Origin of the sequence: Larkinella knui (assembly GCF_003858645.1) — a bacterium.
GTDB lineage: Bacteria > Bacteroidota > Bacteroidia > Cytophagales > Spirosomataceae > Larkinella > Larkinella knui.
The window spans coordinates 1,211,099-1,268,769 of the sequence record NZ_RQJP01000001.1 but is presented as its reverse complement, the minus strand read 5'-3'; the positions used below and the strand labels follow the sequence as shown (position 1 = coordinate 1,268,769).

Annotated in this window: 45 protein-coding genes and 1 tRNA gene (2 of these 46 running past the window's edge); 25 read left to right on the top strand and 21 right to left on the bottom strand. The window is 51.2% G+C overall.

Going from position 1 to position 57,671, the window contains the following annotated elements:
• The 3 genes from EHT87_RS05180 to ruvC all read right to left on the bottom strand — a co-directional run.
• On the bottom strand, nucleotides 1–83 hold the beginning of the coding sequence (locus EHT87_RS05180) for a PAAR domain-containing contractile injection system baseplate protein (protein ID WP_124904521.1). It extends 211 nt beyond the left edge of the window; the window shows 83 of its 294 coding nt (coding positions 1–83); the start codon lies at nucleotides 81–83; the stop codon falls past the left edge of the window.
• Nucleotides 84–90: 7 nt separating this feature from the next.
• Nucleotides 91–291 carry a hypothetical protein gene (locus EHT87_RS05175; protein WP_124904519.1) on the bottom strand — a complete coding sequence of 67 codons (201 nt, stop codon included), beginning with the start codon at nucleotides 289–291 and terminating at the stop codon, nucleotides 91–93.
• A gap of 174 nt (nucleotides 292–465) precedes the next feature.
• The gene (gene ruvC, locus EHT87_RS05170) at nucleotides 466–1,065 is read right to left on the bottom strand and encodes a crossover junction endodeoxyribonuclease RuvC (RefSeq protein ID WP_124904517.1); all 600 of its coding nucleotides are present in this window, start codon (nucleotides 1,063–1,065) and stop codon (nucleotides 466–468) included.
• Between the two features lie 33 nt (nucleotides 1,066–1,098).
• On the opposite strand from ruvC, the gene EHT87_RS05165 reads away from it, so the two are divergent.
• From EHT87_RS05165 to EHT87_RS05135, 7 genes are all read left to right on the top strand, one after another.
• Nucleotides 1,099–2,085 (top strand): lysylphosphatidylglycerol synthase transmembrane domain-containing protein, encoded by a 987-nt coding sequence (locus EHT87_RS05165; RefSeq protein WP_124904515.1) that lies wholly within the window; start codon nucleotides 1,099–1,101, stop codon nucleotides 2,083–2,085.
• A gap of 6 nt (nucleotides 2,086–2,091) precedes the next feature.
• Nucleotides 2,092–3,225 (top strand): glycosyltransferase, encoded by a 1,134-nt coding sequence (locus EHT87_RS05160; protein WP_124904513.1) that lies wholly within the window; start codon nucleotides 2,092–2,094, stop codon nucleotides 3,223–3,225.
• Between the two features lie 33 nt (nucleotides 3,226–3,258).
• Nucleotides 3,259–3,906, top strand: coding sequence for a polysaccharide deacetylase family protein (locus tag EHT87_RS05155; RefSeq protein WP_124904511.1), 648 nt, complete (start codon nucleotides 3,259–3,261; stop codon nucleotides 3,904–3,906).
• Entirely contained in the window at nucleotides 3,903–4,895 is a 993-nt protein-coding gene (locus tag EHT87_RS05150; RefSeq protein ID WP_124904509.1) for a glycosyltransferase, read from the top strand. Before EHT87_RS05155 ends, EHT87_RS05150 begins: the two co-directional genes overlap by 4 nt.
• Nucleotides 4,892–5,671 carry a TatD family hydrolase gene (locus EHT87_RS05145; protein ID WP_124904507.1) on the top strand — a complete coding sequence of 260 codons (780 nt, stop codon included), beginning with the start codon at nucleotides 4,892–4,894 and terminating at the stop codon, nucleotides 5,669–5,671. The genes EHT87_RS05150 and EHT87_RS05145 overlap by 4 nt, the downstream gene beginning before the upstream one ends.
• A 2-nt stretch (nucleotides 5,672–5,673) precedes the next feature.
• A complete protein-coding gene (locus EHT87_RS05140; protein WP_124904505.1) occupies nucleotides 5,674–6,741 on the top strand; it encodes an asparaginase in 1,068 nt (355 codons plus the stop codon).
• 62 nt (nucleotides 6,742–6,803) lie between these two features.
• Nucleotides 6,804–6,891: transfer RNA gene (locus EHT87_RS05135), tRNA-Ser, on the top strand.
• Between the two features lie 124 nt (nucleotides 6,892–7,015).
• Here EHT87_RS05135 and EHT87_RS05130 read toward each other — a convergent pair.
• Nucleotides 7,016–7,729: an MBL fold metallo-hydrolase gene (locus tag EHT87_RS05130; protein WP_124904503.1), complete on the bottom strand. Its 714-nt coding sequence runs from the start codon at nucleotides 7,727–7,729 to the stop codon at nucleotides 7,016–7,018.
• A 132-nt stretch (nucleotides 7,730–7,861) separates the two neighbouring features.
• On the opposite strand from EHT87_RS05130, the gene EHT87_RS05125 reads away from it, so the two are divergent.
• The 3 genes from EHT87_RS05125 (at nucleotide 7,862) to EHT87_RS05115 (ending at nucleotide 10,531) form a co-directional block, all read left to right on the top strand.
• A complete protein-coding gene (locus EHT87_RS05125; RefSeq protein WP_124904501.1) occupies nucleotides 7,862–8,284 on the top strand; it encodes an OsmC family peroxiredoxin in 423 nt (140 codons plus the stop codon).
• Between the two features lie 190 nt (nucleotides 8,285–8,474).
• On the top strand, nucleotides 8,475–8,933 hold the full coding sequence (locus EHT87_RS05120; RefSeq protein WP_124904499.1) for a hypothetical protein: 459 nt from the start codon (nucleotides 8,475–8,477) through the stop codon (nucleotides 8,931–8,933).
• Between the two features lie 116 nt (nucleotides 8,934–9,049).
• A complete protein-coding gene (locus EHT87_RS05115) occupies nucleotides 9,050–10,531 on the top strand; it encodes a helix-turn-helix domain-containing protein (protein WP_124904497.1) in 1,482 nt (493 codons plus the stop codon).
• A 113-nt stretch (nucleotides 10,532–10,644) separates the two neighbouring features.
• Here EHT87_RS05115 and EHT87_RS05110 read toward each other — a convergent pair whose 3' ends face one another.
• Both EHT87_RS05110 and EHT87_RS05105 read right to left on the bottom strand, forming a co-directional pair.
• Nucleotides 10,645–11,835, bottom strand: coding sequence for an acyl-CoA dehydrogenase family protein (locus EHT87_RS05110; protein ID WP_124904495.1), 1,191 nt, complete (start codon nucleotides 11,833–11,835; stop codon nucleotides 10,645–10,647).
• Nucleotides 11,836–11,847: 12 nt separating this feature from the next.
• On the bottom strand, nucleotides 11,848–13,926 hold the full coding sequence (locus EHT87_RS05105; protein ID WP_124904493.1) for an alpha-L-fucosidase: 2,079 nt from the start codon (nucleotides 13,924–13,926) through the stop codon (nucleotides 11,848–11,850).
• Between the two features lie 319 nt (nucleotides 13,927–14,245).
• Here EHT87_RS05105 and EHT87_RS05100 point away from each other — a divergent pair, with 319 nt between their 5' ends.
• The 6 genes from EHT87_RS05100 to EHT87_RS05075 all read left to right on the top strand — a co-directional run bounded on the left by EHT87_RS05100 (nucleotide 14,246) and on the right by EHT87_RS05075 (nucleotide 22,005).
• Nucleotides 14,246–15,835, top strand: coding sequence for an NAD(P)/FAD-dependent oxidoreductase (locus EHT87_RS05100; RefSeq protein WP_124904491.1), 1,590 nt, complete (start codon nucleotides 14,246–14,248; stop codon nucleotides 15,833–15,835).
• Complete coding sequence (locus tag EHT87_RS05095) at nucleotides 15,828–16,466, top strand: NUDIX hydrolase (RefSeq protein ID WP_124904489.1); 639 nt, start codon at nucleotides 15,828–15,830, stop codon at nucleotides 16,464–16,466. The genes EHT87_RS05100 and EHT87_RS05095 overlap by 8 nt, the downstream gene beginning before the upstream one ends.
• A 342-nt stretch (nucleotides 16,467–16,808) precedes the next feature.
• Entirely contained in the window at nucleotides 16,809–19,469 is a 2,661-nt protein-coding gene (locus EHT87_RS05090; protein ID WP_124904487.1) for a DNA gyrase/topoisomerase IV subunit A, read from the top strand.
• Nucleotides 19,470–19,548: 79 nt separating this feature from the next.
• Nucleotides 19,549–20,178: a SanA/YdcF family protein gene (locus tag EHT87_RS05085; protein WP_229320929.1), complete on the top strand. Its 630-nt coding sequence runs from the start codon at nucleotides 19,549–19,551 to the stop codon at nucleotides 20,176–20,178.
• Between the two features lie 140 nt (nucleotides 20,179–20,318).
• Nucleotides 20,319–21,431, top strand: a complete 1,113-nt coding sequence (locus EHT87_RS05080; RefSeq protein ID WP_124904483.1) for a DKNYY domain-containing protein — start codon at nucleotides 20,319–20,321, stop codon at nucleotides 21,429–21,431.
• 73 nt (nucleotides 21,432–21,504) lie between these two features.
• Nucleotides 21,505–22,005, top strand: coding sequence for a hypothetical protein (locus EHT87_RS05075; RefSeq protein ID WP_124904481.1), 501 nt, complete (start codon nucleotides 21,505–21,507; stop codon nucleotides 22,003–22,005).
• 120 nt (nucleotides 22,006–22,125) lie between these two features.
• Here EHT87_RS05075 and EHT87_RS05070 read toward each other — a convergent pair whose 3' ends face one another.
• Nucleotides 22,126–23,058, bottom strand: a complete 933-nt coding sequence (locus EHT87_RS05070; RefSeq protein WP_124904479.1) for an EamA family transporter — start codon at nucleotides 23,056–23,058, stop codon at nucleotides 22,126–22,128.
• A gap of 103 nt (nucleotides 23,059–23,161) precedes the next feature.
• Here EHT87_RS05070 and EHT87_RS05065 point away from each other — a divergent pair, with 103 nt between their 5' ends.
• Nucleotides 23,162–23,776 (top strand): CGNR zinc finger domain-containing protein, encoded by a 615-nt coding sequence (locus EHT87_RS05065; RefSeq protein WP_124904477.1) that lies wholly within the window; start codon nucleotides 23,162–23,164, stop codon nucleotides 23,774–23,776.
• 108 nt (nucleotides 23,777–23,884) lie between these two features.
• On the opposite strand, the gene EHT87_RS05060 is transcribed toward EHT87_RS05065, so the two are convergent.
• Both EHT87_RS05060 and EHT87_RS05055 read right to left on the bottom strand, forming a co-directional pair.
• Nucleotides 23,885–24,556, bottom strand: coding sequence for a 3-keto-disaccharide hydrolase (locus EHT87_RS05060; protein ID WP_185716144.1), 672 nt, complete (start codon nucleotides 24,554–24,556; stop codon nucleotides 23,885–23,887).
• Between the two features lie 237 nt (nucleotides 24,557–24,793).
• Nucleotides 24,794–26,122 (bottom strand): rhamnogalacturonidase, encoded by a 1,329-nt coding sequence (locus EHT87_RS05055; protein WP_124904473.1) that lies wholly within the window; start codon nucleotides 26,120–26,122, stop codon nucleotides 24,794–24,796.
• 206 nt (nucleotides 26,123–26,328) lie between these two features.
• On the opposite strand from EHT87_RS05055, the gene EHT87_RS05050 reads away from it, so the two are divergent.
• Both EHT87_RS05050 and EHT87_RS05045 read left to right on the top strand, forming a co-directional pair.
• Nucleotides 26,329–27,219 carry a PIG-L deacetylase family protein gene (locus tag EHT87_RS05050; protein WP_124906031.1) on the top strand — a complete coding sequence of 297 codons (891 nt, stop codon included), beginning with the start codon at nucleotides 26,329–26,331 and terminating at the stop codon, nucleotides 27,217–27,219.
• Between the two features lie 184 nt (nucleotides 27,220–27,403).
• Nucleotides 27,404–29,056 (top strand): hypothetical protein, encoded by a 1,653-nt coding sequence (locus EHT87_RS05045; RefSeq protein ID WP_124904471.1) that lies wholly within the window; start codon nucleotides 27,404–27,406, stop codon nucleotides 29,054–29,056.
• A gap of 63 nt (nucleotides 29,057–29,119) precedes the next feature.
• Here EHT87_RS05045 and EHT87_RS05040 read toward each other — a convergent pair whose 3' ends face one another.
• The 3 genes from EHT87_RS05040 to EHT87_RS05030 are packed head-to-tail and all read right to left on the bottom strand — an operon-like array spanning nucleotide 29,120 to nucleotide 34,041.
• A complete protein-coding gene (locus tag EHT87_RS05040; RefSeq protein WP_229320857.1) occupies nucleotides 29,120–31,471 on the bottom strand; it encodes a TonB-dependent receptor in 2,352 nt (783 codons plus the stop codon).
• A gap of 39 nt (nucleotides 31,472–31,510) precedes the next feature.
• Nucleotides 31,511–32,605 carry a DUF4249 domain-containing protein gene (locus EHT87_RS05035; protein WP_124904468.1) on the bottom strand — a complete coding sequence of 365 codons (1,095 nt, stop codon included), beginning with the start codon at nucleotides 32,603–32,605 and terminating at the stop codon, nucleotides 31,511–31,513.
• A 44-nt stretch (nucleotides 32,606–32,649) separates the two neighbouring features.
• Nucleotides 32,650–34,041 (bottom strand): Kelch repeat-containing protein, encoded by a 1,392-nt coding sequence (locus EHT87_RS05030; protein WP_124904466.1) that lies wholly within the window; start codon nucleotides 34,039–34,041, stop codon nucleotides 32,650–32,652.
• Nucleotides 34,042–34,588: 547 nt separating this feature from the next.
• Between EHT87_RS05030 and EHT87_RS05025 the strand changes: the two genes are divergently transcribed.
• Nucleotides 34,589–35,917, top strand: a complete 1,329-nt coding sequence (locus EHT87_RS05025; RefSeq protein ID WP_124904464.1) for an adenylate/guanylate cyclase domain-containing protein — start codon at nucleotides 34,589–34,591, stop codon at nucleotides 35,915–35,917.
• 2 nt (nucleotides 35,918–35,919) lie between these two features.
• Here EHT87_RS05025 and EHT87_RS05020 read toward each other — a convergent pair whose 3' ends face one another.
• The 3 genes from EHT87_RS05020 to EHT87_RS05010 form a co-directional block, all read right to left on the bottom strand.
• Nucleotides 35,920–39,564: a BamA/TamA family outer membrane protein gene (locus EHT87_RS05020; protein WP_124904462.1), complete on the bottom strand. Its 3,645-nt coding sequence runs from the start codon at nucleotides 39,562–39,564 to the stop codon at nucleotides 35,920–35,922.
• A gap of 20 nt (nucleotides 39,565–39,584) precedes the next feature.
• Entirely contained in the window at nucleotides 39,585–40,439 is an 855-nt protein-coding gene (locus EHT87_RS05015) for an SdiA-regulated domain-containing protein (protein WP_124904460.1), read from the bottom strand.
• Nucleotides 40,440–40,503: 64 nt separating this feature from the next.
• Nucleotides 40,504–41,748: a Pycsar system effector family protein gene (locus EHT87_RS05010; RefSeq protein ID WP_124904458.1), complete on the bottom strand. Its 1,245-nt coding sequence runs from the start codon at nucleotides 41,746–41,748 to the stop codon at nucleotides 40,504–40,506.
• 234 nt (nucleotides 41,749–41,982) lie between these two features.
• Between EHT87_RS05010 and EHT87_RS05005 the strand changes: the two genes are divergently transcribed.
• Both EHT87_RS05005 and EHT87_RS05000 read left to right on the top strand, forming a co-directional pair.
• Nucleotides 41,983–44,511 carry a DUF5686 and carboxypeptidase-like regulatory domain-containing protein gene (locus EHT87_RS05005; RefSeq protein ID WP_124904456.1) on the top strand — a complete coding sequence of 843 codons (2,529 nt, stop codon included), beginning with the start codon at nucleotides 41,983–41,985 and terminating at the stop codon, nucleotides 44,509–44,511.
• 121 nt (nucleotides 44,512–44,632) lie between these two features.
• Nucleotides 44,633–45,016, top strand: a complete 384-nt coding sequence (locus EHT87_RS05000; protein ID WP_124904454.1) for an FKBP-type peptidyl-prolyl cis-trans isomerase — start codon at nucleotides 44,633–44,635, stop codon at nucleotides 45,014–45,016.
• Between the two features lie 129 nt (nucleotides 45,017–45,145).
• On the opposite strand, the gene EHT87_RS04995 is transcribed toward EHT87_RS05000, so the two are convergent.
• Both EHT87_RS04995 and proS read right to left on the bottom strand, forming a co-directional pair.
• The gene (locus EHT87_RS04995) at nucleotides 45,146–45,595 is read right to left on the bottom strand and encodes an FKBP-type peptidyl-prolyl cis-trans isomerase (protein ID WP_124904452.1); all 450 of its coding nucleotides are present in this window, start codon (nucleotides 45,593–45,595) and stop codon (nucleotides 45,146–45,148) included.
• Between the two features lie 156 nt (nucleotides 45,596–45,751).
• The gene (gene proS, locus EHT87_RS04990; RefSeq protein ID WP_124904450.1) at nucleotides 45,752–47,224 is read right to left on the bottom strand and encodes a proline--tRNA ligase; all 1,473 of its coding nucleotides are present in this window, start codon (nucleotides 47,222–47,224) and stop codon (nucleotides 45,752–45,754) included.
• 190 nt (nucleotides 47,225–47,414) lie between these two features.
• Here proS and EHT87_RS04985 point away from each other — a divergent pair, with 190 nt between their 5' ends.
• From EHT87_RS04985 to EHT87_RS04975, 3 genes are all read left to right on the top strand, one after another.
• Nucleotides 47,415–48,710, top strand: coding sequence for a pilus assembly protein (locus EHT87_RS04985; RefSeq protein ID WP_124904448.1), 1,296 nt, complete (start codon nucleotides 47,415–47,417; stop codon nucleotides 48,708–48,710).
• A 232-nt stretch (nucleotides 48,711–48,942) separates the two neighbouring features.
• Nucleotides 48,943–50,487, top strand: a complete 1,545-nt coding sequence (locus tag EHT87_RS04980; RefSeq protein WP_124904446.1) for an OmpP1/FadL family transporter — start codon at nucleotides 48,943–48,945, stop codon at nucleotides 50,485–50,487.
• A gap of 263 nt (nucleotides 50,488–50,750) precedes the next feature.
• Nucleotides 50,751–51,311, top strand: a complete 561-nt coding sequence (locus tag EHT87_RS04975) for an RNA polymerase sigma factor (RefSeq protein ID WP_124904444.1) — start codon at nucleotides 50,751–50,753, stop codon at nucleotides 51,309–51,311.
• Nucleotides 51,312–51,314: 3 nt separating this feature from the next.
• Here the strand turns inward: EHT87_RS04975 and EHT87_RS04970 are convergent, their stop codons facing one another.
• The 4 genes from EHT87_RS04970 to EHT87_RS04955 all read right to left on the bottom strand — a co-directional run.
• The gene (locus EHT87_RS04970; RefSeq protein ID WP_124904442.1) at nucleotides 51,315–54,509 is read right to left on the bottom strand and encodes an efflux RND transporter permease subunit; all 3,195 of its coding nucleotides are present in this window, start codon (nucleotides 54,507–54,509) and stop codon (nucleotides 51,315–51,317) included.
• A 12-nt stretch (nucleotides 54,510–54,521) separates the two neighbouring features.
• Entirely contained in the window at nucleotides 54,522–55,688 is a 1,167-nt protein-coding gene (locus EHT87_RS04965; protein ID WP_124904440.1) for an efflux RND transporter periplasmic adaptor subunit, read from the bottom strand.
• Nucleotides 55,689–55,727: 39 nt separating this feature from the next.
• Nucleotides 55,728–56,978, bottom strand: coding sequence for a TolC family protein (locus EHT87_RS04960; protein ID WP_310587510.1), 1,251 nt, complete (start codon nucleotides 56,976–56,978; stop codon nucleotides 55,728–55,730).
• Between the two features lie 234 nt (nucleotides 56,979–57,212).
• Nucleotides 57,213–57,671, bottom strand: the 3' portion of a protein-coding gene (locus EHT87_RS04955) for a shikimate kinase (RefSeq protein WP_124904436.1). Its footprint extends 51 nt past the window's final position; only the last 459 of its 510 coding nucleotides appear in the window; the start codon falls outside the window, past its right edge — the gene reads right to left on this strand; it ends in the stop codon at nucleotides 57,213–57,215.

Sequence of the window (57,671 nt, the reverse complement as noted above, 5' to 3'; positions counted from 1 at the left end):
ACCGGGCCTCCCCCATGCGGCACGGCCCCCGTTACGAGCGGGCAAACGTGCATATCACCAACGCGGGCGGCTGGCATTCCCATGCCGTTGTTAAATTATTTTTATCATTTTCAGCACCATATAAACGCCACTGGGATAAGAGGCCCCTTTTTTATGGCTGAATATGGTCTTGCCATTAACGATGCTCAAATTTTTAGTCCGAACCTGCGAACGACCTAGTGTCGTAAGTCCTAAGCCGACCAGCAGGTAGAGGGCGACTAACATCAATCGGTGTGTGATTACTTTTTTCATACCAGTAAGCCAATTTTTACGTCTGGTTTCCGCATTGCAACCGGCCTAGACCCTTGAGGAAACGCTGATCCGTTTGGATGATCAAAAGTAGAAGCTATCGGCGACAATTCACTGCGTAGTTTCCCCTGTTTTGCAGCGTAAAAAATACCTTTTTCACGCATTTACCAACTTTTGCTACGAAATCCGACCCGGATTTTCGTTGGCGAAAGCCGACCAGGCGCCTTTTTTTGACTTTTTACCCGTTGATTTCGTACCGGGCAAGGCGTTTTTGTGAAAATGATGACAGATGGCAATCGCCAGTGCATCGGTTGCATCGAAAAACTCGGGATTGAGCTCGGCGTTTAACAAATGCCCGACCATGTGTGATACCTGTTCCTTGGACGCATTTCCGTTCCCGGTCACGGATTGTTTCACCCGGCGCGGAGAATATTCGACAATCGGAATACCGCGTGACAAGGCTGCGGCCATCGCCACTCCCTGGGCGCGACCCAATTTCAGCATGGCCTGAACGTTTTTTCCAAAAAACGGATCTTCGATCGCCATTTCATCGGGCAGGTGTTCTTCGATGAGCTGTATCATCCGGTCAAAGAGTTTCTTCAATTTCAGTTCGTGGGTGCTATATTTGCTCAGGTGAATGACACCGTATTGCAGCATACTCATCTGATCTTTTTGAATTCGGATGACGCCATAGCCTGCGATCTGCGTTCCGGGGTCGACTCCCAGAATAATTTTGTCGTACGATTCAAGTTCGGAAGCAGCAAGTGGGATTGGCATGGAATGGTCGTACGGCGTTTTAGCAACTCTATTATGCAAAGTAACGGGTTCGTCCCTCAAAGAACGTATTCAACTACCAAAAAAATCGTCTTTTGGTCAAAAATCGGTATTCTAGTCCTCATTGTCAGCTACATTATTTTTACCCTGCATCGCCAGCAACATGACCTCCAGTCGGTCCGCGCCTACTGGAAAGCCGCCAACTGGTTCAGCTGGCCCGCCATTCTCCTGCTTCTGCTTACGCCCGTCAACTGGTTGCTGGAAGCTCTGAAATGGCAAATTCTGGTTCGGAGAGTCGAACCGCTTTCGCTGAAGGAAGCCACCCAGGGCGTGCTGGCTGGCCTGGCGATGGGATTTGCCTTACCGGCGCAATTGGGCGACACGGCCGGGCGTCTGCTTTCGCTCCGCTCCGACCAACGCTGGCAGGGCATTGGTGCCGCGCTCGTCTCGGGCGGCATGCAGTTTTTAGCCGCCGTATTTTTCGGAACCATCGCCTTGTATAGCCAGCTTTATTACGGCTCGGGAGATCTGCCGGTTGCCCAATGGCTCCTGTTCTTTGCCCTGGTCCTGACGCTGCTTCTTGCGGTTCTGGCTACGTGGCAGCGCCATCGGGTACTCCATTCCAAGGTTCGGTGGGTGCGTCGCTGGGAAAAATACTGGTCGGTGGCATCGCATTACACCACCGCCGAACTCCTGCAGGCCTTCGGTGCAGCTTCACTCCGCTACCTGACGTTCTCGCTCCAGTTCTATTTTGCCCTCACCATCTTCGGCATTCATTTACCAATTCGGGAAACCGTGACGGGTATCGGGCTGGTTTACCTGGGAAAAACGATTATTCCCGCGTTTAATTTGCTGAGTGATCTGGGTGTTCGGGAGGCAACCTCCATGCTCGTATTCGGACAATGGCAGGTGCCGGCTCCACAAATTTTATCGGCAACCCTCACCCTTTGGCTTTTCAATATTCTAGCTCCGGTTTTGGCCGGCTTATTCTGGGTCTGGAAATTAAAGCTTTCAAACCATTGATTGATAATGTATTATACCCTATTAAGTATATCTCTAGTCTATGCACTATTTACGCTGATCCTGACTAGTAAGTGGTGGCGAATGACGATTTTTAAAGCTCCCGATTCGTTGGTGTTCACCAATTTACCTAAGATAAGTGTTATTATCCCCGTCCGAAACGAAGCCTATACATTACCCCTTTTACTCCAGGATTTACAGAATCAAACGTATTCGGCTGCTCATTTTGAAGTAATCGTAGCAGACGATTCCTCAACGGATAACACGCTGAAAATCACGCAGTCGCTAGTCGATCAGATGTCGTATTTCCTGTGCCCCCTGCCCCTTGCCAACGAGCCCACCACGTCTCCCAAAAAACGCGCAATCCGGCAGAGTATTACCGTGGCAACCGGCGATTTGATTGTAACGACCGACGGCGATTGCCGTGTGGGGCCGCGCTGGCTGGCAACCATTGCGGCTTTCTACCAGCATACCGGTGCCCGGCTTATCAGTGGGCCGATCAGTTTCAACCCCGATCATACCGTTTTTGGTAATTTACAAACTGTCGAGAGCAGCAGTCTCATTGGTGCGGGGGCCTGCACCATGGAAATGGGTTCGCCAACCATGTGCAATGGAGCGAATCTGACCTACGAAAAGCGCGTTTTTGAAGCTGTAGGCGGTTTTGATGGCATCGACCATGTGGCTTCCGGTGACGATGAATTGCTCATGCACAAGATCGCCAGCCACTATCCTAACGGTGTTAGATTCTTGAAAAGTCCGGATGCCATCGTTCATACGGCTCCCCAGCCTACCTTGCAGGCTTTCTACCAGCAGCGGAAACGATGGGCCAGCAAATGGCGAGCTTATCAAAGTTGGTTGCCGTCGGTGTTAGCGGTTTTTATTTTCGCGAGTAATCTGGCCGTACCCATCGCTCTGGTCGGCTATTTTCTATCGAATCTGACGGGCGATCAACTTTTCAGCATCGTAGCCTTGAAAGCTGTACCGGAGTGGCTATTTTTGGGCTCCGTACTGGCGTTTCTGAAAAAGAAAGCAAGCATTCTCTGGATTCCGGTAACGCAGTTGGTTTACCCGCTCTACGTCGTTTTTTTTGGCCTGGCAGCCCAGCAAAAAGGATTTAACTGGAAAGGCCGGACCCTGCGTTAACCGTATCAAAAACCGCCCTGACGAACTGATTCTATGTTTTTACATAAAACGAATTTTCTCCTTCGGGCCCTTTACCCCCGTTTTAAATGGCGCGTTCGCACCCAGGAGAAGATTATTTATTTGACGTTCGACGACGGACCGATCCCGGAAGTCACCGAGTTTGTCTTGCAAACCCTGCAAAAATTTCAGGCGAAAGCGACCTTTTTTTGCATTGGCGATAATGTCAGGAAGCATCCCGGTATTTTTAACTTGGTTCAGCAAGCCGGGCACTCCGTTGGCAATCATACCTTTAACCACATGAATGGCTGGAAAACCGAGGACGAACCGTATCTGGAAAACTTCCGCCAATGTCAGCAACAGCTGGGAACGGCTACCCGGCTTTTTCGACCGCCCTACGGCCGTCTGAAACGCAGTCAGGGCACTGAAGTTCTGAAAACCCATGATGTCATTATGTGGGATGTGCTGACGGGCGATTTTTCGTTGTCGCTCCAACCCGAGGTGGTGTTGCAGAAAACCCTGAAGCACACCGAACCAGGTTCCATCATTCTGTTCCACGACAGCATTAAAGCCTGGCCCCGAATGAGTTATGCATTGCCCCGCGTTCTTGCTCATTTTTCAGATCTCGGTTATCGTTTTGACGGTTTGCCCCAAACGGCCGGCTTAAAGACTTCGGCTTCGTGAAGATTGACGCCAGCATTCTGATTGCCGCCCGCAACGAGGAAGATACCATTTTAAGCTGTCTTCAGTCCATCGAACGACTTCAGTATCCGCCGGATCGCTACGAAGTTTTGATCGGCAACGATCAGTCGGAGGATAAAACCGGCTCGCTGGTCGGCGATTTTATCAAAGACAAACCACACTTCCGGCTTTTTACGATCATCGGGCGCGTGGGTCAACAGGCCGGAAAAGCCAACGTGCTGGCGCAGCTCGCCCAGCACGCCCGGGGCCGGATTCTGCTGTTCACCGATGCCGACTGTGAAGTAGCTCCCGGCTGGATTGACGGCATGATCAAACCGTTCGAACAGCCCGGAATCGGCATCCTGACGGGTTGTACGCAGATTATGGGCCAAAACTGGTTTCAGCGTCTACAGGCGGTCGATTGGTTTTATGGTCAATTTCTGATCAAACAATTTGCCGATCTGACTATTCCGGTCACGGCGATGGGCAATAATATGGCCGTGCGACGAACGGCCTATGATGCCGTGGGCGGTTACGAAAATCTGCCCTTTTCCGTCGTCGAAGATTACCAGCTTTTCAGGGAGGTGGTTCAACGCGGTTTTTTGTTTGGACATCTTTTCAATCGCGACGTCCTGGCGACAACCCGCCCGTTACCAAATTGGAAAAGTTGGTTGCAACAACGAAAACGCTGGATGGTCGGTGCGTTGCAATTGCCGGTTTACTTTATCCTGCTTTTCCTCCTCCAACTGGTCTATTACCCGTTCCTGATTGCCCTGGCCTTCGGGTCTCCGGCGCTGGCTGCAACCATCTGGATCATCAAATTTGTTACCCAGACGGTCCAGTTGCTCTGGATTCTAAACCGGTTTCGCCGGTGGGACTTGCTGACCTCTTTAGCTGGCTACGAGTTTTACCTGCACATCGGATATTTGATTACGCTTATTTACTATTTGTTACCAACAAAGGTGGTCTGGAAAGGCCGAACGTATCCATGATTGACACCCACGCCCATATTTACGACCTTCAATTCGATGATAAAAACGCCATGTTGATGGCGGCAGAACAACAGGGCGTTTCCCAAATCTGGATGCCCAACTGCGCAACCGAAACCATCGACGGCATGATGGCGCTCGCCCGTCAGTTTCCCGACCGCTGTTTGCCGATGATGGGGCTTCATCCCTGCTACGTCGGTGAAACCGTTGAGGACGAACTGGCCACCGCCGAAAGTTGGCTCAACCGGTATTCATTCATTGCCATTGGCGAAATCGGTCTGGATTTTTACTGGGATTTGACCCACATCGACCGCCAGTTCGAAGCGTTTACGATCCAGTTACAGTGGGCTTCCCAGCGCAATTTACCGGTTTCGATCCACAGCCGATCCGGCGCCAATGGTGGCCGCAACGCGTTTGCTGAAGCGGCCGACCTGATCGAAAAACTGGCTCTACCAAACCTGAACGGTATTTTTCACTGCTTTGTCGGCACCGTCGATGAAGCCCGGCGCGCCATCGATCTGGGTTTCAAGCTGGGCATCGGTGGCGTATCGACCTTCAAAAATGGCGGTTTGGATAAAGTGCTTCCGCACATCGATCTGGAACACCTGGTGCTCGAGACCGACGCGCCCTATCTGGCTCCCGTTCCCTACCGCGGCAAGCGAAATGAACCGGCCTATCTGAAGCTGATTGCGCAACGGCTTGCTGATTTGAAAGAGATTCCGCTCAATGTGGTCGATGAGCAGACTACCCGAAATGCCCACCAACTCCTGCAACGATAAGCATGTACCGCACCATTCACATCAATCCGGTTTTACCCGGTCAATCGCGCTCATCCGTTCTGGTTATTTATACCGGCGGAACGCTGGGCATGGTCTATGACCGGCAAAATGATCAGTTAGTACCTTTTGATTTTGAACAGATTCTGGACCGTGTGCCCGAAATCCGTCGGCTGGATTTCGAACTGACCGTCGTCGTGCTGAACGAATTGATCGATTCGTCGAACATGCGGCCATTGAACTGGATTGCGCTGGCCCGGATTATTCGGGAAAATTATGATGCCTACGACAGTTTCGTGATTCTGCACGGCACGGACACAATGGCTTACACAGCGTCTGCGCTGAGTTTTTTGCTCGAAGGGCTGTACAAACCGGTCATTCTAACCGGCGCGCAATTGCCCATCGGGGTGGCGCGGTCCGATGCCCGGGAAAATTTTATTACGGCGATGGAAATTGCAGCTGCGCAGGAAAACGGTCGTCCGATGGTGCCGGAAGTATGCATTTATTTCAATTCGCTGCTGCTTCGCGGAAACCGGGCGAAGAAAAAAGAAAGCGTTCATTTTAATGCTTTTCAGTCTGAGAATTACCCGCATCTGGCCATGGCCGGCGTCAATATCGAATACAACACGCCTTTTATTAAGCCGTACCGGCCACAGTCGAAATTGACGGTTTACGAGGAAATGGACACGCACGTCGTCGTATTACCGCTATTTCCGGGAATCAACCATCAGATTATCAGTTCTATTCTCGGAATACCGGGTTTGAAAGGCATGGTGCTGGAAAGTTACGGCTCCGGAAATGCGCCGACGGAAACCTGGTTTCTAAACGCCCTGGAAAGTGCCATCGACCGCGGGCTGGTCATTTTCAACGTCTCCCAGTGCGACGGCGGCCGGGTGACGCAGGGCCGCTACCAAACGAGTAAAGTGCTGGCTGAAATCGGCGTTTTGAGCGGCAGTGATTGTACGGTCGAAGCCGCCATCACGAAATTAATGTTTCTGCTGGCCAATGAACCCGATCCTGAAACGCTGAAAAAACGTCTGGTTACGCCGATTTGTGGAGAAATGAGTCTGTGAGCTTTCAAAAACCGGTTGTAAATTTCAGGAATAACCGTCATCTTTGCATCCCGATTCAGCACAGAGAGGTGTCCGAGTGGTTGAAGGAGCACGCCTGGAAAGTGTGTATACGTCTAAAGCGTATCGCGGGTTCGAATCCCGCTCTCTCTGCAAACAAAATAACCCGCTCATAATGAGCGGGTTATTTTGTTATTATACCAACTGCTCCGCTTAAACCGGTTCGGCTGCACCGCAGCCTGGGGGCAGTTCCTGCGGGTTTCCCGGTACAGTTGACCTATCGCCACTGCATCAGAGCCGAGTTTAAAGCTTCTTCGACCCGACGGCGGGGTTTGTGAAAATAAATCATTCCGTGACCGGGCAGCATCAGGTCAGTATCGACTTTGGCAAACCGACGCAGTGATTCCGTATACATCGTTTTGTCGAAATCGATGGAACCACTCCAGCCGAAATCGCCACTCAACAGCGTCCCAATCACATCGCCACTGATAACGACCCGTTTCTGCTCCCAATTGAAAAGGAAAGCCGTGCATCCCCTGCTGTGCCCGGGCAGGTGCATCACCTCAATCTCAACTCCCAAAACGGTAAGCCGTTGGCTGTCAACGACTAGCTGGTCCACGGTTACGGGTTGGAAAATTTTGTGATAGAGATACCCGCAACAGCGTTCATCACCGGAAGCCACGGCATCCGCCGTTTCGCCAATGGCTATGAATTTAACCCCGCGCTCTTTCAGGAGGTGCGCTCCGCCAGCGTGATCGTAATGCGCATGGGTCAGGAAACAAACCCGAATGTCATCGGGCGAAAGATCCCAATACCGCATGTTGGCAAAGATTTGCTCCATCGTATCCCCACAGCCACAATCGAACAGAATCAGCCCCTGGGCGGTCTTCAGAACGTACGAATTCGCATCATTCCATAAGGCTCCGGGCTGGTCGAAGGTAATCCCGTTTAAATCTCCGCCGACTTGAAATAGATTTTTGAGTACTTGCATTAGGTTCAGTTTTACGAAGGATCGACAATTTGGCCCCAATTCTACTATTTTTAAGCCAAAGCCTAAGAATAGTTACCGGGCTATCCGCAACATTTCTTACTTTTCCGGCTCAAACCCAAATTCATCCACTATATGGAAATCAAACGCAATGCTACGGCCCATTGGGAAGGTTCGGGCAAAGACGGAAAAGGTACCCTTACCACCGCCAGCACGGTGCTCAACGGGACCCAATATTCATTCAATACCCGCTTTGCCGACGGCGTTGGCACAAATCCGGAAGAACTGGCAGCAGCCGCACACTCGGGTTGTTTTGCGATGCAATTAGCGTTTAACATTCAGGGAGCCGGTTTTACCGCTACCTTCATCGATGCCAAAGCAGTCGTTACGCTCGATCCCGCCAGCAGCAGCATCACCAGTTCGAAATTGACCGTAACAGCCAGCGTACCCGGTATTACGAAAGAAAAATTCGACGAGCTTGTCGGACACGCCGAAAAAAATTGCCCGATTTCAAAATTATTCAATACCGCCATCAGCGTCGACGCAACGCTGGAATAACGTACAAAAATCCGGAAAGACCACTGATAATGAATGCTTTGACTTCATTCTTTAGTGGTCTTTCTTCATTGAATACTTCCCTTTTTGGCCCGTCCTTTCCCGCTATTATACCATATAGCCCCCCAATTTCGTTTTATAGCGAAACAGCCTTTTATCTACATTTTCAACTTTGAAAAACAGCATTGGCCAAATGAGACAAATCGTCATTCTTTTCATCCTGGTATTGAGCATAGCGTCCTGTAAAAAAGGCGATTCTGAAGCAGAGAATGTTGATCCTCGGGAACAGTACATCGGTATCTACGACATTGATTATACGTCAAAAACGCTAATTGGCACCATCGATTTCAACGAAGACAGCGGTAAAGGATTGATTACATTCAGTAAAGGCGACGCTGCGAATGAACTCAAAATGACCACCGAATTTCCGGGTTTAAGCAGTGTCACGGATGTCGTTAAATTAGACGGTACGAAGTTCTCGATCAATCGGACCCGCGACCAAATGAGGTTAGGCAACAAGCAATACGATGCCGAATTTTTAGGCTCGGGCCTGTTCGAAGGCAAAGTGGTAACCGTTACATCGGTCACTACGGTAAACCAAAGCGGCACGGTGGCCAAATGGACCAGATCCTATAAAGGTTCTAAACGATAAAGTGTCTTTTGTCTGTAAAGTCCACCCGGAAGTCATCAATCCGGGTGGACTTTTTTGTTTACCGTTGTTTTTAGCGGTATTTTTACTACCATCAATCTCTTAACCATCCCGACCTAGTGGCTGTATACACCGATCATATCCGATTGCTTTTTGGCCTGAAATTAAAACAAATTCGGTTGGATAAAGGGTTGTCGATCAGTGAACTGGGCCAGATCTCGGGGCTTTCGGTTTCGTATTTGACCGAAATTGAAAAAGGCCGGAAATACCCCAAAACCGATAAGATTGCCGCCCTGGCCCGGGCGATGGATGTGGATTATGACACCTTGGTTTCGCTCAAACTCAGCAAGAAACTGGAGCCGATTTCTGAACTGCTTCGCTCCCGGTTTTTAACCGAAATACCGCTCGAATTATTGGGTATCGACCCTTCCGATTTGCTCGAATTGCTGGCAGAAGCGCCCGCCAAAGTTAGCGCCATGATTTCAACGATCATGAACATCGGCCGGAGTTATCACGTCAGCGTCGAACGGTTATACATGGCGGTACTGCGGTCGTATCAGGAAATGCACGACAACTATTTCGAAGACATCGAGCAGGACGGCGACCGGTTTTTAACGGAGTTTGCGTCCAGTCATTCGCTGGTCGATGAGAGCTTACTCAGCAGCCTGTTACGAACCCGGTATAATTACAAAATTCTGACTTTCAGCCGGGAGACGAACCCGGAGCTGGCCGGTTTACGCTCCGTTTTCCGTCCGGAATCCGGCACGCTCTACCTCAACAATCACCTGTCGATTGAACAGAAAACGTTCATTCTGGCCCGCGAAGTGGGATTTCAGTACATGAATCTGAAAATCCGGCCTTATACCTATTCGTACGTGGAAGCGGAGTCGTTCGAACAGATTCTGAACAATTATAAAGCCTCGTATTTTGCCGGAACAATCCTGATTCGCCGGGACGATCTCATTGCGCGTTTGCAGGAAATTTTCGACCAGCCCAACTGGAGTAATGACGCTTTTCTAGGCTTGATTCAGTCTTTCAACGCCACTCCTGAACGTTTTTTTTACCGGCTCAGCAACCTGCTCCCCAAGCATTTCGGCATCGATCAATTGTTCTTCTACCGGTTTAACAATACCGCCGGGCAAACCAATTTCCATCTGACCAAGGAAATGCACCTGACCCGCCAGCAAGGTCCGAAAAGCATGGTCGATGAGCATTATTGCCGCCGTTGGGTGGCCCTGACGATTCTCCAGGAGCTGGCGTTTTTGCAGAAAAAGAATTATGTCGGTGCTTTGTGTCAGGCCCAGCTATCGACCTACGCCGATACGGGGAACACCTTTTTTATTGTGTCCGTAGCCCAGCCGTATCAGCCTCACCAGCAGCAAAATATGAGCGTATCGATGTGTTTTAAAATGACCGATACCCTCAAAAGTAAAATGCGGTTTTTGAATCCGTTATCGCCCGATATTTCCCAGCGGATTGTCAACGAAGCCTGCGAGCGATGCGGTATTTTCGACTGCCGCGAACGGGTGGCCGCCCCAACGGGATTACAGAAAAAGCGCCAGATCGACGCCATGAAAAAGGCATTGGAAGAGTTGAACTAAGGAAAAGTTAAGAATTAAAAGTTAAGAGGTTAAGAATTGGCTGACGCATGTTTTCTGTTCGGTTTAATGAGTGAGCCAAACGTACGGGCGGCTTTTAACTCTTCATTCTTAACTCATTTAAAAGCGGGGATTCCGGTAATTTCGTTGCCTAAAATCAGCAGGTGAATGTCGTGCGTTCCTTCGTAGGTGACCACTGATTCGAGGTTCATCAGGTGCCGCATGATCGGGTATTCGCCCGAAATCCCCATGGCTCCGTGGATTTGCCGGGCTTCCCGAACCACATTCAGCGCCATTTCGACATTGTTCCGTTTTGCCAGTGAAATTTGGGCCGTGGTTGCCTTTCCGGCATTTTTCAACGTGCCCAACCGCCAGCAAATCAATTGCGCCCGGGTGATTTCAGTGAGCATTTCCGCCAGTTTCTTCTGTACGAGTTGAAAGGCCGCTATGGGCTTTCCAAACTGCTGCCGCTCCAGCGCGTACCGACGGGCCGAATCATAACAATCCATTGCCGCCCCCACTACACCCCAGGCAATACCGTACCGCGCCTGATCGAGACAACGCAGCGGGCTTTTGATTCCGTCGGTTTCGGGCAATAGATTTTCTTTGGGCACTTTCACATCCTGAAACACCAGCTCGCCCGTGGCGCTGGCCCGCAACGACCACTTGGAATGAATTTCGGGCGTCGAGAAGCCTTCCAGGCCACGATCGACCAGTAAACCCCGGACGCGCCCCTGCTCATTTTTGGCCCAAACCACGGCGACATCAGCCACCGGCGAATTGGTGATCCACAGTTTGGAGCCGTTGAGCAGGTAATGATCGCTGTGTTCCACAAACGACGTCTGCATACCGGCGGGATTGGAACCGTGGTCGGGTTCGGTCAGACCAAAACAGCCCAGCAGTTCGCCCGTTGCCAGCCTGGGCAAATACTTGCGCTTCTGGTCTTCGGAACCGTACGTATAAATAGGCCACATCACCAGCGAACTTTGCACCGAAACACACGAACGAAGGCCCGAATCGCCCCGCTCAATTTCCTGCATCATCAAACCGTATGAAATGGAATCCAGTCCGCCACCACCGTATTCCGCCGGAATGGTGGGACCAAATGCTCCAATTTCGCCCAATTTGGGTACGAGAAAAGCCGGAAATTCGGCACGCTGGGCGCAATCCTCGATGATGGGGCTGATTTCCCGGTTTACAAAATCCCGCATCGACGACCGAACCAGCTTCTGGTCGTCGCTCAGCAGATCATCGATTTCGTAAAAATCCGGCGCTTCAAAAGCCGGGGCGCGGTGAAGAGTCGACATGGCTGAATTTAATTACCTGAGGAGCACGCCAACCTCCGCTGCCGACGCCCAGTTCTCATTTTCGTTGACTGAAGACAACGCTACCAGTTTGATAAACCGGGCTTTCTGGGGGGCCGAAAAAGGCACCTCCTGCTTGACCGGATTATTTTTTATGTTCGCGAAGGCGCTGTTTTCAAACACCGGTTTCCAGTCGGACCCGTTTTCGCTCACATAAAAGCTGTACTGGTAAATCGTGCCGCCGGTTTGCCCGTCCTGCCGGGGCGTATACGTAAATCCTTTCAGCGTCAGGGATTCGCCCAGATTGATCACCAGTTCGTGCGGATGTTTTTTACTTCCCTCCTGCCGGGCGGTTTGCCAGATGGTGCCCGGGTTTGAGTCAATTGCCCGGTTTGCCGAATTCCGGCCGCTTTCCTCGCCAACTACCGACCATTTCTCCGGTGCCATATCGAACGTGGCCGGTATGGTTTCCGACGACTCTGCCCCGTTTTTGATAAAAGCTTTGGCCTTGATCGTCCCCCCTTTGGCATAGGTGAAGGGCGTCGTATACCGGGCCGACGCCAGCGTGGGTTCGGTTCCGTCGGTTGTATACCGGATTACCGGATCGGCAACTTCCGAAGTAATCGTCACCAAGCCCTGTTTGTTACGGGCAATTTCCGGATTCGACAACAGTTCGGGCGCTTTGTAAATACCAACCGCTGACAAAACCGGGCAGGCGTTGGCCTCCAGGATCGTCACCCGCACTTTAGCGGTTTTCAGGGTCGGGAAAGCCAGAATTCGCTTGTAGCCAATGGTCGTTTGCTGATCGATGGTTTCGAACTGTTTGCCATTCCAGGCTTCGATCTTGAACGACTTAACCCGCTGCCCCAACGGAATGTATTCCTGCAGGACAACCCGGTTTATTTCCGTGGATTTGCCGAGATCGACCACAAAAGAAGCCTGGCGAACGGCATCGTCGGTGGTCCAGTACGAGTCGTATTTTCCATCCACCAGATTACTGGCCGCAAATTGGTTGTCATTTCCCCGAAACGCCGAGGTCGTCACCGTTTTGCCGATGGCCAGGTTCGTTTTGAACGATTCATCGACGGTTTTTCGAAACTCCATCAAACGGGTGGAGTCGTTGGGATGAATCAGCCCTTCGCGCGAAACCGGCACATTGAGCAGTAAATTTCCATTGCGGCCTACCGACGAATGATAAATCTTCATTAAATGCGTCAGGGTTTTTACCCGGTCGTCCGTATCGGGACTGTAAAACCAACCCGGCCGAATCGAAACATCCACCTCCGCCGGAATCCAGTATTTCCCGTTTTCATTGCCGGTATTCAACACCTGTGTCGAAGGAGCGGCACTGCCCATGCCAAAACCATCGGTGTTCAGGGTAGACCAGTTGGTTTCGCCGGCAATACCGGATTCATTTCCCATCCAGCGACATCCCGGACCAATATCACTGAAAATTATGGCTTTCGGCTGGTGCTTATAAACGACTCCGCGAAACAGATTCCAGTCGTATTCCTGCCGCTTTCCGTTGGGCCCTTCGCCATTGGCGCCGTCGAACCATTGTTCAAAAACGTCACCATAACTGCTCAGTACCTCGTCGAGCGTGTTGGCAAAAATCTGGTTGTACTCGGGCGTTCCATACGCCGGGTGGTTGCGGTCCCAGGGCGACAGGTAAACACCGAACTTCAAACCGTATTCCTTGCAGGCATTGGATAGTTCACGCAGAACATCGCCCTGGCCGTTTTTCCACGCGCTCTCCCGAACGGTATGTTTACTAAATTTACTCGGCCACAGGCAAAACCCGTCGTGGTGTTTTGCCGTGATGATGATGGCTTTCATACCAGCCGCTTTGGCCGTTCGCGCCCACTGGCGGGCGTCCAAATGCGTCGGATTGAATACCTTTGGATCTTCATCCCCGTGTCCCCATTCTTTGTTCGTGAATGTATTCGGACCAAAGTGTATAAACATGTAATATTCCAGCTGCTGCCATTGCACCTGCTGGGGGCTGGGCAAAGCTCCGTAGGGAGCCGGAGGAGCGGTTTTCTGGGCAAGTACGGATAATGAACTGAGTAACAGTAAACAGAAGATTTTTTTCATTGAGAAAACGATTGTTGTCCCGTCTTGCCAGGGTCTTCGACGGGGTGAGAACCAAAGTTCGTACGGTTTCAGATACGCTTGAAACGTTGGTAAAAGTAGTGCGGTTTTTTCCAATTGATCAACATGTGCCGAGGTTTTTCGAAGATTCGCGCTGAGCCCTGACTGCCATTGTGGTGGGTGCCTTGAGCTGCCGACCGGGTTCGATCCCTCATATATTTCCTGAATTGACTAATTTTACCATAAATTACTTAAATAATATAAGAATTAGCCGCGAACCTGGAACACCATCGTGGTGTTGACATACTAGGAAATTTAGTCTATGATTCATTCGCTTTCGTTAACCCTCGATCCGGAAATTGCCTTTGACGACCCGGCTTTCGAGCGGGAAGTCTATAACCGATTGCACCTTCCGCCCGATCTGCTGATTGGGGTGGAACCGGAGCGTCCCATTGTTCGCAAACTTCGCCAGTCCATCGATGCCCGTTCCCGTCAGGTAAAAGTACACATCGATGCGGAAGTGTATGTTGGCGAAAAACCGCGTCCACTGATCGCCTACCAGCGCAGGTATCCGGATGTCAGTCAGGCCCGGGATGTGATTGTCGTCGGGGCGGGTCCGGCCGGGTTGTTCGCGGCATTGCGGCTGATTGAACTGGGAATCCGGCCGGTAGTGCTGGAACGGGGCAGCGATGTCCGGGCGCGTCGGCGGGATCTGGCGGCTATTAATAAAGATCACATTGTCAATCCGGAATCCAACTATTGCTTCGGTGAAGGCGGTGCCGGAACGTATTCCGACGGCAAACTCTACACCCGTTCCAAAAAACGGGGCGATGTTCGCCGGATTCTCGAAATTTTGGTCGCTCATGGCGCAACGGACCAGATTCTGGTGGACGCCCACCCGCACATCGGCACCAACAAGTTGCCGGATGTGGTGGTGGCTCTGCGACAGAGCATTATCGATGCGGGCGGAGAAATCCGGTTTGATACCCGCATGGTCGATTTACTCGTTGAACAAAATGAAATCAAAGGCGTTGTAACGGATCGGGGCGATGAGTTAACGGGGCTGGGCGTCATTCTGGCAACCGGTCATTCGGCACGCGACGTGTTCAGTTTATTGCACCGGAAAGGTATAACCATCGAAAGCAAGCCTTTTGCAATGGGCGTCCGGATCGAACACCAGCAATCGTTTATCGATCGGATTCAGTACCACCGGCCTGATCGGGGCGATTATTTACCCGCGGCTTCGTATAGTCTGGTGACCCAAACTCGTCACAAAGGCGTTGAGCGGGGAGTGTTTTCGTTTTGCATGTGTCCGGGTGGTTTTATTGTTCCGGCGGCCACCGCACCGGGCGAGCTGGTGGTCAATGGCATGTCGCCCTCACGCCGGGATTCGAAATTTGCGAACTCAGGTCTGGTGGTGGCTATTCATGAAAACGATTTGAAGCCGTATCGGGCGTATGGTCCGCTGGCCGGTTTGCAATACCAGAAAGAGCTCGAACAGCGGGCCTGCCAACTGGCAGGTGGCAACCAGACCGCGCCCGCGCAACGGGTTTCGGATTACGTAAACGGCCGGATTTCCAGCCAGTTGCTACCAACCTCCTATCAACCCGGTTTGAAACCGGTCGAAATGAGCACGGTATTGCCGGAAGCCATTGCCGCTCCCCTGAAAGCCGGGCTGAAGCAATTCGGCCTTTCCATGCGCGGATACGTTACGAATGATGCGCAGCTAATTGGGGTCGAAAGCCGCACGTCGTCGCCCGTCCGGATTCCCCGCCATCCGGATACGCTCGAACACGTGCAGATTCGGCGGCTTTTTCCGTGTAGTGAAGGTGCGGGTTACGCCGGTGGTATCGTCTCGGCAGCCATGGACGGCGAAAAATGTGCGGAACAACTTATTAAACGCTATGCTTGAACCTTCGTTTCATAGCTTTGCCAACGCCCTGCGGGAACGGTTGGCCGAACCGCTGCCCGGTCCGGAAGCCCATCTGAAAATGGCCTCCCGATCGCGGTTACGCATGGCTATGCAACCGAATGAACGAACTCGGCGGAGTGCGGTTCTGATCGTTTTTTATCCGTATCAGGATTCGATTTACCTTCCCCTGATCTTACGCCCGCAATACGACGGCGTTCATGCGGGCCAGATGGCTTTTCCGGGCGGACGCATGGAACGGAGCGACGAAAATCTGATTCGGACCGCCTTGCGGGAAGCGCAGGAAGAAGTCGGGATTCGGGTAACCGACGTGAAAGTCCTGGGCAAGCTGACGGAAATTTACATTCCACCCAGTAACTTTTACGTTCAGCCCGTAGTGGGCATTCTTCCCTACCGCCCGGATTTCTACCCGGACCCACGTGAGGTCGAGCACGTTGTCGAGGTATCGTTAGACGAATTGATGGACGAAACGATTATTGGGGAAAACGCCATTGAAATTAAAGGCACCCTGATCGACGCGCCTTTTTACCAGATTCAGGGTTTTAAAGTCTGGGGCGCAACTGCCATGATGATCAGCGAATTACTGACGGTTATTAATTCAGTACCGAAGTAAAAATGCCTGAAAAAAGGCTGTCATTCTATTTGAAAATTATTATATTTGTGATACAAGTATCATATAAAATGGATCACAAATATGAATACGACCAAAGCATTTGAGAAGCTGGAAGCCGGACCTTTTCGATATAGCTAAAAAACCGGCACTCCGTTTGCACGTTTCAAATCCAGCGGCATAAAGATGCTTCAGTAAACGGCCTAAATCCTGCATTTTAACCAATTCAGGCCTGTTTTCTCAAAAACTATTGTATCTTTATGAAGCTATCGACGGATCATTTTTACCCGCCGACCCATTCAATACGATAGCATTTACCATCGAGTTTTATCCGTACCCATTCGAATGAGCGAAATTCTGGACCCAACTGATTTACCGGAAGATCAAAATGAAAACACCTTACACCAGCAAACCGTGGTGTCGGGCCTTTACGAAAACTGGTTTTTAGAGTACGCATCCTACGTCATTCTGGAACGAGCGGTTCCGGCCGTTGAAGATGGGCTGAAACCGGTGCAACGCCGGATTCTGCACGCCCTGAAAGAAATGGACGACGGGCGTTTTAATAAAGTCGCGAACGTCATCGGGCAAACCATGCAATATCACCCGCATGGCGACGCTTCCATCGGCGACGCCCTGACGACCATCGGACAGAAAAACCTGGTGTTCGATACGCAGGGCAACTGGGGTGACATCCGAACTGGCGACGGCGCTGCGGCTCCGCGTTACATCGAAGTCCGGCTGTCGAAGTTTGGTAACGATGTCATTTTTAACCCCCAAACCACCGAGTGGCAACTGTCGTATGACGGCCGGAAAAAAGAGCCGGTTACATTGCCCGTCAAATTCCCGCTGCTGCTGGCCATGGGCGTGGAAGGCATCGCCGTTGGTTTATCAACCAAAATACTGCCGCACAACTTCATAGAACTGATTGAAGCGTCGATCAGTATTCTGAAAGACAAACCGGTAACCTTGTATCCCGACTTTTTGACTGGCGGTTACATCGACGTCAGCAACTACAACGATGGCTGTCGCGGTGGCAAAGCGCGGATCCGGGCCAAAATTGAAGAATTTGATAAGAAAACGCTGATTATTCGCGAAATACCGTTCGGCACAACGACGACGTCCATCAAGGATTCGATCATTAAGGCCAACGATGACGGTAAAATAAAAATAAAGAAAGTGGAAGATTTAACGTCGAAAGATGTTGAAATCCACGTTCACCTGGCGCCCGGCGTTTCGCCCGATATCACCATCGATGCCTTGTACGCCTTTACCGAGTGCGAAGTGTCGGTATCGCCCAATGCCTGCGTTATTATTAAGGACAAACCGCATTTTGTTACGGTTACGGACATTCTTCGGGTAAACACGCAGCAAACGGTTGAACTACTCGAACGGGAATTGCAAATCCGACGGGCCGAGTTGCTGGAAAAACTGCTGTATAGTTCGCTCGAAAAGATTTTCATTGAAAACCGCATTTACCGCAAAATTGAAGAGTGCGAAACGTTCGAGGCCGTTCTTGAAACCATCGACAAAGGGTTAAAACCGTTTAAAAAGCAGTTTTATCGCGAAATCACGCAGGACGATCTGCTGCGTTTAACCGAAATCCGGATCAAGCGGATTTCCAAATACGATGGCTTCAAAGCCGAAGAGTTGATGCGGAGACTGGAACAGGAATTGGCCGAAGTAGACGACAATCTGGCCAATCTGACGCGGTATGCCATCAATTATTACAAGGATTTACTCCGGAAATACGGCAAAGGACGCGAACGAAAAACCGAAATTCGGGCGTTCAACACCATCTCGGCCAATGTCGTAGCGGCTGCCAATGCCAAACTTTACGTCGATCGGGAAGGCGGTTTTGTGGGCTCCGGTTTGAAGAAAGACGAGTTTGTGTCCGACTGCTCCGATATTGACGACATCATCGTGTTCCGACGCGATGGCAAGTGTCTGGTGACCAAAATTCAGGATAAAACCTTCGTTGGCAAGGACATTATTTACTGCTCGGTTTTCAAGAAAAACGACGAACGGAAAGTCTATAATCTCCTGTATCTGGACGGAAAATCGGGCATCACCATGGCGAAACGGTTCAGTGTGACCGCCGTTACGCGCGACCGGGAATATGATCTGACCATGGGAAATCCCAAGTCGAAGGTACTGTGGTTTTCCGCCAATGATAACGGTGAAGCGGAAGTTGTTACGATTAATCTGACGGCCCAGAGTTCGGCCAAGATCAAGCAGTTCGATTACAATTTTGCGGAAGTTGGCATCAAAAACCGCTCCGCTCAGGGTAACATTGTCACTAAATATCCCGTGCGAAAAGTCAGCCTGAAGTCGGGTGGTGTTTCAACGCTCGGCGGTGTCGATATCTGGTATGATGAACACCTGGGCCGCCTGAACCGCGACGAACGCGGAAAATATTTAGGCAATTTCGACAACGGTGCGAGCATTTTAGTCGTCTATAAAGATGGGCAGTACGAGTTGACCAACTACAACCTGACCAACCGGTATGAGCCTTCCGAAATTGCCGTGCTCGAGAAGTTCGATGGCGAACGGATTCTGTCGGCGGTTTATTACGAAGTGAACCAGAAGTCGCATTATGTGAAGCGGTTTAAGGTTGAAACCACGACGCAGGACAAGAAATTCAGTTTCATTGGCGACACCAAAGGATCGAAGCTGCTGGCGGTGACGGCGGACCGGTTTCCCCGATTCGAGATTGCCCATCAGATGAAAGACAAAGGGCCTCTCGAAAAGATGGTGCTGGAGCCAGAAGGCTTTATCGACGTCCGTGGCTGGAAAGCCCTGGGAGCAAAACTACCGTTTGCCAAGGTTAAAGAAGTGAAATTACTGCCCCCACGACGGAATAATGAGCGGGATATAGCGGAAAATAGGACGATAACTCCTAACTTAATCGTCGTCGAACCGGAAACGGAAGAGCCAACCGACGAAACGACCGAAATCGAAGACGCCGGAGCCGAGAATTCGACTAAACAACTAGGACTGTTTTCATGACATGAATCCGATGTCGTACACGACTGGCCGGCAATCCGGCAATTACAAAGGAGTTCGGACTCCCGTTCGGGTGTCGAGGATGAAACGTCTCGTCAAGACTAGCATTACCCTTGGTTTTGTGGGCGTTACAACCGTGCTCCTTTGTAATTTCTGGGTCGTGTACAGCACCCGGAGTCAGGTCTATTTTGATATGGACTCCCTCCCTGCCAACGAAGTCGGTCTGGTGTTGGGAACCAGCAAGTCGGTCAAAAGCGGCAACGAAAACCTGTTTTTCCGTTACCGGATGGAAGCCACGGCCCGGCTCTGGAAAGTGGGAAAAATCAAACACATTATTCTGAGCGGCAACAATGACTCGGAATATTACAACGAACCTTCCGACATGAAAAAAGCCCTGCTTCGGCTGGGCATTCCGGAGGCCGATATGACCCTCGATTACGCCGGGTATCGAACCTTCGATTCGGTCGTTCGGTGCAAACAGGTCTTCAATCAGGATAAGATTACGATTATTTCCCAGAACTTCCATAATGCCCGCGCCCTCTACATCGGTAATCATCAGGGCATTGACGCCATCGCTTTTGCGGCTCAGGATATTCCCGGCGGGTATTCGTTCCGCACGTTGATCCGCGAATACCTGGCCCGCCCGCTGGCCGTTCTGGATGTCTATGTTGTGCATCCACAGCCCGAAATGGAGAACAAGGAGATTCGATAAGCTCCCGCTGCCCTTTCCGAAATACCGCCTGAAACCGTGAGTTATCGGGTCAAACCGGCCGGTTATTCATTCGGGTTTACCCGTCTCAAAAATCATGGCTACTTTCAGATCGTCAATTGATTTTCTGAACAGCAAATGCTATGATTAAATTTATTTATGTCGTCCTGTCGATCCTGGGATTCGGCTTTCTGCTGTCCTGTAAAAAATCGGGTTATGAAACCCGCAATGGCGTTGTGTATTTCAAAGATTCTCCCCTTCGGACAGCGGACGTCGATTCATTTAAATCCCTGAACAACGTTTTTGGCAAGGATGCCCACGCCGTCTATTATCGCGGCACTTCCATTGAAGCCGATCCGGCTAGTTTTGAAGTGCTGGATGAGCATTATGCAAAAGATAAATCCTCGGTTTATTATTGTGATAACGCACTCGATGGCAAGACTTATTTTACCGTTCGAAAGAACGTAATCAGCCGCCTAGACAAAGCCGATCCTGCTTCTTTTCAGGTATTGACCGATGGTTATGCGAAAGACAAGGTATACGGTTATTCAAATGGAATTTTATTTCCGGTGAAAGACATCGCGTCTTTTCAGCCCCTTAATTTTGGTTTTGCGAAAGATAAAGAAACCGGTTATTATTCATTGACGATGATTCCGGGAAGTGATGGAAGCTCTTTTGAAGCGATAACGCAGGACTTTTCAAAAGACAGGAACCGGGTGTATTACTGCTGGATCAATTACAACGATCCGAAAGGCCCGCGCATCCGGGTAACTCAGGTACTCGACGGGGCTGACCCCGGCACGTTTACGGTACTGGATTCGTATTACGCCCGGGATAAAACCCACGTTTATTACAAAAACCGCCCCCTGAAAACCGCCGATCCGCTTACCATTCGTTTCGTTAGGCCGAACGATTTTAATTATGTAGCTGACACAACGCAGGTGTTTTATGAGGACAACGTAATTACCGACGCTGATCCGTCCACGATCGAACTCCTGAACGAGTCCTATGCACGGGATAGTAAAACGGTTTTTTACAAAGAAAAAAGTATAAAAGGCTGCGATCCAGCTTCGTTTGCGGTGCTGGGTTTGGGATACGCAAAAGACCAGAAGCGTGTTTATTTCAATGGAAAGGAAATGAAAGGTGCCGATCCGGTTTCATTTAAAATGGTTGATAACGTGTACGAACAGGATGCTTCGGACGCTAACCATCCGTATTACGAAGGCAAAATAAAACCAAAGGAGACTACTTCGTAGGGTATCTCAGGCGTCCATTAAACTTTTGAGGGGATTTGCATCTAAGGGCTATTATCTTCAATTCGGAACCTCTATGAAAAAGCTACCTTTAGTTGCTGCTTTCCTGCTAAGCGGGCTGCTCATTTGCACCAGTTTTACCCCTAAAAAGCCCGGTAAACAACCGGTTACTATCCAGATCACGATGGTTCAGAAAACAGGTCAACTCTGGGCCAACATGACGTTTACCAACCAGTCGGCAGCACCTGTTTATCTGAATAAACTCGATATTGGCATGAGCCCAAGGTTGATGAATAACCTCTTCATCCTCCAGCAAAAAGGCCAGGAAGTGCCCTACGCCGGTATTCTGGTGAAACGCCGGCCGCCAACGCAGGATGATTTTGTGTTGCTGCCACCCGGAAAGAGTGTGAAGACAACGATTCGGCTGGATCAATCGTATGCTTTTAAATCCGGTAAAAACCGGTACTCGATTCAATACCGCCATTACCATAGTTCACCAAAAGATGCTGCGGTTTTCCATGAATTTACCTCGAAGCGTTACTACTTCGATTATGCAGCCGCCAACCTGAAATCCTGACTGATGGCATTTGCGAGGTCTGGAACTAATAACGAGGGTGAACACGAGGTGTCTGATTTTTAGTTTTTCGGGGAGTCGCCGATCAATCCGGAAATTTTCGGGACCACCTGACCTGCTCTTTTAACCCTCTGCACCGGCACGCATTGTACTCAGTTGGGTCAGCACCACGCCCGTCAGAACTACGGCCAGCGCAATTAGTTGCTGGCCAGCAATCGGCTCACCGACCGCCAGCCAGCCAACGAAGACGGCGACCAGTGGATTGACATACGTGTGGGTGCTGACGAGGGCGGGCGGCTGGACAGTGACCAGCCAGGCAAAGGCAAGATAGGCGATGAGGGAACCGAACAGAATGAGGAAGCCTAAGCCACCCCAGGCCGCAAGCGGCACGTCTTGCGGATCAAAAGCATACCACTCCCCCTTGACCTGGGCAACCAAACCGGAAAAGAGACCAGCCGCCAGCAACTGGATTGTTGGATGCCAGAGGGTATACCGGCCGGGCTTAATCCGCCGTGAAGTAAACAGGGTTCCGATTACCCATAGAATAGAACCTGCCAGCACAATGACAGTACCTACTACTAAATTGGGTGATTGTGCTACCTGCGGAGTGTGAACCGGTGTAAACCGGGTGAATAAAAGGATGCCCACAAAGCCAAGCAACAACCCCGCGATCACTTTCCGGTCGCTAAAATAGAGTTTCCAGCGCGGATAGTCCAGCAGGACAAACCAAAGCGGTTCGGTCGCCACAATCACCGCCGTTGTGCCCGAGGTAATGTATTGTTCAGCCACTACGACCAGCCCTGAACCACCGACCAGCATAAGAATTCCACTGATGGCCAAATCACGGATTTCTTTCCAGTCAGGAAATTCCTGCTTCCTGCCGTAAGCAAGCGTGGCCAGTAAAAAGCCCGCTGCCAGATAGCGCAGGGCCGAAATAATGAAAGGGGGCATGGCTTTCAGCGCATACAGATTGGCTAGATAAGTGGTCCCCCACACAAAATAGACGGCAATGAATGCGGCTACCAGCCATACTCGTGAAACGTTTCCTGTGTTCATTGTATTACCTGCTAAACACCTTTTAACGGTATGAATCGTACCCTATAAACTATAACCGTCAAAGCTTGTTTTACAGGTAATAAACTTTATTTACTTTTAGTCCATGGCAAAAGTCAGTACGATCACCGAGATGGACCTGGCTGGTGGGGCTGCCTGTCTTGATTTTGTCAACACGGCCCTCGAATTTGATGAGCCCGTGGAGCGGCTGCATACCTACCAGGATCTGCTTCGTCTCATCCGCCGGTTATCCCTGCTGGACGAAAATACCCTTGCCGCCTTGACGCACCGAGCCGAAGCGGATCCCGGGCAGGCGGAGCGGGTTTTGCAGAAAGCCCGTCAGGTACGACAAGCCATGCTTCCTGTTTTCGCAGCTTTGGCAAAAGGGGAGCCGGAACAGCTAACGGCTCCAGTCTTGGAAGCTTTTAACGAAGCTGTCAACGAAGCTCTGGACAAACGAGTTTTTTTACGACAGGCCGATCAATTGGCCCTAAGCTGGGCGCATCCCCAAACCGATCTCCTGCAGGCGGTCTGGGTTTTTAGCCTGTCGGCTTACGAATTACTTACCAATCAGGACCAAAAGCTGATTAAACAATGCGGTGCCTGCGCCTGGCTTTTCCTGGATACAACCAAAAACCATCGGCGAAAATGGTGCGATATGCAAACCTGCGGCACCAGCGTAAAAGGCCGTCGCTACTACCAACGAAAAAAACAGGCGTGAGCCAGAAGCAGGGTTTGCCGACTTTCCCGCTCCCGCCCCTCTACCTTTTCACAGCGACGGTGAACCCGCCTTTAGCCGCTTTCAGTTGAACTCGTACCGGTATAGCTGCTATTTTGACGCTATTTTTTTGTAAAGAATATTCCGGTATTGGACCATAAAGGGCGGTCCTACGTGCATTTGAAACCCGATTAATCCCTCGGGAACAAAGTTTTTAGAATCTTCATCAATCGCAATACTCATCACCTGGTTATTGATGATGTGGATCATTATGGGTCCGCGGGCAATAATGTGGTACGAATTCCAGCCATTGATATTGACTACTCCCCGTAGCATTGCCGGGTCTGCAATCTTTGCCACTGATTTAAAGGCGGGTCCGTCGACAGCACGGGTTACTTCACCGCGTCTGGCTAACACGACATGCCCGGTTCTTCCCCGTTCTTCGTGCACATTGCCGGTAAACAGATTAGTGAAATCCAGATCGGCCTGATAGCCTTTCAGAATCCATTTCCCAACTTCCGGCAGTTCGATGCTTCGATACTGCATACCGCTGTTGGTTCCGTTTATTTTGAAATCAAATTTGATTTCAAAATCCTTTACTTTTCCTCCGCGCCAGATAAGAAAATTATTTTCCCTGACTACTTTAGTGGGTGTTGTTTCGCCAATGAGTATACCATTCTCGGCGCGCCAAAAGGTGGCGTCTCCCTCCCACCCATTCAATGTTTTCCCATCAAAAATAGGTACAAAGCCCACGCTGTCATCCTTTACGGTTGCCGGGAACAATCGGCCCATTCCTCCTGCGGGTCTGGTGGCCGGATTAGCAGCGGGAACGGTTTGGGCCTTAACAGCAGACCCCGGCAGCAAGCAGGAGGTCAGTAAGCCCCCTGCCAACGTAAAAAAACGGACGCGATTTTTCCAGGCTATTTTCATTTTTGTCTTGGTTTGATTAGTGAAATTTTATTTAAAAACCGGTTGTAAACCGTGTCATCAATACCGGTCTATCGATAGTTCAGCAACTTTTTACTCGATCAGGTTTGAATTTACCCGCACATTTTTGAGCGTAAATCCCTTGACAACGGTTTTGTCCATTGTCGCATTTTGGCTTTTTACCCGGAAGTTTTCAAAAGTGAAGTCGGCCAGTTTGTCGCGTTCTGAAACGGCTACGTCGAAGAACGTGTCACACACCAGTTCAATATTTTTCAGCATCACGTGGTGAGCCAACGAAATCGGTTGATCCTTGCGGCCCTGTAAGTCATAAAACTGAGTCCAGGGTTTGGCATACAGCAAGCTGTGCGCCTGGCCTTTAATGTTTTCGACGGTAATGTATTCGTACAGTTGGGGCGTATCAGGTCGCATCTTCAGCCACAATACCCGGCTGGCCTCGCTGACGTGGCAGTTGCGCATGAGAATGTTCCGGTTATGAATCGCTTCACTGCCGCAGGTCAGCGCCGAATGGCAAAATCCAAATTCACAGTCTTCGATGATGATATTGGTGTTGGCCCCGTTGCTGGGCACCCGGTCGGCCCAGGGCCCTTTGCCACCTTTGAGAGCAATGGCGTCGTCATTGACCGACAGATAGCAGCTTTTAATCAGCACGTTGGTACACACATCCAGATCAATGGCATCCGTACTGGGTGCTTTCACGGGCTTGTAGGGCGAATAGATGTGTACATTCAGCACTTTCACGTTCCGACACTGGTAATAGTGACTGGTCCAGAAACCCGCATTGTGCAGTTTTACATCCTGAACCTGTACGTTGTTGCATTGCCAGATGAAGACCAACCGGGGCCGCGACACCTCCAGATTCGTGCAGTTCGGGTTTTCTTTCCGGCGGGCCCAGAAAGCCTCCCAAAACCGTCGGCCGTTGCCATCAATGGTCCCTTTTCCGGAAATTGTAAAGCCATCGACCTGATAGGCGTTGACCAGCGCCGAAAAGTAATCCAGACTCTGCCCTTCCATCCGCGAGGGTAATTTAGGATAGTCGGCGATGGTGTCAGAGCCTTTCAGAACGGCGCCCTCCACCAGGTGCAAATGGGTTTTGGGCTTGAAAAATAAAGCCCCGCTCAGAAACGTACCGTGCGGAATAACAATGACGCCCCCGCCCTTCCGGGCTGCGGCATCGATAATCTGCTGAATCGCATCGGTTTGCACCAGGGTGCTGTCTGGTTTTACGCCAAAATCCGTGATCACATATTTCTTACCGAGTTGGGCCAGGTCTACTTTGTGGTTTGCCGTAAACCAGCTACTGATTGGACTGCCATCCGGAAAGGATGCTTTCACCGCGTTTTGTGCAAAAAGTGGTGCGCTTAGGACAATCCAGCTCATAAGGGCAACGATCCCTATTTTCATACTCACTTTGTTTAGATCGACGAATTTGTCTGGTAAGCACCCCATAGGCTCACTTCTACTGATTGATCTTTCTCCTCCTGATCAGGGCCGGCGTAAAGTCTTTATTCAAATTATTTTAAAAATTCACTGAAAATATCGTTTTTGAACTGGAATGAGAATACCGCACTCGAAACCATTAACCTGCCAGTAGTATGTATACCCGGACTATGATGACGATACGATTAACCCTGCTGCTGGTGCTAAGCCTGGGAGCCCCCTGCACGTTTGCACAAATACCGGTCACGCCTTTGCGCATCATCGTTATTGGGGCCCATCCGGACGATTGCGACCTGGGTGCAGGCGGAATAGCCTCCATTTACTCCGCCATGGGTCATAAAGTCAAATTTGTATCGATGACCAACGGGGATGCGGGGCATCAGGACATCGGCGGGGGCGAGTTGGCCAGAAGAAGATACAAGGAAACCCAGGAAGTGGCAAAACGGCTGGGCATTACCTACGACGTGCTCGACAATCATGACGGTGAGCTGATGCCTACGCTGGAAAACCGCCTGGCGGTCATTCGCAAAATCAGGGAATGGAATGCGGATGTGGTGATCGCACCCCGAACCAATGATTATCATCCGGATCACCGAAACACGGGCGTCCTGGTGCAGGATGCCGCTTATTTGGTCATCGTCCCCAACGTTTTAAGCAGTGTGCCCCCACTGGCAAAAAACCCTGTTTTTCTCTACTTCCGCGACGGTTTTCAGCGCCCCAATCCGTTCCGCCCCGACATTGCCATCGATATTACCGAAACACTGGCTAAAAAAGTTGAGGGTCTGGATGCGCATACGTCCCAGTTCTATGAGTGGTTACCCTGGACCCGGCAGGATCTGGCTAACGTTCCCAAAGACCCCGTGGAACGGAAGAAATGGTTGCTGGCCGCGATGGAAAGGCGCTCTGCTCTGACGCCCGAAATTAAGGCTTCCGTTGAAAAATGGTATGGGCCCGAAAAGGCTGCCAAGGTAAAATCGGTTGAAGTCTTCGAAATCTGCGAGTATGGGAAACAGCCCAACCCGGACGAAATCAGGCGGCTTTTTCCCATGCTGCCGCGTTGACTTTGACAAAACAAACGGGGGAACGGGGAGTTTTGCAGGTCGCCCATTGCGTCCGGGTCCAACCCGGTTGCCTGCTTCGTTGAGTAAATTACCTCCAGTAACCACTTTGCCTTATGCCGGTTCCCATCAAACCGCGTACCGATAGAGCAATCTAAAGGCCCTAAATGATGACTAAATTGACCCCATGCTAAAGTATACGTTCCTGACATTTCTCCTGATACGCTGTGCACTGGTGACCCAGGGGCAGGGTAAAGACCCGCTTGAAAATGTAGTGATTACCTCCCAAAAGGGAAAAACCCGGGTATTCACGGAAAACAGGGAATTGCACGTAAACGTATCGCCGAAGGATGTGCTTGCCTACAAAGCCGCCGGATTGGTACATTACAGCGGCTTCGGTGCCAGAGGCAATGGAAAAACCGATGATATCGACGCTATCGCTGCGACCCATGCATTTGCCAACCTCCACGGTCTTTTGGTGAAAGCCGATGAGGGAGCCACCTACTATATCGGCGGAAAAGAGCGCACAGCACTCATCCGGACTGACACTGATTTCGGAACGGCGGCCTTCATTATCGACGACACGGAGGTAGAAAATCGAAATGCTTCTGTTTTTACGGTAGGTTCAGACCTCAAACCGTTTAAGCTCGAAACGATATCCTCCCTTCGGAGGGATCAGAAAAAAATCGATGCGTCTTTACCCGGCCCCTGTCTGATCACGGTTACGAATTCCAGGGTAAAGCAATACATCCGGTTTGGGCTCAACCAGAACGATGGATCTTCGCAGACCGATATTTTTGTCGTTGACAAAACCGGCAACGTGGATAAAAACGCTCCGATCATCTGGGATTTCGACGAAATTACGGAAATAACCGCGCTGCCCATCGACGAGAAACCCCTGAAGATCACTGGGGGACGTTTTACCACCATCGCCAATAAAGCCGAATCCAAGTATACCTATTACAACCGGAATATGGCCATCAGGCGGTCCCAGGTGCTGGTTGAAGGGCTGGAACACCGCATCAGGGGCGAAGAAGACCACGGTGCACCCTATGGAGGCTTCCTCAATATTGGTGATTGCGCCTATGTTACGGTAAAAAACGCCCTCCTGACCGGACACAAAACTTATACGACCATTGGTGCCGCGGGCAAGCCTGTCACCATGGGAACCTACGATCTTTCGGCCAACCGCGCCCTGAACGTATCCTTCGTAAATTGTAGTCAGACCAACGACATCAACGACAACCGGTACTGGGGCATTCTGGGTTCTAACTTCTGCAAGAATCTGCTGTATGACCATTGCACGCTTTCCCGGTTTGATGCCCACCAGGGCGTTGCCAATGCCACCATCCGCAACTCGACCCTGGGGCACATGGGAATCAATGCCATTGGCACGGGCGTCCTGCTGGTAGAAAATTGCACGATCCGCGGCAGGAGTATTGTCAATCTGCGCCCCGACTACGGCAGTACCTGGCAGGGCGAACTCGTGATCCGCAACTGTGTTTTCGTGCCGTCCGACGGCAAACCGGTCAGTGCCGCCCTGATCAGCGGATTCTATACCGGTCAGCATAATTTCGGCTACACTTGTTATATGCCGGAAAAGATCACCATCGAAAACCTCCGCATTGACGACTCCCAACACCCTGAAACGTACCAGGGACCGGCCATTTTTGCCAATTTCAATCCGGAAATGACGGACGATTCCTACCAGGAAAAATTCCCGTATGTCAAAACCAAAGAGGTCATTCTCAGGAACGTAACCACTTCCAGCGGCAAACCCCTCAGAATCAGCGACAACGTGTTCATGTTCCGGGATGTCAAGGTTAATACGGGTCAATGACGTTTTATTCCTGTGCGGCTCCTGCCTGCAGTGCCACGGAAAAAAGGCTTCTCATCCCCCAGTTTAGTAGTTGAAATTCCAGCTGAGGGACGGGATGATGGTGCCAAAAACCGAAAGTTGGTAGCTACGGGTGGTGGTATTCACGCGCTGAAAATAAATCGAGTACGGGTTCTTGCGGGCATAAACGTTGTAGAACGATACCGACCAGTTGCTGTACCGATGCTGACCTGGCCTCCGTCGACCGTCTTTGGTAAACGAAACATCCAGCCGGTGGTAGTCGGGGATGCGGTCGGCGTTGCGCTGTGAGTAATCCAGCACTTTGGACCCGTTCAACCGATAGGTCCCGTCGGGATAGGTTGTCGGCCGGCCGCTGGTATAAATGAAATTGGTGCCGAACGTCCACCCCCGGCTCCATTTCCACTGGGTGGCCAGGGTCAGATTGTGGGGCCGGTCAAAGGTAGAGGGATACCACGCACCGCCGTTGATCTGGTCACGGGCGTAGGTGGTCTGAACCCGCGCCAGCGTTCGGGCAAATGTGTAGGCCAGAAGGCCCGTCAACAGACCGCGCGTTTTCTGAACGCTCACCTCGACGCCATACGCCCGCCCCTGAGCCGCCAATAAATCGGCATCCAGTGCCGGGTTCAGCAGCAGCGTTGCTCCATTGCGGTATTCCACCAGTTGGGTCATTTCCTTGCGGTACACCTCCAGCGAGGTTTCGTACTGATTATCCCGGAAGTTGTGAAAATACCCCACGGCCCACTGATCAGCCACTGCGGGTGTTACCAGTGCGTTGCTGAGTTTCCAGAAATCGACCGGTGAGATAGCGGTCGTGTTGGAAATCAGGTGCAGAAACTGCCGGGTGCGGTGGTAGCTGAATTTCAGGGAACTCGCGGTGGTCAAGTTGACCCGCGCCGTCATCCGGGGTTCCCAGCCGCCGTAGCGTGCGACCGGTTTTCCGCTCCCGTAGTGCAGGGTATCGGTGATGGTTTCGCGGCTGCGGGGCACGCCCTCCGCATACTGGTAGGCCTCTCCCGGCCCGATGTTGGAAAACCGGGCGTATCGAACCCCCACCTGAATCGACAGCCAACGCAATGGCGTCCATTCGTCGGAGAGGTAGCCCGCCCATTCGCGGGCCTGTTCGGCAGCCAGCGTCTGGGAGATGATGTTCGAGCGGGCACCTGTGGGCGTGATGGCCCCCGGCAACAGGACATAAGCCGTCAGCGAACTTCCAAACTCGATCCGGTGAGACGGTCTGGGCATCCACAAACCGTCGAACCGGGCGTCGCGCTGGCGGAGCGTCGAGCGATAGCGGTACGTGTTGGCCGCGCCCTGACCATCCAAAAAAAAGCGATAGTCGCTCTGAGTGGCGGTCAGGTTAAATGACAGGCGGGTGTTGACCCGCTGGCTAAAGCGGGCCGTGAGCAGGGTCGACTGGGTGGTATAGAGCGTATCCTGCGGGAATTTAAAGGTATCAAACGACCGGTAGAGTGTGGTGGTCAGCTGGCTATTCGGGGTAAATCGGTACGTAATCCGACCGTTCAGATCATAAAATGAGGCCCGGTTGCGGTTGGTTGGGGCCGGAAATAGCCCCAGTAGCAGCGACGGATAGGCCATGCGTCCCCCGGCCAAAAACGTTAGTTTTTTGTCCTTCGTTATGGGTCCCTGCACCAGCAACCGACTCGTCATCAATCCGATTCCCCCGGTACTGCTAAGCCGGTCGGTCTCGCCCGTTTTGGTGTTCATCAGCAGCAAACTCGACAGCCGCCCACCGTAGGCAGCCGGTATGCCGCCTTTATACAGCGTGACATCCTGAATGGCATCGGCGTTCAGATTGCTCAGTAGACCCAGCAAATGGCTGGTATTGTACAGCGGTGCGCCGTCCAGCAATACCAGATTCTGATCCGTGCGACCACCCCGTACGTTGAAACCGCCCGCCCCCTCGCCCACCGTGCTAACCCCCGGTTGAAGCGTCAGGGCTTTGAGGACATCGACTTCGCCAAAAACAACGGGGATATTACGCAAACTCTTCATATCGAGCTTGACCACGCTCATTTGAGTGGCCGAAACGTTGGCATCCGGGGCCCGGCCCGTTACACTGACCTCTTCCAACTGCCGGATGTCAGGATTAAGCATCACATCGACGACCTCATCGGTGCGGCTAACGTCCGCCGGAACACTTCGGCTGTAATACCCGATCCGGGAATAAGTCAGGCTGTACAATCCGGGAAGTACCCGCAGGCCATACGCACCCGTGCTGTCACTCAGCGTACCAACGCCCTGTTTCTTGATGGTGATCGACACATTCGGCAATCCCCGTCCCGATGCGCCATCGGTAATTCGGCCCCGAATCCAATACCGGTCCTGGGCCCGCACAGCGGATACGGCCAGCAACACCAGGCCTAGGGTTAATCTCAAACAAACGGAGTAAGGTCGCATGCGGGTTGAGTAGCAAGATTATTTTCCATACGTGAGCCATTTGGCGGGCGGAGCGGCCTGAGCCTGCTCCCGCGCCAGACCCGGAATTTCAGGGCGGGCATTGCTAAACAGCAGGGGTCCGAAACGCGAAACAAACCGGGCGTAATTGATGGTATCGGTTGGGATGATCATGCGCTGGCGACTGACGGCCGACGCTCCGAAGAACCCCAGGGCCAACTTGTTCGTGTCTGTCGCCGATCGGACGTTGCCCTCGATGCTAGCGGGCTGCGGATCGAAAATCGTACCGCTGCGCGAAAGCTGCTCCTGGTAGAGTACCCAGTACTGATAAGCCGCCCGCGAGAGAGCGTACTGCCGGACTTCTATGTATTGGGTGCCTAAAGCAACCAGGGGAGCCGTTAACACCACCTGTCCTGCGAGCCGGTTTCCGTTGATTAGCTGGTCACTGAGAACCTGGGTAAGCGGGCCGTAAAACGGCGCATAGGCTCCTTCGCCAGCTGAGATTGATCGGTTGTAATACCCCTGCGGATCGTTGCTCGTGCTCCAGACAGGCATATAACTCATGGCCTGCCAGCGGTAGAAGTTGCCCGGCTCGGGCGGATCCTGGGTATCGATGCGCACCACAAATGAATTAAGCGCCAGTAAAGTGGGGTCGGATACCCGGTATTCGGCGTAGAGTTTCTCAATGGCGGGCACCGGAGCCAGCACTTCTGGCCGGGAAACGTAGCGGCTGCCATCGGGCAACTGAATCCGCAGCGTATAGGCACGGCCCGGAACCCCCTGAAGCCGGGAGTCCCGCATCCAGTAGAAAGCCGGGTTCAGCGGATCCTGCTGCAGTTGAGCCTGATGGCCCAGATTATCTTCCACGGTAGCCACGGCCCCGTTGATGGCCAGTTCGTCAGGAATCAGCAAAGCCCGGTTCAGATTGCCCGAATACGTCAGCTTAATGACGTACGGCGGGGGTTCATCGGTAATCAACCCATCCACCACCAGCCGACGCTCGGTTTGCCGGATGGGCAATTCGACCGGATCGACGCAGCCAGCGAAGGTCGTCAGCAGAAGGTAGAGGGCGATGGAGCGTTGCACGGGTCTGGTCAAGGTTTGTCGATCGTTCATCTTCGGGTCAAAAGGCCAAGTCAATCGGTTTTCCGGAATTTGTTTCAGGGCGTCAACTCCCACCAGTCAGTACAGCCAACAATACGGTTGATTCCCAGGCTGGTTCTTTGAGCCTCGTAGCCCCAGCCCAGGTACGCCCGTTCGGGTTTGGCTCCGTCCGGTGCGCTGAACACGGCCAGCAACTGATTCCCCTGACCCGGGTAGTCGGTGATGTACTGCCAGCGGTTGGTGGCGGGATCATACTGCCAGAGATCACGCAATCCCTGTCCGTCGGGTGTCAGCCCCAGGCCAAAATAACCGCTGCGGGCCAGCGCGAAGCCTACACCCCGCTGCCGGGCCGAACCCGGAAAATCGGCCCGCCGGCTCCAGGCATCGGTAGTGGGGTCGTAGGCCCAAAGCCGGATGGGCTGGCCCGGTCGCTGGTTCACCACATAACCGATGTTGCGGATGGAAAAGGTGGCCAGGGTTCCGGGTGGTTCGGGCAGGGGAGCACGCACCGTCTGGGTGAAGGTAGCATGGATGCTCCGCATGGCGGGTGAGCCGTTCTGGGTCAAAAAATACGCTTCATCGGTGGTTGTGAAAAAGGCTACTTCGCCGTCTTCCCCGCCGTACAGAGGTTTGAGCGGGCTGCCGCCAACGGGCAGCAGAACCGCCATATCCCGGTAATAAAAATACTTACCGGCCGCCCGCTCTTCAGTGATGTAGCCCAGTCCGCTGAACTGGTAACGATCTACGCCCATAAAAAACACGTTGTACTGAATCACACCCTGGCGGGGTATTCGTGATTCCCCAACGGCATAAAACGGCCAGCTATCGGTCGCCCGGTCGTAGAGCCGAATTTGCAGGCGATCCTGAAGCGGACCCGCATAGCGGAGCAGCTGCACCCGGTTTCCCACATAGGCACCCGTGCCGGGATGGCCACACCCATTGTCGGGGTTGGCCCCACAAACGGCATCAACCGCCACGGGGCAGGCCGTATAATCCCCCCCGGCAATCGGTGCATGAGCCAGCCGGGTCCAGCGGGGCGCGGTTGGAAGCCGGTGCGTATAGGAACGTACCGCCGTAATCGAATCCTGACCGGCGAACTTAAAAGCCAGCCGGAACTGATACGTTTGCGCATTGACGAAACCATTCAGCCGGAAGGTCGTCAGCGTAAACAGGTTCAAATCTTTGGTTTCACCGGGCGGCATTGGAAGCGGACTGCCATCGGCCGAACTGGCCGTAATTCGCCAGCCGGGAGCGTCGAGCCGGATACTTTTCACAATGACCTCCACCGACGTTGCGCCCGTGGGTAATACGCTCACCAGCGAAGCCTGTGCCGCAGTGTCCGGTTCCTGAATCAGAACCGGCACTGCTTCGTCGGAATGACAGGACGCCACCAGTATCGTCAGGATGATCCATTTCAGTGAAGTATACCCGTGCGTCAGGTTGATCATTCGTGCGATTCAAACGTGAAAGGTTGGCAGACAGCCCCAACAAAGGCCCACTGAACGGAAATTACCGGCCAACCGGCTTTCGTTTTCAAAACCGGTTTTCAATTCCGGGCATGACCGGTATCGAGGTTTATTCGCGCGGCACTGCCCATTTTCGTGGAAAATTTCTGTAGTTGCAATATAAAAAGAAGAAATAAAATTTATTTCATTTTTCCTGAATAGCGGTCCAATTAACGAGGGTATGACTGCAAGCGTAGGAGTGCGGTTTTGTATTCTTCCGGGTGAATCTGGTTTACGCCTGAATGGCTTCAACGGGAATGAAACCATCTGGTGTGGGGAAGAAAGGTCTGCGATGGCGGGTTTGTGAAAGGCCTATACCGATTTCGGCAGACGTAATAGTCGCTATTTCCCACTTTAAACACTCGTGAAACTTCTTTGGCGATTCACTCCCTTCATTTGGTGATTCATCGCTGTCGGTTGGGAAAGGAGGTCAAATGGAATTAATTTGCACCTAGTGTTGTCATATTGAGCAATCTACAATCCGGACGCTATGACATTTGTTTACCGAAAAAGGCAAAAAGCCGAAATCAGCCCGTATTTTAATCTCACCTTTGCCCAGGAAAATCTCCGGCGCGAGAAACAGCGGGCGGGATTGATGGCGGTTGTCTTCAGCCTGGGCGTCATTATTGCGCTTTTTTTCCACTCCTTCATTCCTGACTCGGCTTTTCCGCAAAAGGCCAAAGACGAGGTTTTGAAGGTGGTTTTCAGCTTTGTACTGTTCATGTCCCTCTATGAACTGAGCATCTGGAATCTGTTCCGGGTGTGGCTGCGCAAAGGGGTTACCATGCCGCAGTTTACGAAATTTCTCAACGCCACCTTCGAGGTCACTTCCATCTCTCTGTTAATGTATCTGATTTCGGATAAGTTCGAACATCCGATTCTGGTGATGCTGTCGCCATTTGCCACTTTTTATTACTTTTTCATCATCCTCTCCACGCTTCGGCTCAATTTCTGGATTTCGTTTTATACGGGCCTTGTCGCTGGCCTGGAGTACCTGCTGCTGAGTTTATACCTGCTGGAAGAACCGTCGACCACGATCGATTCGCTGGATCTGTATATGTCGGTTTCGTTTGCCTACATATTGAAAGCGGGCATACTAGTGTTATGCGGGGCCTGCGCCGGTTTTGTTTCCCGGCAAATTCAGAAAAGCATCCAGACGTCCATTGAAAGCAGCGAGATTCATGATCAGTTGGTTACCTTCTTTGGGCAACAGGTTTCGCCCGAAATTGCGGATTTGATTATCAAGGAAAAAGGCATGCTCAAAAGCCAGCATATGAAAGTTAGTGTGCTGTTTCTGGACATCCGAAATTTCACCAAGTATGCCGACAAACACACGGCGGATGAGGTCGTTGCCTATCAAAATTCGTTCTTCAGAATCATCGTCGACGTTGTAAACCGCCACGGTGGCATTGTCAACCAGTTTCTGGGTGACGGATGCATGATTACTTTTGGTGCCCCGATTCCGTTGGAAAATCCCGCCCAAAATGCCGTAAAAGCCGGGTTGGAAATCATTGCTGAAATCAAGAAAGCCGTGTTTGAAGACCGGATTATTCCCACCAGCGTCGGCATCGGCGTGCACGTGGGCGATGCGGTCATTGGCAACATTGGCACCGAAACCCGGCAACAGTTCTCCATCACCGGCAATGTGGTGATTCTGGCCGCCCGCATCGAACAACTCAACAAAGAATACGGCACCAACATGCTGGTGTCTCAGGATGTCATCAACGAACTCTCCGAATACCCGGCTTTAACGGAACTTCTGGGCGTCGTCGACGTCAAAGGCATGGAAGAAGGCGTCGAATTATACAAACTGTCCTGACATCAGAACAGGAACCCAACGCGAAGCAATGGAAGCCTTTCTTCCTCCGAGATCGCGTATAAAAACGAGATAACGGCCTGCTTGTACGGCGACAGCCAGACTCCCCCACCGTAACCGTGGTGCCAGTGGTTCGAGTTTTCTCCCTTTACCCAGACACGCCCGACGTCGTTAAAGCCCAGTAAACCGACATACGCCGGGAACAGATACGTACGAATGGTCGCGACTTTAAGCCTGAGTTCGGTATTGTTGTAGAGCGTACTCCGCCCCGCAAAGCGTGTTCTCCGAAAGCCGCGCAGATTCGACAGGCCGCCGAGCGTATTGGCCTGAAAAAATTCAAAATCCGAGAAATTGATTCCTCCACCCACCCGCGAAGCGATAGTCAGCGTGGTCGGAAGCCGCAGACTGGCGTAAAAAGCCAGATCGGATTGCAGTCGCGTCAGATTTTTAGAGTAGCTGGTGATCCCGTTATAGAGCCGTAATTCCGTGCGCCAGTACGTACCGCGTGTGGGCAAAATCTTGCTGTCGCGGCTGTCGATCAGAAAACCGGCTTTCAGTCCCGCGTACAAACGTCGGGTAAACAGGTTCTGGCCATCGGGTAAGCTTTTGGCAAATTCATTGATATACCGCTTCGTATTTTCCTCTACTTCAATGCTTTCCACCGCCGGGCCATAATACAAATTGAGGCTGCCCACTTTGTGCTGAATTAACGCACTCAGTGAGATATTTTCGAATCGGGTACGATAATACCGAATGCCCTTATTTTTATCAAAAACCGTATTATTACCGAGTCCAAAAAAGTTGGAAACATAATTTGGAGCCTGAATGTCGGCATCGATACGCAGATCGGCACCGCCAATGACGTCCGTAAAAATACCGTCGTAATTAAAATTATAGGCCTGCGTGGCAAATGCGTGATTGACCACAAACCGGTGCTGCTGGGCAAACGGCACCTTCCGGAAACCCTGTTTGGTATAAATAAAACCGCCCCCCAGAAACAGGCCGTCATCCGGATTGTACTGCACCGAAACCTGCGGAAATAAAACGTCGTATTTAAAGCTTTTCCGGTCATAGTCATTCACTGCCGACTTTCCCGACAGCCGCAGCCGGGTTTCAGAACCGGGCTCTACCATCGTTTTTTTAGAATCATAAACCACGGTTTTTCGTCCGGGGCCCGACACGGACGAACGATCAACCACCTGATCGCGGCCTTTTCCGCCAATGATTCGCACTAAAATTCCGTCGTTCGTTTCGCCTTGCAGGATGAATTCATCATCGCCACCCATGCCATACAAACGCACTTCGCGCGTTTCGTCCGCACTGAAAACACGCCGGTAGAGCTGTTCTCCGGACTCGCCCTCTTTTTTCAGTTTATACACCACCACCGTCATTTGTCCGTCCGGTTGTCGATCCACCACAAACCGCTCCTTTTTATCACTGCCGGTAACATCAACGGTACGGGCCAGAAACCGGTAAAGTTCAGCGGCATACCGGGTCAGATCCGCACGGCGGCTTTGCAGCCTGGCTTTAAGGGTGGCCGCCGTTTCCTGATACGCAGCTTCAGGCAATTGCTTCAACGCGTCATCGATCACGGCATCCGTCAGCTGGTTTTTGAGGGAGTCGGCGGTTTTCAACCAGTCTTCCAGCGAGGGCTCGGTCAGAAAACTCCGGTCAAAATACCGCGCATTGAACGCCAAACCGGGCACATCGCGAATCGTTGCGTTAAATCCCTGAAACTTCGGCATGGCCCATTTCCGGCTCACAATGCGGGGAATGAGCCCCATATTCACAAAAAAAGCCTGATCACGGTCCCGCGGAATGGGCTTATAGACGGCTCCTTTGTGGCTTTTGAAACTCGCCCAGCGCCATTGATCATCGTGCCGATCCCAGTCGCCCAGCCAGATATCAAAAATACGCGCTTTCAAAACCGCCTGCTGGTCCACCTGATTATCATTATCTTCGGCCAGTTTATCGAGGAGTTTGAGCGTACTGACTATTTTTTTGGTACCGCCAAACTGGCTGCTGCTTTCATAACTCCCATCGACCCGTTCTTCAAACAGGGCCAGTGATTTAGCGAAAGTCCGGCGGTAGGGTCCGAGCAGGGAATCATCCGGCACGATCACTAATTTGGGATTGGTATGAAAAACGCCCGCAGCATCGGCCAACGGCGGTACGACCAGGGCTGCAAACGGGTGCGAAGCCGAAATCTGATCCTGAACCAGATCATGAACAAAACCGCTTCGCAACGTTTTCGGAATGGCGTTTTCGGCGTATTTCTCAACCGAACGCAGCACGTATTCTTTGCCATCGTTGCCGGCCAGCCGCAACGAAAACGTCTGCATACCGCCCCCGCGTTGCAGCGGTTTCAAGCCGCCCGCTTCCCGGCGCAAATCCAGCACCGGAACCGAAACCGGGCTTTGCCAGACCTGGCGGTAGTTTTCACCCAGCAACATGCGATGAAAAGGCGAAGCGGCATACTGCCCGCTGGGAATGATGTTCAGCACCGTTGGCGACGCGGTTTTCGGATCAACCTGAACGGGTTTTACGGGAAGTGTAAAGGTCGTTTCAAACAGCAACCGGCCGGTTTCGGTGCCCTGATCGGGCGAAAAAAACCGGACTCTTGTCTGACCGGTTTCTTCAAAATCCAGTCGCGCAAATCCCTTGGCAGACGAAGCGAATAAACTGTTGCGGCCTTTCTTGACCGACACCGATTTGGAACCACTCCCGCTCGTGACGTAATACGTCGAATCGCGCAGAATCAATTGCTCGTTGTGATCGTGCCCGTTGACGTAGACGACGTTGCGGTATTTTTTGAGGAGCGAAACCAGGCCATTCCGCATCATTTTGTACTTCGGATGCTGAATATCCTGAATATTTCCGATCACCGAACGATAAAAAGGATAGATCGAACCCAAAACCGGCAATGGAATATACAGCGATGGATTGAGGTCCGTTAAGGGAAACAGGTGATCTTTCAGCGTAAAATAACCGCCGTGTTCGCCGTGGCTGTACATCGGATGATGGCCGGCTAAAACGACTTTTTTGGTTTGATTTCGGGCCAGAACATCATCCAGCAACAGCAAAAACGACGGCAGGTCTTTGGCTTCGCAATCCGATTCTTCACCCGGTTTATCCCAGGGATGCAACCACCACTGCGTATCGATCAAAACCAGTGTAATCTCGTCAGTTAAAGGCACTTCCACCGGCCCCGGGCAACCGTCTTTTGGAAAAAACACATCATCACGGCCTACTTCGGCGGTCACAAAATCCGCCTGATTACGAATCCGCTGCCAACCTTCGCGCTTTCCCTGCTGCCAGTCGTGGTTACCCGGAATCACAAATGCGCGTCCTTTAAAACCGCTCAGGATGGCCAGCTGATCGCGCATCCGACGCTCGGCTTCGGCCCGGTCAGCGTGCGATGAATCGGGCATTCCCCGGGGATAAATATTGTCACCGAGGTAAATCAGGCTGCTGTTGGAACCGCTGTTTTGCAACTGTTTCTGAACGGTTTTCAAAACCGCATCTTTTCCTTCCGGCTGCGGTTCGCCGGCGTCGCCCAGCAGAAAAACCGTATAGGGTTTCGATTGGGCGATAACCCGGTGGGAGGAAAACAAAATCAGGCAGAGGAAGGCTGTATAGCGTATTTTCATAAGCCTATTACAATTCAGCGTTAAGGCTGGTTCGCAAATTCGAGAATATACCCGGCTTTTCCATCGCCCTCACTGGCAATGTAAAGCGTTCCGTCGGGCGAAAAGCAAATTCCTTCGGGCTGACGAAATAAGGCAGGATCGAGCGATTGGGTTGCCGTTACCTGCCCTTTCCGATTCAGGACAACCACCTGTTTACCGATCGAGGTCAAAAAATAAATGTCCCCGGTTTTTGGATGAACCGCCAGCCCGGACGGCTTGAATTTATGAACCGCTACGCCAGCCTCAGCCAACACCTCATCCTTGATCGTCAGTCCTTTATAAACCACTTTCGTTTTAATATCGTACATATAAACCACCTTCTCCCCTTTTTTGCCGCCTTCTTTGACGGCAATCATTAGCCGGTTGGTCTGGGCGTCATAGGCCAGTCCTTCGACTTCCACTTTAGCCGGCAAATCAGTCGATAACTGCGCAATCTGCTTCGAAAATGGTTTGAAGTGGTAGAGATCACCGTTGCTTTTGAGGGTATAAATTTCGTTGTCGGCCCATTCAATGCCTTCGAAATCGCCATAGCCACCGAAGACCGACGAGTCGGCCACTTCACTTTTTTTCAGATCATAGATATACGCAACGGCCTTTTCATCCTGCACACACAGCAATTGGTTGGTTTTGTAATACGACAATCCGGAGATTTCCTGCAAATCCGGCGGAAGCGTAAACCGGCGGGACGGCGTTTTTAAATCGTAGGCAAACGAATGACTTTCCGACGCACTGCCCGCGGTTTCCAACTGACTTTCGGCCTTTTTGTCTCCTTTTTTTGAAGTACAAGCATTCAAAAAACTGAACATGGCGAGAACAACCACAACTGGTATTTTCATTAAATTACGTATCGTTTTAGAGAATACATCGGCGACTTGGGATTTCGCCAGCCGTTGACTTCGTTTATTTCACCGGAAAATAATAGGCAGCAACTCCAAATGCCAGCACGGAGGCTGCAAATCCGAACATAAAAGTGGTGTAGGAAATGCGAAGCAACCGGTATTTTTTACCCAACACTTTCCCTAAATAGTAAATATCGCGGGTCATACTGCTGTACAAAAAATCGCTGTCGTTCATCATTTCCCGCATTCCCCATTCATAATCAGCCAGGTCCATTTTATGGAAATTGCCAAAAAATAACAGATTGGCCTGTTTCTGGTGAATGTCTTCTTTTGAAAATCGCCCGCTGGTGATCGTCGGCCGGGTGGCCAGAATGGCGAAGATGGTAGCGACCAGACAACTGCCTGTCAACATGATGGTCGGAATCACCAACTGGGGCCACTCTTCCAGTTTCCGAATCAGAATACTGATGATCAGCGATACGATGATGGTGTTGACCGAAATCATGATGTTTGCCTTGTTGTCGGCCATCGCGCTGAGCTGAAAATGGTTTTGGGAAGTCACCCGAAACATGGTTTCAATGCCCCGTACCGGTTTTTTCGGTTTTTCGGATTCAGCTTCTTCGGTATCATTCTCCGATTTATGCTTGCCCGGTTTGTGTTTGTCTGATTTGTGTTTATCCGACGACTTTCCGTCTTTTTCATCCTCTTCCTCAAGATCAGCCAGTTTATGCCGGGCTTTCTTCAAATTTTTCTCCTTCAGCGGGGTCAAAACTTCTTTCCCGTACTCGGTAAAATACTGGTGTCTTTCCATTAATTGAATCGAACCCTGCAACCACTTTTTCTTGCTAATCTTGCCGAAGGTGCTCTTCATTTCCTGCCGCAGCAATTCGCTACGCTCAAAAAACTGATCGGTACTCAGATGAAACAGATCCGCGTCACAGAGCACTTCAGCGATTTTGGAATGCGGATCTTGCGGCATTTTCGTAGCCAGAATGCTGTCGACAACCGCCTGAACCCGTTCGGGCCCAAGGGGTAATTCTTCCAGAAAAGGCCGGGCCATTTCAGCCCCGGTGGCTTCGTGGTGCTGGCAACTTCTTGCGTACCCCACATCGTGTAGCCAGGCAGCAATCAGGACGTTCTCTAAGTCTTCCGGATTCAGACCGCTTTGCTGGCCAATCAGCTCGGAAGCCTCCACGACCTCGCGGGTGTGTTTCAAATTATGGTATTCCATGCCGTCAGGCATCTGTTGCAGCAACGCTTCCGCATATTCCCGCGTACGGTTAATTGACGATCGATCGGTGGGCATGACATGTTTTTCAAGTTAAACGTAAAATAGTCAGGAACTGTGACAAAAAATAGTATATAAAGTCTAATTGGTACCGGATGAAGTCTCTGCAACAACAATGTATAGGATTATTTTGGTAAAACGACTATACAATTCGACGATTTGTCTGCTAATCACCTAAAATCAGTTAACTTGGTAAACACTGCTGACTTCATTTGTGTTAAATCAGGACTATTCATACCATTGAATTTAAGAATGAGGCCTATTGTACGGAGGCAATTCGGACTGCTCGTTGTGGTTCTGAGTTCGCTTTTCTTTCCGGTTTTTGCGCAACCATCTTATAAGATCAGTGGTCGAATCACCGACGCCGGCACCGGCCAGGGTATTCCTTTCGCCAATGTTGCCATAAAAGGCAAAACCGTTGGAACTACTTCGGACGAAAATGGCAGGTATACGCTGCTATCCAGCCAATCCGGCGACTCGCTTATCGTTTCAAGTTTAGGGTATCAAAACCGGGTTTACTGGCTCAGTCCGGTGTCCGTTCAAACCATCGATGCCGTTCTTACCCCGTCGGCGACGAAATTACAGGAAGTAAAAGTGTACGCAAAAGGCGGTGATCCGGCCTACCGAATCATCCGTGAAGCCATCCGCCGGCGTGATCAGTTTGACCCCGATCAACTGACGGCTTTTCAATACGAAAGCTACTCAAAAGTTGAAGCCTACGTCAATAATTTTGCCAACAAACGCCGGAAAGGACGGGGCCCCGGCCCGATGGGTCGGCTGCTCGCCAAACTGCCCGCCATCTACGACAAAGATGGCAAACCCGCCGTGCCGGTTTACGTTTCGGAGACGTTTTCGGCGTATTATCAGCGGTCTAACCCCCACAAGGTTAAAGAACGAATTTTGAAAAGCCGGGCCTCGGGCGTTGGCGTTAGCGACGGCGGAGTGGCGGCCCAACTCACCGGATCGTCTTTCCAGCAATATAATTTTTACCGGAATTACATCAATCTGCTCCGCAAAGATCTGCCGTCTCCGCTGGGGCAGGCGTGGCAAACGATTTATAAATTTCATCTGATCGACACCGTTACCATCGGCGGAATTGTTTGTTATCAGATCGACTTTGAACCCAAGCGGGCTACGGAACTGGCGTTTTCGGGCACAACCTGGATCGATACCACGCGGCTGGGCTTATCGCAGATCGACGCCAGAATCGACCAGCGGGCCAACATCAATTTTGTGGATGAAATCAGAATCGAGCAGGAATGGGAAGATGTGGACGATAGTACGCAAAGCTCTACGGTTCGCCTGCCGGTTTTGACGCAACTATTGATCGATACCGACGAACCAACGCCCAATGCGCCGGGGGCTTTGGTCCGCCTGTATGTGGCCGCAAGGAATATAAAAGTGAACAAACCGCAGGAGTCGAAATTTTACGAACCGCCCCTTGAACTGGCCGACGATTACAGTGAAAAATCACCGGTTTTCTGGCAGACTATCCGACCCGAAGGATTGAGTCAGGAGGAATTACGCGCCTTTACCATCGTCGATTCCGTACGCAACGTTCCGTTCATGAAGTTGCTGGGAGAAGTGGTCAACCTGACCATGGTGGGCTATTATCCGCTCGGTCCGGTTCACCTCGATGTTGGCCCCCTGCTGAACAGTTATGCCTACAACAATGTAGAAGGCCACCGGTTTCGCCTTGGGCTTCGCACCAATACCGGCTTCAGCCGCCGGTGGATATTGGGTGGTTATCTGGCTTACGGAACCCGCGATCAGCAGTTAAAATACGGGATGAATATTGATTATGTGCTCCGTAAAAAACCGTATACGATTGTCGGCATTCAAAAAACGTATGATCTCGAACGCCTGGGCACCTCGTCGGAAAACCTGGGGGGCAACACGATTTTTGCCGCCTACACGCGTTTCGGAACGCTCCGGCGACCATACATGCAGGAATTTCATAACACCTACCTCAAGAGCGAACTGGGCAAAGGAATTACGCAAACGATCAGTTTACAGAATCGCAGCTTCGAGCCGCTCTTTCCGTTTGCTTATCAAGTCAATAACCCCGAGAAAAAAACCGCTACCTTCTACCGGACCACCGAACTGACGCTGGAAACCCGGTTTGCGCCCGGTTCTCTGATGGTGCAGAGCGAAAATGACCGCTTTATTGTGGAAGGAACCAATAATCCGGTGATCACCTTCCGCTATCAGCTTGGCTTAAAGAATCTACTGGACGGCGATTTTTCCTACCACCGCTTCAGTCTGAACCTGCAGCATTCGTTCCGGGTGGGTGTCCTGGGTCGAACCCGCTATCAGGTAAATGCCGGTTATAGTCCGTCGACGATACCGTATCCGTTGCTGTACATCCCGTTGGGAAATGAGACGTTTTTCCGGGTTGAAAACTCGTATAATCTGATGAACTTCTTTGAATTTGTCACCGATCGGTACGTAGGCGTGATGGCAGAGCATAATTTCGAAGGCCTTTTCTTCAATCGCATTCCTGCCATTCGCCGGTTAAAATGGCGGTTTCTGGCCACCGGCGCGGTATTGATGGGCGGTGTTAGTGAGGCCAACAGCGCGCTGATTCCAGCCACCAACGCGTTGGGGCAGGCGGTTTTGGGATTCCAGTCGTTGAGCCGGGCGCCGTATGTTGAAGTGGGCTACGGGATCGATAACATTTTCAAAGTGTTCCGGGTCGATGCCATTCATCGCCTTACCTACCGGGACAATCCCAATATCTCGACGTTTGGAATCAAAATTTCTGCCTGGGTGAATTTGTAAAGTCCGTTTCAGGCGGGATTCACAACGGTGCCACCAAACGAACCGGCGGCTCGCGGGGTAGTTGTCGGTTAAAACTAATATCTTGCACCCGTAAAAGTTTCCTTATCAACCAGACATTCTTATGGCAAAAGCACCTGAGGCCGAAGTAGCGATTTTAAAAGAATTTATTGACGCCAGTGGCATTTCGGCCACGGCTGACGATCGTGGTTTTTACTACACCATTCAATCGCCCGGTGAGGGGCCCAAACCCACGGTGCGCTCCAACGTGACCGTTAATTATGAAGGCTCGCTGACCAATGGCAAAATTTTTGACCAGGGTAAAAATATAAGTTTTGGCTTGTATCAGCTCATTCTGGGATGGCAGGAAGGTATTCCTTTGATTGCACCGGGAGGCAGCATTACCCTCTATCTACCGCCTAGTCTGGCGTATGGATCCCGGGCTCAGGGCGGCATTCCGGCGAATTCAATTCTGATTTTTAAAATTGATCTGATTCGCATCAACTGACGGTGCACGGAACGCCATCCGTCAATACGACTCCGGCCTTTCAATGGTCATTCCAGCAAGTTCTTCTATCCGAATCTTGCTAAATGACCATCGAAAGGCCGGGTCGCTAAAAACGCGAATGCGTTTCCCTTACAGAATCAGCTTTGAAGGATTGATTCCCACCAGTTCAATATCAAATATCAGTTCTTCGCCCGCCAGCGGATGGTTGGCGTCGAGAGTTACCGAAGTTGCCGTAACATTCCGTACAATAACCGGCACCGCCTGTGGATTACCATCCTGATGCATATTGAGTGTCAGCCCGATTTCGAGTTCAATATCATCGGGAATCAGGGAACGATCAAATTCGAAAATCATGTCTTCGCTCGACGGGCCATAGGCGTCTTCAACCGGAATTCGGACGGTCTTGGCCTCGCCTACTTCCATCCCTTTCACACCTTCGTCGAAACCCCGGATAACCATGCCGCTTCCTACCTGAAACTGCAAGGGCGATCGGCCGCTGGACGAATCAAATACGGTACCATCATTTTTTCTGCCGGTATAGTGCACTTGCACCGTATCTCCAGCCTTTGCTTGTGCCATAATAAATTTAATTGTGTGCTGGCAAAACTACCCAAACCCGTCGAAAGTCAGTCACATTTAGCCGATTATTTGAACCCGCGTACTAACATTTCAAGGCCACCAGGCTAGTAAACCACTCAGCATCAGGGCTGTTCTTGCCGGTCAACGAGCCGTCGCTTAATAAGCCCGGGCAAATACAACTCGTTGTTTTGAAGGTTTTCCGCTGTAAATACAGGTTCCTTCTTCGAGTTCAGCATCCAGTGGAATGCAGCGAATGGTGGCTTTGGTTTCTTCTTTAATGGCCTCTTCGGTTTCGGAAGTTCCGTCCCAGTGTGCCATTAAAAAACCGCCTTTTTCAAGCTGCTCTTTAAACGCGTCGTACGTATCGACCCGGAATGTATTTTCCTGCCGGAATTGGGCGGCTTTTTTGTAGATACTGGCCTGAATTTCGTCCAGCAAACTCTGAATATGAGCCACTAGTCCCTCAGCGGAAATGGTTTCTTTCGTTTTCAGATCCCGGCGGGCAATTTCGACGGTATTGTTTTCCAGATCACGCATGCCCATCGCCAGCCGAACCGGCACTCCGCGAAGCTCATACTCGGCAAATTTCCAGCCGGGCTTGTTCGCGTCGCTGGTATCGTATTTCACCGAAATACCGGCTTTGCGCAATTCTTTAATCAGCGGATTGATTTTTTCCGACAGCTGCGCCAATTGCTCGTCATTTCGAAATATCGGGATGATTACCACCTGAATGGGTGCCAGTTTCGGCGGCAAAACCAGGCCGTCGTCATCGGAGTGCGCCATAATGAGCGCGCCCATCAACCGCGTACTAACGCCCCAGGAAGTTCCCCAGACGTAATCCTGCTGGTTGTCTTTCGTCAGGAATTTCACATCGAAGGCTTTCGCGAAATTCTGGCCCAGAAAGTGAGAGGTACCGGCCTGCAATGCCTTGCCGTCCTGCATCATAGCCTCGATACAGAGCGTATCGTCGGCTCCGGCAAACCGTTCGTTGGCGGTTTTGGTCCCCCGAATTACCGGCATGGCCATCCATTCTTCCGCAAAGGTTGCATAGACATTCAGCATCTGGGTCGTTTCTTCCATCGCTTCCTTCGCCGTGGCGTGGGCGGTGTGGCCCTCCTGCCAGAGAAATTCGGACGTCCGCAGAAAAATCCGGGTCCGCATTTCCCAGCGAACCACATTGGCCCACTGGTTGATCAGCAGCGGCAGGTCACGGTACGACTGAATCCAGTTTTTGTAGGTACTCCAGATAACGGTTTCGGAGGTGGGCCGTACGATCAGTTCTTCTTCCAGTTTGGCTTCCGGGTCAACGATAACTCCGGAGCCATCTTCGGCGTTTTTCAGCCGGTAATGCGTCACCACGGCACACTCCTTGGCAAAGCCTTCCACGTGCGAAGCTTCTTTGCTCAGAAAGGATTTGGGAATGAACAAAGGGAAATAGGCATTGCTGTGGCCGGTTTCCTTAAACATATCGTCTAAAGCCCGCTGCATCTTTTCCCATATTGAAAACCCATACGGTTTAATGATCATACAGCCACGAACCGCCGAGTTTTCGGCCAGATCCGCTCTTTTAATTAACTCGTTATACCACTCGGAATAATTCTCGGAACGCGAAGGAATAGCTTTTGCCATGTCTGACTAAAAATATTTTTTTGTTACGATTAAACCGTAACATACAAATGTGGGTCTAATGTTATGTGAAGCTTGCAAAGATAGGTTTTTCTCCTATATTTGTAATCAAACAGCTTATTTGTAATCAATTTGTCAACTTCTGCGTTTTAGCAATATAAATGGTCCCTAGAACCTTTTATCAAACAACACTATGAAACTGCTTCACACCTGGAAATACCTGACTTTACTGGCCGCGGTTGGCTTTTGGGGCTGTAGCTCCAGTAAACAAACCGCCCAGAATGCGGGTGAATTTGATGATCTTTACGGTTCGTCATCCGATGCAGCCGTCATTTCATCTCCCCAAAAATCGAAACGGTTGACCGATCGTCAATCGACGCAACGGTTCGACCAACGGACGTTGAACTCCAATCCGGATTTTAACGATCAGCAGACGGGTCAGTACAACGACGACGAATACTACAGTGAAGTGTCGGCGCGTAAGGTAACGCGTGGCATTTCGCCGGATCCGGGCTGGAATACCGACAATGCGTACACCAGCGGATTTTCAAACGGGTATAATACCGCGATGATGAACTCAAGCTGGAACCGTTGGGGCTGGAACAGTCCATTTTATGGCGGTCTGAGCCTGGGTATCGGTCTGGGCATGTCATCCTGGGGTTACAACAGCTTCTACAGTCCGTTTTATAGCCCTTTCTACAGCCCGTTTGGCTTCGGTGGTGGTTATGCCTATAGTCCGTTCGGTTACGGTGGCGGTTTCTACGACTCGTTCTACTCGCCTTACGGATACGGTTATAACAGCTTCTACAGCCCCTATTCGTACTATGGTGGTGGCTACGGACGTTCGACGGTGATTGTCAACAATTACAACAACATTGGGGCAAACCGCAATGCGACTTACGGTGCCCGTGGCGGATCGAGCCGCGACCGGTACAACGGAGATTTTGTCAATACACCCCGGAGTTACAACGGCAACAGCGGTGGCCGTCGGTCCGGTGAGTTGAACTCTTCGAACAACACGAGCAATAACGCCTATTACAGCCGTCCAAACAACACCAACTCCGGTTCGGTCAATACTGGCGGGTCGTCTTACGGCGCTGGACGTCAGAATAGTCGCGGGAATGACTATTACTACGGAGGATCGAGCAGCGGTGGCCGGGCGAGTGCCAATAATTCGTATTCAGCACCGACCTATAGCGCTCCAAGCAATTCAGACTACTACGCGGCTCCCCGCCAGAACGGTCGAGGTAGCTACACTCCGCCCTCCGACAATGGCGGAGCACGGTACAGTGCCCCTCAGCATAATACGTACCAGGCACCAACCCGTTCGTATGAAGCGCCTGTACAACGCAGTTACAGTCCGCCTTCCCAACCCAGTTACAGCGCACCTTCGTTCAACAGCGGAGGCAGCCGGGGTGGCAGTGTTGGCGGATCGAGCGGTGGTGGTGGCGGCTACTCTGGCGGTGGCGGATCGCGTGGTCCCCGTTAATTTCGAAAATCATGCCACTGATACCGTGGCTACTAAAAATAAAAAGCCCGTCGATGTTACAATCGACGGGCTTTTTCGTTGTATTATCGTGCCGGAATGGTGGGGACAAAACGAACCAAAGAAGTTTTTTCGGGTTATTTTAAACTAAACGACCCTTTCAGGCATCTATAGTTCGAAATGCGAGTTACCATACAAGTCCGGTAGATGATTTTAACTTCTAGCACCTAATTTTATGAAAAATAGTATCTGCATTGTGGGGTTGCTCCTGTACGCAGGCACAGCTTTTGGCCAGGCTGATATTTACGCTGGCGATGCCTTTCGGTATTCCGAAGTAAATCAAACCGGAACGGCCCGGATGCGCGGTCTGGGTGGCAATCATGCCAGCCTGGGTGGCGATGCCAGTTCAACCTTTGGCAACCCGGCCGGTTTAGGGTTTTACAACCGCTCGGAAATTAGTCTGAGTCCGTCATTCAATCTGTTAAATTCACAGGCTACTTACCTCGGCAACCTGACGACGAACAACACCACGAAGGGAAATATCAGTCAATTTGGGGTCGTGTTAGCGGGTAATAAACAAAATGAAAACCGACGCTGGCGCCGAACCGCTCTAGGAATTACCTACAGTCGGCACGTTAATTTGAACAACAGCTTTCAATTTCAGGGACGAAATAACCGAAGCTCGATTGTTGATACGTACATCGTTGATGCCAATAACCGAAACCTGACGGGCGATCAGATTAATAACGCTTACAACCAAAATACCAATGAAGCCGATTTTCCTTCTGCCGCAGCCTACCAGCTTTTTTTAATCAACGGCTCGCCAACCAGCAATACAGCGGTAACCGGTCCACCCTATTTCCGGTACGATGCCACGGCTCCAACCCAGCAGTTAAATACGTTTGAATCGTCGGGTTCCAATTCGCAATGGACCATAGGCTATGCCGGTAATTTGGATGATAAGTTGTACATCGGCGCGTCTTTAGGGATTAGCCGACTGCGTTACGATTTCGAAAATGTCTACAAGGAAACGGTTATTGGTGGAGCGGTTTTCGATAATTACAGCCAGATCGACAACTTCTCAGTGACGGGTACCGGCATAAATGCCTCGTTGGGCATCATCTATAAACCTGATCGTAATTTGCAGGTAGGTGCTTCGCTAACAACGCCAACATTTACCAGCGTAAAAGAATCGTTCGAGCAATCGCTTCGCGCCGTGGCCAGAGACCCGAATTTGCCCCTCGAAAAAGGAGAAGTTTTTGTTACGCCGAATAACTTTGATTATTCGTTAACGACTCCCTTCCGGGCGTCTGGTGGGTTGACTTACTTTCTGGGTTCGGGCAAAATCGGCTTTATCACCGCAACCGCCGATTACGTAGGTTATTCGGGGATGCGGGTTACCACCAACGTTTATGACGCGCAGGACAATACGGCCTTCAAGAATGATGTAAAAAGAGAGATCCAGGGCACCTACCAAAATGTGGTCAACCTGCGGGCCGGTGCCGAAATCCGGGCGGGCCTGCTGCGAATCCGGGGTGGTGTTGCCTATTTACCCGATGCGTATAAAGAGCGGTTGAATAACATCGACCGGAGCCGGTTACTGCTGTCGGGTGGCTTGGGTTTTCGTACCGATCGTTTTTTCCTGGACGGAAGCGTGACCTACAACACGTTTAAGTCGGCTTACACGCCCTATACCTTGCCCAACACCTCGGATTATGCATCCGCCCAAATCGATTCGAAGCTAACGAATATTACGCTCACAGCGGGTGTATTCTTTTAAGAACGATTCCTCTGCAACAAAAAGAGCTTCCTGTTGGTCAGGAAGCTCTTTTTGTTTTCTGATACCTACTAAATTTTAAGTATTTTCCGCATGTAACCCTAAAATAGTACACGAAATAACGGCATTCAGAACAATTTAATGCGGTTTTAGTTAAGTAATCAGATTCGATCTCAGTGCGTGGCTGGTATTGTGTAACAGGAAACGGGAAGTAGCAAAAGCTACCAGAATTCGAAATTGATCACCCTACTATTCTTTACTTCCTTTTGAAAAAGTCTTTTACTACCGCTTGCGAAACGGATCTGATTGAGGGATTAAAATCCCATAGTCGTATTGCGTTCAGCCAATTATACGATCGCTATGCCGCCACTCTGCTGGGTGTAATTACCAAAATTGTTAAAAACGAAACGGAGGCCGAGGATTTATTACAGGATACATTCGTAAAAGTCTGGAAAAACATCCACCGGCATGACCCCAATAAAGGACGGTTATTCACCTGGCTGCTCAACGTAACCCGGAATACCGCCCTCGATTATCTGCGCTCCCGCAATAAAGCCCCGCATGTTGAATTACCGCAAGACGGCTACCTGATCGGTATGCATGCAACGTTCAATACAGTGGGCTACATCGGATTCAGCGATGTGGTCAATACGACGCTTGACCCCCGCCACTGGCAAATCATCGAGCTGATCTATTTTAAGGGATATACCCAGCAGGAAACCGCCGAGCAGCTCAACCTGCCGCTCGGAACGGTTAAAACCTGGACCCGGATTGCCCTCATTCAGCTTCGGCAAACGTTCCGCAGTGATCAGTTTGCGTTTCAATAAGGGCTAAAGCGCAACCCCGTCATTTTCCTGCAGTTGTAGCTCCGGCTTTTTGGCATTTTGCTTCAGTTCTTCCAGCTTTTTCTTGCCGTAGGCAAACCGGGTGATGGTTACGAACAGAACCGGGACTACAAATATGGCCAGCGAAGTAGCCGCCAACATCCCGCCAAAAACCGTCCAGCCAATGGTTTTCCGCGCAACCGCACCGGCTCCACTGGCCAATACGAGCGGTAATACCCCCAGAATGAAAGCCAGCGACGTCATGATGATCGGGCGAAGCCGCAGTTTCACCGCGTCGAGTGTCGCTTCCAGCAAGTCTACGCCCCGATCGACGCGCTCCTTCGCAAATTCGACAATCAGAATCGCATTTTTAGCGGCCAGACCAATCAGCGTGATTAAACCAATCTGGGCATAAATATTATTGCTCAGATACGGAATCAACGTCAACGTCAGAATGGCGCCAAAGGCTCCAATAGGAACCGACAGCAGAACGGCAAACGGCACGGACCAGCTTTCGTAAAGCGCAGCGAGGAACAAAAAGACGAACAAAATTGATAAGCCGAATATATAAACCGTACTGGAGCCGGAACTGATTTCTTCCCGACTTAACCCCGAAAAGTCGTAGCCATAGCCCGCCGGTAGTACTTTGTCGGCCACCTCACGCAAGGCGTCGATGGCCTGGCCGCTGCTGTATCCCGGTTTTGGACTCCCGTTGATTTCGACAGAGCGAAACAGGTTGTAGTGTGAAATCAGGGGGGCGTTTTCAATGACTTCCGTTTTAATCACCGTACTGAGTGGCACCATGGCGCCCGATCGGTTACGCACAAAATACCGGTTCAGCTGCTGAATGTCGGCCCGATAGGCTGTATCGGCCTGGGCGACGACCCGGAATTTCCGGCCGTAGACGATGAAGTCATTGACGTAAATACTTCCCAGATAGGTCTGCATCGTCGTATACACTTCACTGACATTGATGCCCAGCTTCTTGCATTTTTCCCGATCCACATCGACCCGGAAAGCCGGGGTTTTGGATGTAAAGTAGGTAAAGGCCCGGGCTATTTCCGGTCGCTTGTTGGTTTCGGCAACGAATGTCTGCACCACTTTATCAAAGGCTTTCACGTCGTCAGTACTTTCCCGCTGTTCAATTTCAAAGGTAAAACCGGCCGTTTGACCCAGACCCGGAATAGCCGGTGGCGGAATAACGACCACATTCGCTTCTTTGATGGTCGACAGAGCACGCTGGAGTTTGACCACCACCGAATCGATCTGAACCGACTTATCCGTCCGTTCATCCCACGGTTTTAACTGGGTAAAAACCGTACCACTGTTCGATTTACTGGAAAAGGTGACGGCATTCAAACCGCCCAGGGCGGAAAAGTGGGCGACGTAAGGCTGCTGTTTCAGGATATCCATCACCCGGTTCAAAACCGTTAAACTGCGCGTGGTCGAAGCCGCTTCGGGAATTTCGTAGGTGATGATCACCCGGCCTTCATCTTCCGTTGGAATAAAACCGGTCGGTTTATTTTTGAACAGAAAACCGGTTCCTACGAACAGACAGGCCAGCAGAATTAACACCAGGGGCGATGATTTGATGAGCCGGTTGACTCCCCCGCCATAGGAATTGCTCGTCCGTTCAAACCAGTTGTTAAACTTGAAGAAAAACCAATTCAGTCCTTTTGATTTCGCATTGATTACCGTCGGTTTCAGCATCAATGCGCACAAAGCCGGGGTGAGCGAAAGGGCAATAAAGGCCGAAAGCAGAACCGAAACCGCGATGGTAATGGCAAATTGCTGGTAGAGCCGACCGACAATTCCGGGAATGAAACCCACCGGAACAAACACGGCTGCCAGAATGAGGGCGATCGCTACCACCGGGCCGGAAATATCCCGCATGGCTTTTCGAGTGGCTTCTTTAGCCGAAATCCGCTCATGATCGATGTAATGCTGAACCGCTTCGACGACCACAATGGCATCATCGACCACAATCCCGATCGCCAGTACAAACCCAAATAAGGTAAGCGTATTGATGGTGAAACCGAGCGGGATGAAAAAGGCGAATGTTCCGAGGATGGAAACGGGAATGGCCAGAACCGGAATCAGGGTTGCCCGCCAGTTTTGCAGGAACAAAAATACCACAATCGTAACCAGCGCCAGGGCTTCCAGCAGGGTTTCAACCACTTCATCGACCGAAACCTGAACCACCGAAACCGACTCAAACGGCACGACGTAATCGATGTCTTTGGGGAACGTCTTTTTCAGCTGGTCCATCGCGGCATACACCCCTTTGGCCGTGGAAAGGGCGTTGCTTCCCGGCAACTGATACAGCAGCAAATAGGCAGCCCGGTTGCCGTCGACAAACGAGTTGCTGACGTAACTGAATTTGCCCAACTGAACCCGGGCCACATCTTTCAGGTACACAATGGACCCGGTTTCAGGCTTACTACGAACAACGATATTCCGAAAATCGTCTTCTTTGCTTAACCGGCTATTTGTAAAAACCGTGTATTCGAAGGCTTGTGAGGATTGCTGCGGGGGCGCACCCACAGAACCGGCTGCCACCTGAAGGTTTTGCTCCTGCAAAGCCGCTACCACATCGGCTGGCGTCATGCCCAGCTGCGCAATTTTGTCCGGTTGCAGCCAGATCCGCATACTGAAGTCATCGGCCCGTGAGAAAATATCACCCACCCCTTCGACCCGCAGAAGCGCATCCCGGATGAAAATATTGGCGTAATTATCCAGAAACGAAACGCCGTGGGTCTTGTTCGGCGAATAAATGGCGACCAGCATAAACAAACTCGGGTTGCGTTTCCGAACCGTCAACCCCAGTCGAGTGACCTCGGAGGGCAGCTGCGGCTGCGCAATTCCCACCCGGTTCTGAACATCGAGGGCGGCAATATTGACATCCGTACCGACATTGAACGTCACGTTCATGGTCATCCGACCGTCGCTCGTGCTGTTGCTTTGCAGGTATAGCATGTTGGGCGTTCCGTTTACCTGCGTTTCGATGGGCGTAGCCACCGTCTGCTCCACCGTTTGGGCATCGGCACCGGTATAGGTTCCCGTTACCTGCACAACCGGGGGTGTAATATCCGGGTATTGGCCGATCGGCAGGTTCATGATGGCCAGAATCCCCAACAATACAATGACAATCGAAATTACGATGGCCGTAACCGGCCGGTTGATGAACGTATTGGCAAACATTTTTAAAGCTGATTAACGGGTTTGACCGGTTGTTGACTGAGCCGCCGTGGGTGCCTGCGCAACAGCAGCCGAATCGCCGACAACTTTCACAACCGCTCCTTCCCGTAGTTTCTGGATACCTTCTGTCACAATTTTATCACCCTCACGAATTCCTTCTTTCACAATGATGTTGGGGCCAATGCGGCTGCCAAGCGAAACTTTTCGTTGGGATACTTTGCTACTATCGCCCACTACATACACAAAATATTCACTCATCTGCTCCGTAACGGCTTTGTAGGGAATCAGCAGCCGCTGGCCCGATTCACTGTTCAGAACGCGTACGTTTCCGTTCATGCCTGATTTCAGGAGTTTCTGTTTATTGGCAAAAAACAAGCGCACTTTCAACGTCCCGGTTTGCGGATCGACGGCGCGGTCGATGATTCCGATTTTGCCGGATGCTTTATACGGGCTTCCATCCGGCAGGACAAAAACAAAGGTGGAATCGGTTGTTTTCCGGTTTTGCAGACGAACAAAGCGGGCAATATCCGTTTCATCAACGGAAATATCGACCGCAATCGGGTCTTCCGACGAAATGGTGTTCAGCAGCGTTTGTCCCGGCGAAACGGCGGCCCCCAGCTTGACCTGGGAAATTCCAATCGTTCCGGTCAACGGCGCTTTGATGGTTGAATAGTTCACGTTGGTCGACACCCGGGCAACATTCGCCCGTGCGGCCGCAACCTGCATTTTGGCGGATTCAAGCGCGGCTTCGGCATTATCCACCACCTGACGGGCAATGGCATCCTGCTTGGCCAGCGTTTCGTAGCGATCCGCATCTTTCTGGGCGCGGTTCAGATTGGCCAGAGCCACATTGACATTGGCAACCGCTTCGTCATAACTGGCCTGATACTGCTGTTTATCAATCTCGTATAACTTCTGACCCCGGGCAACTACCTGGCCTTCCGTGAAGAAAATACCGGTGATGTAGCCGGCGATCTGCGGGTAGATTTCGACCTGGTTGAGGGGCGTTACCGTCGCCGGATATTCGTCATAATAAACGGCCGTTCCCTCATTAGCCACGGCCACGGCTACGGCCGTCGGTGGAGGTGGCCCCTGCTGAGCCGGTTTATTGTTGCCACCGCAAGCCGTCAAAAGAACCAGCAATACAACGGGTGTGGAAAGCGTAGTCAGACTCCTATTCATTCGTGTGATCAATAAATATTGAATTTTCTGATTCGTTTTTTAGTAATTCTGCACCGTGCCCAACGCCCGTTGAACATCCAGTTTACTGACTAAAACCTGATATAAAGCATTGAAATAGGTCAACTGCGTGGTGCGAAGATCGTTTTGGGCGATGATGACATCCAGATAGGCCCGTACGCCGGAGCGGTATTGCAGTTGGATAACCCGATATACATCGGTTGCCAGATCAAGATTCTCCTGCAAGGCGCGGTAGGTCGCCAGGTTGCCTTTGTAGTTAGCCATGGCCTGCCGGTATTCGGTGTTGACGGTATTCGAAAGATTGGTTAAATCCCATTGTGACCGTTGAAGCCGGAGTTCGGCAATCCGGGATTCCTGCACGCGCCGGCCCCCCTGATAAATTGGTAAGGCAATGGTCAGCCCAACCAGGGAGTTGGGAAAATTTCGACTGTATAATTTGGCAAATTCGCTGTTTTGAAAGACAAAATTGTAATTGGCCGATGCCGAAACCGTCGGCAAATAAGCCCACCGGTTATAGAGTACGTTGGCTTTTAAAAGCTCCTGCTGCGTGCGGAGCAGCTGAAATTCAATCCGGCTTTCGGGTCGAATGAGTTGCGTCGTATCGATGTAGACTTCGTTGGCGAGTTGCAGCGTATCGTAGGTCAATTTCAGGTCACCATTGGGCGGATACCCCATCAATTGCTTGAGTAACTGCGCTTTACCACCAATCTGTTCCTGAGCCTGTTTGCGTTGCGCCCGCGAATTGTTCAAAGCGATGGCCGCCCGTTTGTAGTCCGTACGGTCGACCAAACCGCTTTTATACTGGTTGGTCGCATCCTGTAAACTCCGTTCTAATCGGGCAATATCGCTATCCAGAATATCGACTTGTTTTTGGGTCAAAATCAGGTCATAAAATGCTTTGCTGACATTCACCGTCACGTCGATCTGATTCGTAACCAGGTTCTGGCGGGCCTGTAAGCGGTAGGTGTCGGCCGTACGGCTGGCCAGGAGCACATCCCGGTTGAATAAATTCTGGGTGAGTGAAAACTGGATGTTCGACAAATTGGCAACCCCGGTTGTCACCGGAATACGCTCGGGCGACGTTAAATTGCTAAAATTCGGGAAGAGCGAAACGGGTTGCTTGAGGTACCGCTGCAAGTTGTAGGCCCCGGAAATCTGGGGCAACCAACTCGACAAAGCACTTCGAATGGTGCGCTCAGCAATCTGCTGATCGATTTCGGATTGTTTAATAACCGGCTGATGTTGAAGCGCATACTGCACGCAACTTTCCAAGGTAGCCTGTTGAAGAGTAGAATCAGTAGACTGTTGCGAATATGACAAAAAAGGCCAAAAACAAATCAGACAGGCAACCAGGTACTTTTTCGCTACGATCATATAGGTATTCGGCGCAATTCACCTTTTTAATACAGCATTTGGGGAAAGCAAACTGTATTGAATACATAATGATTCTTTTAAATGGTTCCGGAACACGGAAAAGTTTATTTAAATGCTCTAATTCCGCATTCGTTATAAATACGCTTCCAGTTGCTTACTAAGTTCTTCGACAGCGGTTTCTCCGGGAATGATCAAATCGGCCTGGGTATAAAAAAAACGACGGTCGTTGTATTTCTGACGCAGGTTTTCCAGTAAAGTGGGGTCTTGCCGATTGAAAAGCGGGCGGTCGTTCTGGTTGTGACGCAACATCCGCTCGAGCAGTTGTTCGGGTGAAACGTCCAGAAAAATGCTCAATCCGGCCGTTTTGATGTACGCCATATTATCGTGGAAGCACGGCATTCCGCCCCCCGTGGCAATCACCAGTTGACTATTGGGCTGAATCGTATGCAAAACCCGGCTTTCGACTTCCCGAAAATAGGGCTCGCCGTCGGTCTTGAATATAGCATTGATACTGCGCCCTCCTTCTTCACGAATGATGAGTTTATCGGTATCCACAAACCGGTAGGCCAGATGCCGGGCCAGCCGTTTTCC

What these genes read in the sequence shown, in the direction of transcription:
- EHT87_RS05175 (WP_124904519.1), bottom strand. Translation starts at nt 291, where the DNA reads ATGAAAAAAGTAATCACACACCGATTGATGTTAGTCGCCCTCTACCTG.
- ruvC (WP_124904517.1), bottom strand. Translation starts at nt 1,065, where the DNA reads ATGCCAATCCCACTTGCTGCTTCCGAACTTGAATCGTACGACAAAATT.
- EHT87_RS05165 (WP_124904515.1), top strand. Translation starts at nt 1,099, where the DNA reads ATGCAAAGTAACGGGTTCGTCCCTCAAAGAACGTATTCAACTACCAAA.
- EHT87_RS05160 (WP_124904513.1), top strand. Translation starts at nt 2,092, where the DNA reads ATGTATTATACCCTATTAAGTATATCTCTAGTCTATGCACTATTTACG.
- EHT87_RS05155 (WP_124904511.1), top strand. Translation starts at nt 3,259, where the DNA reads ATGTTTTTACATAAAACGAATTTTCTCCTTCGGGCCCTTTACCCCCGT.
- EHT87_RS05145 (WP_124904507.1), top strand. Translation starts at nt 4,892, where the DNA reads ATGATTGACACCCACGCCCATATTTACGACCTTCAATTCGATGATAAA.
- EHT87_RS05140 (WP_124904505.1), top strand. Translation starts at nt 5,674, where the DNA reads ATGTACCGCACCATTCACATCAATCCGGTTTTACCCGGTCAATCGCGC.
- EHT87_RS05130 (WP_124904503.1), bottom strand. Translation starts at nt 7,729, where the DNA reads ATGCAAGTACTCAAAAATCTATTTCAAGTCGGCGGAGATTTAAACGGG.
- EHT87_RS05125 (WP_124904501.1), top strand. Translation starts at nt 7,862, where the DNA reads ATGGAAATCAAACGCAATGCTACGGCCCATTGGGAAGGTTCGGGCAAA.
- EHT87_RS05120 (WP_124904499.1), top strand. Translation starts at nt 8,475, where the DNA reads ATGAGACAAATCGTCATTCTTTTCATCCTGGTATTGAGCATAGCGTCC.
- EHT87_RS05110 (WP_124904495.1), bottom strand. Translation starts at nt 11,835, where the DNA reads ATGTCGACTCTTCACCGCGCCCCGGCTTTTGAAGCGCCGGATTTTTAC.
- EHT87_RS05105 (WP_124904493.1), bottom strand. Translation starts at nt 13,926, where the DNA reads ATGAAAAAAATCTTCTGTTTACTGTTACTCAGTTCATTATCCGTACTT.
- EHT87_RS05100 (WP_124904491.1), top strand. Translation starts at nt 14,246, where the DNA reads ATGATTCATTCGCTTTCGTTAACCCTCGATCCGGAAATTGCCTTTGAC.
- EHT87_RS05095 (WP_124904489.1), top strand. Translation starts at nt 15,828, where the DNA reads ATGCTTGAACCTTCGTTTCATAGCTTTGCCAACGCCCTGCGGGAACGG.
- EHT87_RS05090 (WP_124904487.1), top strand. Translation starts at nt 16,809, where the DNA reads ATGAGCGAAATTCTGGACCCAACTGATTTACCGGAAGATCAAAATGAA.
- EHT87_RS05085 (WP_229320929.1), top strand. Translation starts at nt 19,549, where the DNA reads ATGAAACGTCTCGTCAAGACTAGCATTACCCTTGGTTTTGTGGGCGTT.
- EHT87_RS05080 (WP_124904483.1), top strand. Translation starts at nt 20,319, where the DNA reads ATGATTAAATTTATTTATGTCGTCCTGTCGATCCTGGGATTCGGCTTT.
- EHT87_RS05075 (WP_124904481.1), top strand. Translation starts at nt 21,505, where the DNA reads ATGAAAAAGCTACCTTTAGTTGCTGCTTTCCTGCTAAGCGGGCTGCTC.
- EHT87_RS05070 (WP_124904479.1), bottom strand. Translation starts at nt 23,058, where the DNA reads ATGAACACAGGAAACGTTTCACGAGTATGGCTGGTAGCCGCATTCATT.
- EHT87_RS05065 (WP_124904477.1), top strand. Translation starts at nt 23,162, where the DNA reads ATGGCAAAAGTCAGTACGATCACCGAGATGGACCTGGCTGGTGGGGCT.
- EHT87_RS05055 (WP_124904473.1), bottom strand. Translation starts at nt 26,122, where the DNA reads ATGAAAATAGGGATCGTTGCCCTTATGAGCTGGATTGTCCTAAGCGCA.
- EHT87_RS05050 (WP_124906031.1), top strand. Translation starts at nt 26,329, where the DNA reads ATGATGACGATACGATTAACCCTGCTGCTGGTGCTAAGCCTGGGAGCC.
- EHT87_RS05045 (WP_124904471.1), top strand. Translation starts at nt 27,404, where the DNA reads ATGCTAAAGTATACGTTCCTGACATTTCTCCTGATACGCTGTGCACTG.
- EHT87_RS05035 (WP_124904468.1), bottom strand. Translation starts at nt 32,605, where the DNA reads ATGAACGATCGACAAACCTTGACCAGACCCGTGCAACGCTCCATCGCC.
- EHT87_RS05030 (WP_124904466.1), bottom strand. Translation starts at nt 34,041, where the DNA reads ATGATCAACCTGACGCACGGGTATACTTCACTGAAATGGATCATCCTG.
- EHT87_RS05025 (WP_124904464.1), top strand. Translation starts at nt 34,589, where the DNA reads ATGACATTTGTTTACCGAAAAAGGCAAAAAGCCGAAATCAGCCCGTAT.
- EHT87_RS05020 (WP_124904462.1), bottom strand. Translation starts at nt 39,564, where the DNA reads ATGAAAATACGCTATACAGCCTTCCTCTGCCTGATTTTGTTTTCCTCC.
- EHT87_RS05015 (WP_124904460.1), bottom strand. Translation starts at nt 40,439, where the DNA reads ATGAAAATACCAGTTGTGGTTGTTCTCGCCATGTTCAGTTTTTTGAAT.
- EHT87_RS05010 (WP_124904458.1), bottom strand. Translation starts at nt 41,748, where the DNA reads ATGCCCACCGATCGATCGTCAATTAACCGTACGCGGGAATATGCGGAA.
- EHT87_RS05005 (WP_124904456.1), top strand. Translation starts at nt 41,983, where the DNA reads ATGAGGCCTATTGTACGGAGGCAATTCGGACTGCTCGTTGTGGTTCTG.
- EHT87_RS05000 (WP_124904454.1), top strand. Translation starts at nt 44,633, where the DNA reads ATGGCAAAAGCACCTGAGGCCGAAGTAGCGATTTTAAAAGAATTTATT.
- EHT87_RS04995 (WP_124904452.1), bottom strand. Translation starts at nt 45,595, where the DNA reads ATGGCACAAGCAAAGGCTGGAGATACGGTGCAAGTGCACTATACCGGC.
- proS (WP_124904450.1), bottom strand. Translation starts at nt 47,224, where the DNA reads ATGGCAAAAGCTATTCCTTCGCGTTCCGAGAATTATTCCGAGTGGTAT.
- EHT87_RS04985 (WP_124904448.1), top strand. Translation starts at nt 47,415, where the DNA reads ATGAAACTGCTTCACACCTGGAAATACCTGACTTTACTGGCCGCGGTT.
- EHT87_RS04980 (WP_124904446.1), top strand. Translation starts at nt 48,943, where the DNA reads ATGAAAAATAGTATCTGCATTGTGGGGTTGCTCCTGTACGCAGGCACA.
- EHT87_RS04970 (WP_124904442.1), bottom strand. Translation starts at nt 54,509, where the DNA reads ATGTTTGCCAATACGTTCATCAACCGGCCGGTTACGGCCATCGTAATT.
- EHT87_RS04965 (WP_124904440.1), bottom strand. Translation starts at nt 55,688, where the DNA reads ATGAATAGGAGTCTGACTACGCTTTCCACACCCGTTGTATTGCTGGTT.